62 protein-coding genes (1 of these 62 only partly in view) are annotated in these 57,671 nt (G+C 43.9%); 37 read left to right on the top strand and 25 right to left on the bottom strand.

The window, feature by feature from the left end; genetic code table 11:
- Positions 1-327: 327 nt before the first annotated feature.
- The 12 genes from GTH32_RS11365 to GTH32_RS11305 all read right to left on the bottom strand — a co-directional run bounded on the left by GTH32_RS11365 (position 328) and on the right by GTH32_RS11305 (position 11,816).
- Positions 328-912: a tetratricopeptide repeat protein gene (locus tag GTH32_RS11365; RefSeq protein ID WP_414630866.1), complete on the bottom strand. Its 585-nt coding sequence runs from the start codon at positions 910-912 to the stop codon at positions 328-330.
- Positions 913-1,048: 136 nt separating this feature from the next.
- Positions 1,049-1,894 carry an SDR family oxidoreductase gene (locus GTH32_RS11360; protein WP_163085801.1) on the bottom strand — a complete coding sequence of 282 codons (846 nt, stop codon included), beginning with the start codon at positions 1,892-1,894 and terminating at the stop codon, positions 1,049-1,051.
- A gap of 46 nt (positions 1,895-1,940) precedes the next feature.
- Positions 1,941-2,621, bottom strand: a complete 681-nt coding sequence (locus GTH32_RS11355; protein WP_075607104.1) for an iron-containing redox enzyme family protein — start codon at positions 2,619-2,621, stop codon at positions 1,941-1,943.
- Between the two features lie 3 nt (positions 2,622-2,624).
- Entirely contained in the window at positions 2,625-4,130 is a 1,506-nt protein-coding gene (locus GTH32_RS11350; protein WP_163085799.1) for an AMP-binding protein, read from the bottom strand.
- Positions 4,120-4,872, bottom strand: coding sequence for a thermostable hemolysin (locus GTH32_RS11345; RefSeq protein WP_075607102.1), 753 nt, complete (start codon positions 4,870-4,872; stop codon positions 4,120-4,122). The genes GTH32_RS11350 and GTH32_RS11345 overlap by 11 nt, the downstream gene beginning before the upstream one ends.
- Before the next feature lie 203 nt (positions 4,873-5,075).
- Entirely contained in the window at positions 5,076-5,297 is a 222-nt protein-coding gene (locus tag GTH32_RS19515; protein ID WP_246223232.1) for a hypothetical protein, read from the bottom strand.
- Positions 5,298-6,538: 1,241 nt separating this feature from the next.
- Positions 6,539-7,234: a hypothetical protein gene (locus GTH32_RS11330; RefSeq protein WP_013783476.1), complete on the bottom strand. Its 696-nt coding sequence runs from the start codon at positions 7,232-7,234 to the stop codon at positions 6,539-6,541.
- Positions 7,231-7,995, bottom strand: a complete 765-nt coding sequence (locus GTH32_RS11325; protein ID WP_013783477.1) for an FTR1 family protein — start codon at positions 7,993-7,995, stop codon at positions 7,231-7,233. Before GTH32_RS11325 ends, GTH32_RS11330 begins: the two co-directional genes overlap by 4 nt.
- Positions 7,985-8,350 carry a cupredoxin domain-containing protein gene (locus GTH32_RS11320; RefSeq protein ID WP_013783478.1) on the bottom strand — a complete coding sequence of 122 codons (366 nt, stop codon included), beginning with the start codon at positions 8,348-8,350 and terminating at the stop codon, positions 7,985-7,987. Before GTH32_RS11320 ends, GTH32_RS11325 begins: the two co-directional genes overlap by 11 nt.
- Positions 8,334-9,623, bottom strand: a complete 1,290-nt coding sequence (locus GTH32_RS11315; RefSeq protein ID WP_163085797.1) for an ATP-binding protein — start codon at positions 9,621-9,623, stop codon at positions 8,334-8,336. Before GTH32_RS11315 ends, GTH32_RS11320 begins: the two co-directional genes overlap by 17 nt.
- A 1-nt stretch (position 9,624) precedes the next feature.
- A complete protein-coding gene (locus tag GTH32_RS11310) occupies positions 9,625-10,290 on the bottom strand; it encodes a response regulator (RefSeq protein ID WP_163085795.1) in 666 nt (221 codons plus the stop codon).
- 605 nt (positions 10,291-10,895) lie between these two features.
- On the bottom strand, positions 10,896-11,816 hold the full coding sequence (locus GTH32_RS11305; RefSeq protein ID WP_108568722.1) for a BrxR family helix-turn-helix transcriptional regulator: 921 nt from the start codon (positions 11,814-11,816) through the stop codon (positions 10,896-10,898).
- A 256-nt stretch (positions 11,817-12,072) separates the two neighbouring features.
- On the opposite strand from GTH32_RS11305, the gene GTH32_RS11300 reads away from it, so the two are divergent.
- On the top strand, positions 12,073-12,327 hold the full coding sequence (locus GTH32_RS11300) for a hypothetical protein (RefSeq protein ID WP_163085620.1): 255 nt from the start codon (positions 12,073-12,075) through the stop codon (positions 12,325-12,327).
- A gap of 170 nt (positions 12,328-12,497) precedes the next feature.
- Positions 12,498-12,920, top strand: coding sequence for a PD-(D/E)XK nuclease superfamily protein (locus GTH32_RS11295; protein ID WP_108568723.1), 423 nt, complete (start codon positions 12,498-12,500; stop codon positions 12,918-12,920).
- 342 nt (positions 12,921-13,262) lie between these two features.
- On the opposite strand, the gene GTH32_RS11290 is transcribed toward GTH32_RS11295, so the two are convergent.
- From GTH32_RS11290 to gorA, 5 genes are all read right to left on the bottom strand, one after another.
- Entirely contained in the window at positions 13,263-13,682 is a 420-nt protein-coding gene (locus GTH32_RS11290; protein WP_108568724.1) for a hypothetical protein, read from the bottom strand.
- Entirely contained in the window at positions 13,672-15,753 is a 2,082-nt protein-coding gene (locus GTH32_RS11285; protein WP_163085793.1) for an integrase, read from the bottom strand. The genes GTH32_RS11290 and GTH32_RS11285 overlap by 11 nt, the downstream gene beginning before the upstream one ends.
- A gap of 8 nt (positions 15,754-15,761) precedes the next feature.
- Positions 15,762-17,465: a hypothetical protein gene (locus tag GTH32_RS11280; protein WP_108568726.1), complete on the bottom strand. Its 1,704-nt coding sequence runs from the start codon at positions 17,463-17,465 to the stop codon at positions 15,762-15,764.
- The gene (locus GTH32_RS11275; protein WP_108568727.1) at positions 17,452-18,648 is read right to left on the bottom strand and encodes a tyrosine-type recombinase/integrase; all 1,197 of its coding nucleotides are present in this window, start codon (positions 18,646-18,648) and stop codon (positions 17,452-17,454) included. The genes GTH32_RS11280 and GTH32_RS11275 overlap by 14 nt, the downstream gene beginning before the upstream one ends.
- A gap of 89 nt (positions 18,649-18,737) precedes the next feature.
- Complete coding sequence (gene gorA, locus GTH32_RS11270) at positions 18,738-20,084, bottom strand: glutathione-disulfide reductase (protein ID WP_163085791.1); 1,347 nt, start codon at positions 20,082-20,084, stop codon at positions 18,738-18,740.
- Positions 20,085-20,343: 259 nt separating this feature from the next.
- On the opposite strand from gorA, the gene GTH32_RS11265 reads away from it, so the two are divergent.
- The 10 genes from GTH32_RS11265 to GTH32_RS11220 all read left to right on the top strand — a co-directional run bounded on the left by GTH32_RS11265 (position 20,344) and on the right by GTH32_RS11220 (position 30,142).
- Positions 20,344-20,793, top strand: coding sequence for a hypothetical protein (locus GTH32_RS11265; protein WP_163085789.1), 450 nt, complete (start codon positions 20,344-20,346; stop codon positions 20,791-20,793).
- A 213-nt stretch (positions 20,794-21,006) separates the two neighbouring features.
- Positions 21,007-23,043: an oligopeptidase A gene (gene prlC, locus GTH32_RS11260; protein WP_163085816.1), complete on the top strand. Its 2,037-nt coding sequence runs from the start codon at positions 21,007-21,009 to the stop codon at positions 23,041-23,043.
- Between the two features lie 3 nt (positions 23,044-23,046).
- Positions 23,047-23,733 (top strand): DNA-3-methyladenine glycosylase I, encoded by a 687-nt coding sequence (locus GTH32_RS11255; RefSeq protein ID WP_163085787.1) that lies wholly within the window; start codon positions 23,047-23,049, stop codon positions 23,731-23,733.
- An 88-nt stretch (positions 23,734-23,821) separates the two neighbouring features.
- Positions 23,822-24,598, top strand: coding sequence for a bifunctional demethylmenaquinone methyltransferase/2-methoxy-6-polyprenyl-1,4-benzoquinol methylase UbiE (gene ubiE, locus GTH32_RS11250; RefSeq protein ID WP_163085785.1), 777 nt, complete (start codon positions 23,822-23,824; stop codon positions 24,596-24,598).
- On the top strand, positions 24,598-25,227 hold the full coding sequence (locus GTH32_RS11245) for a ubiquinone biosynthesis accessory factor UbiJ (protein WP_163085783.1): 630 nt from the start codon (positions 24,598-24,600) through the stop codon (positions 25,225-25,227). Before ubiE ends, GTH32_RS11245 begins: the two co-directional genes overlap by 1 nt.
- Positions 25,228-25,253: 26 nt before the next feature.
- Positions 25,254-26,882, top strand: coding sequence for a ubiquinone biosynthesis regulatory protein kinase UbiB (gene ubiB, locus GTH32_RS11240; RefSeq protein ID WP_163085781.1), 1,629 nt, complete (start codon positions 25,254-25,256; stop codon positions 26,880-26,882).
- 285 nt (positions 26,883-27,167) lie between these two features.
- Positions 27,168-27,377, top strand: a complete 210-nt coding sequence (gene cspE / locus GTH32_RS11235) for a transcription antiterminator/RNA stability regulator CspE (protein ID WP_163085779.1) — start codon at positions 27,168-27,170, stop codon at positions 27,375-27,377.
- 240 nt (positions 27,378-27,617) lie between these two features.
- Entirely contained in the window at positions 27,618-28,262 is a 645-nt protein-coding gene (locus GTH32_RS11230; protein WP_163085777.1) for a hypothetical protein, read from the top strand.
- 107 nt (positions 28,263-28,369) lie between these two features.
- Positions 28,370-28,843, top strand: a complete 474-nt coding sequence (locus GTH32_RS11225) for an Lrp/AsnC family transcriptional regulator (protein WP_163085775.1) — start codon at positions 28,370-28,372, stop codon at positions 28,841-28,843.
- A gap of 117 nt (positions 28,844-28,960) precedes the next feature.
- Positions 28,961-30,142, top strand: a complete 1,182-nt coding sequence (locus GTH32_RS11220; RefSeq protein WP_163085773.1) for an acyl-CoA dehydrogenase — start codon at positions 28,961-28,963, stop codon at positions 30,140-30,142.
- 43 nt (positions 30,143-30,185) lie between these two features.
- Here the strand turns inward: GTH32_RS11220 and GTH32_RS11215 are convergent, their stop codons facing one another.
- From GTH32_RS11215 to GTH32_RS11200, 4 genes are all read right to left on the bottom strand, one after another.
- A complete protein-coding gene (locus GTH32_RS11215) occupies positions 30,186-30,353 on the bottom strand; it encodes a hypothetical protein (RefSeq protein WP_163085771.1) in 168 nt (55 codons plus the stop codon).
- Positions 30,354-30,682: 329 nt separating this feature from the next.
- Positions 30,683-31,693, bottom strand: a complete 1,011-nt coding sequence (locus GTH32_RS11210) for a cytochrome d ubiquinol oxidase subunit II (RefSeq protein WP_163085769.1) — start codon at positions 31,691-31,693, stop codon at positions 30,683-30,685.
- 9 nt (positions 31,694-31,702) lie between these two features.
- A complete protein-coding gene (locus tag GTH32_RS11205) occupies positions 31,703-33,064 on the bottom strand; it encodes a cytochrome ubiquinol oxidase subunit I (protein WP_163085767.1) in 1,362 nt (453 codons plus the stop codon).
- A 10-nt stretch (positions 33,065-33,074) separates the two neighbouring features.
- Positions 33,075-33,632 (bottom strand): GbsR/MarR family transcriptional regulator, encoded by a 558-nt coding sequence (locus GTH32_RS11200; protein WP_163085765.1) that lies wholly within the window; start codon positions 33,630-33,632, stop codon positions 33,075-33,077.
- Between the two features lie 232 nt (positions 33,633-33,864).
- On the opposite strand from GTH32_RS11200, the gene GTH32_RS11195 reads away from it, so the two are divergent.
- The 3 genes from GTH32_RS11195 to GTH32_RS11185 are packed head-to-tail and all read left to right on the top strand — an operon-like array spanning position 33,865 to position 35,956.
- Positions 33,865-34,749 carry a YHYH protein gene (locus GTH32_RS11195; protein WP_163085763.1) on the top strand — a complete coding sequence of 295 codons (885 nt, stop codon included), beginning with the start codon at positions 33,865-33,867 and terminating at the stop codon, positions 34,747-34,749.
- Positions 34,750-34,761: 12 nt separating this feature from the next.
- Positions 34,762-35,349 carry a toxin-antitoxin system YwqK family antitoxin gene (locus GTH32_RS11190; protein WP_246223231.1) on the top strand — a complete coding sequence of 196 codons (588 nt, stop codon included), beginning with the start codon at positions 34,762-34,764 and terminating at the stop codon, positions 35,347-35,349.
- Positions 35,300-35,956, top strand: coding sequence for an SCO family protein (locus tag GTH32_RS11185; RefSeq protein WP_163085761.1), 657 nt, complete (start codon positions 35,300-35,302; stop codon positions 35,954-35,956). Before GTH32_RS11190 ends, GTH32_RS11185 begins: the two co-directional genes overlap by 50 nt.
- Positions 35,957-36,057: 101 nt before the next feature.
- Here GTH32_RS11185 and GTH32_RS11180 read toward each other — a convergent pair whose 3' ends face one another.
- The 4 genes from GTH32_RS11180 to ubiD all read right to left on the bottom strand — a co-directional run bounded on the left by GTH32_RS11180 (position 36,058) and on the right by ubiD (position 41,054).
- Positions 36,058-37,029, bottom strand: coding sequence for a transporter substrate-binding domain-containing protein (locus GTH32_RS11180; RefSeq protein ID WP_343033424.1), 972 nt, complete (start codon positions 37,027-37,029; stop codon positions 36,058-36,060).
- Between the two features lie 181 nt (positions 37,030-37,210).
- Positions 37,211-38,572 carry a hypothetical protein gene (locus tag GTH32_RS11175; protein WP_163085759.1) on the bottom strand — a complete coding sequence of 454 codons (1,362 nt, stop codon included), beginning with the start codon at positions 38,570-38,572 and terminating at the stop codon, positions 37,211-37,213.
- 275 nt (positions 38,573-38,847) lie between these two features.
- Entirely contained in the window at positions 38,848-39,543 is a 696-nt protein-coding gene (gene fre / locus GTH32_RS11170; RefSeq protein WP_163085757.1) for an NAD(P)H-flavin reductase, read from the bottom strand.
- 23 nt (positions 39,544-39,566) lie between these two features.
- Positions 39,567-41,054, bottom strand: coding sequence for a 4-hydroxy-3-polyprenylbenzoate decarboxylase (gene ubiD / locus GTH32_RS11165; protein WP_163085756.1), 1,488 nt, complete (start codon positions 41,052-41,054; stop codon positions 39,567-39,569).
- Positions 41,055-41,324: 270 nt separating this feature from the next.
- Here ubiD and GTH32_RS11160 point away from each other — a divergent pair, with 270 nt between their 5' ends.
- The 22 genes from GTH32_RS11160 to GTH32_RS11055 form a co-directional block, all read left to right on the top strand.
- Positions 41,325-41,576: a TIGR02647 family protein gene (locus GTH32_RS11160; RefSeq protein ID WP_163085754.1), complete on the top strand. Its 252-nt coding sequence runs from the start codon at positions 41,325-41,327 to the stop codon at positions 41,574-41,576.
- 135 nt (positions 41,577-41,711) lie between these two features.
- Positions 41,712-42,359 (top strand): tetratricopeptide repeat protein, encoded by a 648-nt coding sequence (locus GTH32_RS11155; RefSeq protein ID WP_163085752.1) that lies wholly within the window; start codon positions 41,712-41,714, stop codon positions 42,357-42,359.
- A gap of 206 nt (positions 42,360-42,565) precedes the next feature.
- Entirely contained in the window at positions 42,566-44,878 is a 2,313-nt protein-coding gene (rnr, locus tag GTH32_RS11150; protein WP_163085750.1) for a ribonuclease R, read from the top strand.
- Entirely contained in the window at positions 44,878-45,618 is a 741-nt protein-coding gene (gene rlmB / locus GTH32_RS11145) for a 23S rRNA (guanosine(2251)-2'-O)-methyltransferase RlmB (RefSeq protein ID WP_163085748.1), read from the top strand. Before rnr ends, rlmB begins: the two co-directional genes overlap by 1 nt.
- Before the next feature lie 248 nt (positions 45,619-45,866).
- Positions 45,867-47,243 (top strand): DUF4397 domain-containing protein, encoded by a 1,377-nt coding sequence (locus GTH32_RS11140; protein ID WP_163085746.1) that lies wholly within the window; start codon positions 45,867-45,869, stop codon positions 47,241-47,243.
- Positions 47,244-47,387: 144 nt separating this feature from the next.
- Positions 47,388-49,487, top strand: coding sequence for a GAF domain-containing hybrid sensor histidine kinase/response regulator (locus tag GTH32_RS11135; RefSeq protein WP_163085744.1), 2,100 nt, complete (start codon positions 47,388-47,390; stop codon positions 49,485-49,487).
- Positions 49,488-49,707: 220 nt separating this feature from the next.
- Positions 49,708-50,076 carry a 50S ribosomal protein L14 gene (gene rplN, locus GTH32_RS11130; RefSeq protein WP_013786228.1) on the top strand — a complete coding sequence of 123 codons (369 nt, stop codon included), beginning with the start codon at positions 49,708-49,710 and terminating at the stop codon, positions 50,074-50,076.
- Positions 50,077-50,088: 12 nt separating this feature from the next.
- Positions 50,089-50,403, top strand: a complete 315-nt coding sequence (gene rplX / locus GTH32_RS11125; RefSeq protein ID WP_163085742.1) for a 50S ribosomal protein L24 — start codon at positions 50,089-50,091, stop codon at positions 50,401-50,403.
- 17 nt (positions 50,404-50,420) lie between these two features.
- Positions 50,421-50,960 (top strand): 50S ribosomal protein L5, encoded by a 540-nt coding sequence (gene rplE, locus GTH32_RS11120; protein ID WP_012519226.1) that lies wholly within the window; start codon positions 50,421-50,423, stop codon positions 50,958-50,960.
- Positions 50,961-50,972: 12 nt separating this feature from the next.
- Complete coding sequence (gene rpsN, locus GTH32_RS11115) at positions 50,973-51,278, top strand: 30S ribosomal protein S14 (RefSeq protein ID WP_071980725.1); 306 nt, start codon at positions 50,973-50,975, stop codon at positions 51,276-51,278.
- Positions 51,279-51,291: 13 nt separating this feature from the next.
- Positions 51,292-51,684, top strand: a complete 393-nt coding sequence (gene rpsH, locus GTH32_RS11110) for a 30S ribosomal protein S8 (RefSeq protein WP_163085740.1) — start codon at positions 51,292-51,294, stop codon at positions 51,682-51,684.
- Between the two features lie 13 nt (positions 51,685-51,697).
- Positions 51,698-52,231, top strand: a complete 534-nt coding sequence (gene rplF / locus GTH32_RS11105; RefSeq protein ID WP_163085738.1) for a 50S ribosomal protein L6 — start codon at positions 51,698-51,700, stop codon at positions 52,229-52,231.
- Positions 52,232-52,243: 12 nt separating this feature from the next.
- Positions 52,244-52,597, top strand: coding sequence for a 50S ribosomal protein L18 (gene rplR / locus GTH32_RS11100; RefSeq protein ID WP_163085736.1), 354 nt, complete (start codon positions 52,244-52,246; stop codon positions 52,595-52,597).
- Between the two features lie 9 nt (positions 52,598-52,606).
- Complete coding sequence (rpsE, locus tag GTH32_RS11095; protein WP_013786221.1) at positions 52,607-53,107, top strand: 30S ribosomal protein S5; 501 nt, start codon at positions 52,607-52,609, stop codon at positions 53,105-53,107.
- Between the two features lie 6 nt (positions 53,108-53,113).
- A complete protein-coding gene (rpmD, locus tag GTH32_RS11090) occupies positions 53,114-53,290 on the top strand; it encodes a 50S ribosomal protein L30 (RefSeq protein WP_163085735.1) in 177 nt (58 codons plus the stop codon).
- A gap of 6 nt (positions 53,291-53,296) precedes the next feature.
- Positions 53,297-53,731 carry a 50S ribosomal protein L15 gene (gene rplO, locus GTH32_RS11085; RefSeq protein WP_163085733.1) on the top strand — a complete coding sequence of 145 codons (435 nt, stop codon included), beginning with the start codon at positions 53,297-53,299 and terminating at the stop codon, positions 53,729-53,731.
- Positions 53,732-53,736: 5 nt separating this feature from the next.
- On the top strand, positions 53,737-55,056 hold the full coding sequence (gene secY, locus GTH32_RS11080) for a preprotein translocase subunit SecY (protein WP_163085731.1): 1,320 nt from the start codon (positions 53,737-53,739) through the stop codon (positions 55,054-55,056).
- A gap of 37 nt (positions 55,057-55,093) precedes the next feature.
- Positions 55,094-55,210 (top strand): 50S ribosomal protein L36, encoded by a 117-nt coding sequence (rpmJ, locus tag GTH32_RS11075; RefSeq protein WP_012519217.1) that lies wholly within the window; start codon positions 55,094-55,096, stop codon positions 55,208-55,210.
- A gap of 174 nt (positions 55,211-55,384) precedes the next feature.
- Positions 55,385-55,741, top strand: a complete 357-nt coding sequence (rpsM, locus tag GTH32_RS11070; RefSeq protein ID WP_012519216.1) for a 30S ribosomal protein S13 — start codon at positions 55,385-55,387, stop codon at positions 55,739-55,741.
- A 14-nt stretch (positions 55,742-55,755) separates the two neighbouring features.
- Positions 55,756-56,148, top strand: coding sequence for a 30S ribosomal protein S11 (gene rpsK / locus GTH32_RS11065; RefSeq protein WP_013786215.1), 393 nt, complete (start codon positions 55,756-55,758; stop codon positions 56,146-56,148).
- A 24-nt stretch (positions 56,149-56,172) separates the two neighbouring features.
- Complete coding sequence (rpsD, locus tag GTH32_RS11060) at positions 56,173-56,793, top strand: 30S ribosomal protein S4 (RefSeq protein WP_163085729.1); 621 nt, start codon at positions 56,173-56,175, stop codon at positions 56,791-56,793.
- Between the two features lie 19 nt (positions 56,794-56,812).
- Positions 56,813-57,671, top strand: partial view of a DNA-directed RNA polymerase subunit alpha gene (locus tag GTH32_RS11055; protein WP_163085810.1) — the 5' portion only. 131 nt of this gene lie beyond the right edge of the window; only the first 859 of its 990 coding nucleotides appear in the window; its start codon is at positions 56,813-56,815; its stop codon lies beyond the right edge, outside the window.

Below are 57,671 nucleotides of genomic sequence, written 5' to 3'. Positions count from 1 at the left end.
CTCAGGCTAGATACCCCTATACAGCCCCATTCGAAGCGTAGAACCAAGCCTTATCTTATCTATAAGAAGACAAAAACCTTCGGTTTGTCCAACTATTGCCCCGCCATAAGAAGTTAGAGAGCGCTGTCCGCTCTTTAGGCATCGAGGTGGACGACATAGAATCTATAAAAGTTTATGCTGCAAGGGGCTGCTTGTGGAGTCCTGTTGTAAGTAGAGCGGACATTTTTACCTTAAGCTCTCTTTTTGAGACCGATTAGTAACTTGTTTCGAACTGAGAAAGTACGCCCGCAACATTTAAATTGCGAGCGTTTTTTAGACGATAAAATGTTAGCTCTTTTGAGCTAACTTATCTTCAAGTCGAGAAATTTCTTGCTTTCTTCCTAAATCGGCAAGCGGGCGTCCTGCTCTAGCAGGAGCTTGTTTCGCTTTTTTGACAAACGCTCGTGCTTGGTCGTACTTACCATTGTCATATAAAAATTCAGCGTAAAAGTAGTTAGGGTCAATACCATCTGGGTTGATTTCAAGGGCATGCTTTAACAGTTTCTCCGCTTTCTTGTCATTGCCAAAGCTTATCGGCCAGCCCGGTAGTTTATGATAAAGCACCCCTAGGCTTGTCATGGCTGAACCTGCCAATGCATTTTCGTCTAATCGCATAGCCTGCTCAAAGCTCTTACGCGCAGCTTTGGCGTAATCGAGTGCACCTAACCCGCCTTTAGCCCCCGCTATGCTCGATTGAATAATGCCTTGCCAAATGACTAATTCAGGGTTGTTGGGTTCTTTACTAACAAAAAACTTCGCTTTTTCCATAAGCGTGGCAAAGGCTTTTTCTTTTTGCTTATCCTCCAACTCATAGTTGATATGAGCCCATTCGTGTTGAAGTATAGAAAGAGGAGATTGAATCTCTTGCTGCATCGACGGGGTTGATACTTCGTTTAATGACTGTCTTACGTTATCTTGGGCAAATGTGTAACTTACAAAGCCCAGAGATAATGTAAGTAGAGTAATTCGGGTTACAAGGGCTAAATTTTTCATCATGATCGCTCCGGTACTAAATCAACTTACTAGATAATTCGTTGGTATTTTGCGCGTTGTCTATGCGTGCACTCTGCTCTCTTTTGCTGAATGTGTGGTGTTTAATAATGGGTAGCTTTTTCGCCAACGCGTTATCTACAATGGTGGGAAGAATGGCATTCAATTTGGCAAAGAATCGCTCAGCAAAGCCGATGCTAAAGCGAGTTTTGTTTTGCTCTACTAATTTAATAAGCGCTTGTGCAACAACTTCTGGAGTATCAACTTGATTACCCAGCGCTTTATTGAGTGCAACAGCTCTCTCGTCATTGATTTTCGTTGAGGTCGCTCGAGGCGCCAAATAGTGAAACCGAATGTTGCTGTTGTGATATTCGCGGTGCAGGGCTTCACTCCAACCTTTAATTCCAAACTTAGTCGCGCAATAAGTACTGTGAGCCGCAAAACCAATGCTACCGAGCGCTGATCCCACATTGACAACATGCGCCTGAGGACGCTGTGACAAAAGGGGAAGTAAGGCTTGAGTAAGCAACATGGGCGACAAAAGGTTAGTGGTCACCACTGACTCGATCGGTGCATTGGTAAATTCACCAACATGGGTTGTACCAGCATTGTTAATCAGCATACTCACCGGTAATCGCTCGCAAACGTGAATAAGCTTAACTCGACCTTCATGGTGCGATATGTCTGCAGCTACAATAGTATGGTGGTGTTTAAGCGACTGCTGTAATTCTTTTAGACGTATTTCATTTCTGCCAGTAAGAATGAGGTGTACACCTTTTTCATCAAATGCTTTAGCAACGGCGTGTCCAATGCCACCACTGGCACCTGTTACTAGTATTACTTGATTTTGCCATTGAATATTCATAATACTTTACCTTGCGTTATCCCTAGCTAAAACAGTGTTCACCAAGTTACGCAGTTTGTGCAACGGGGTGTAAACCATGTTCTGGTGTAAGTTCGCGAAAAATATCACCATACAAGCGATAAAACATGTTAGCGCTGTGTATGATCATGGCCTGCTCTTGAGGGGCGACTATTTTGTTCATTAACCCCTCAAAGAACACTATATGCTCTTGGTCCAGTGCACCATGTGAAGTCAAATACTTAAAAGCTGACTTGGGGAGCGACAGCTTGTCTTTAATTTGCTTTGCCGCAGCATCAGCCAGCGCAATGCTTGTGCCTTCCAGTACAAACACCATTCCAAAAAAATAAAGTGGGTTTTTACGCGCAATGGCGTCAAACGCATAGGCAACCATAAGTTCAGTAGCGGGTGCAGGCTGGCCGTAGCGAACTTCGTTCTTATCCACCCCACATGCTGCTAAGTCGTTTAAAATCCACTCTTGGTGTCCCATTTCCTCTTCAATATATTCGCCAATTGCTTCGCGAAGCCATTCTTTCTCTTCGGTTAATTTCGCGCCAGTAGCCATAAGAAGCGGGACGGTGAATTTAACGTGGTGATAGGCCTGTTGAAGGAACGCTATATAATCATCAAGGGAAAAGTCATTGTTAAAACAACGTTGAATTATTGGCACTTGTAAAAACGTGTTTCTAGCTTGCTCGGTACTTTCTTGAAGTTGTTGATAAAATGACACTATTTACTCTCCAGAGATAATGTTTTTATACACACTGTTTTCAGCGTGCGAGATAAAGTAAGAGGTTGAATACAGTGCGGCTAAAGTACAGCTGTAATGAGTGATTACATCGTCCCGTTTGACCTTACCTGTTTGAGTTAACAACCCATTTTCTGGTGTAAACGGCGCAACGACATCAAAGTTTTCTATTTGTGCATAGTCGGGTAATTGTTGATTAATCAGTTCAACGGCTTTTCTAATTCTGTCCATTGAGATCTGAGGTGATAAAGGAACTATCAAAGCAACACTGTGGGGGCGAGCTTCACAGAAGACGAGCGCCTGACGCAATAATCCACTCCCCATCAGTAAAGATTCGATCCATTCCGGTGACACGTTTCTACCTGCGCTGTTAACCATAATATTTTTCTTACGGCCACTTAACGTTAAAACGCCATCGTTAATAACGCCTAGGTCCCCAGTTCTCACCTCGGATGGATAAAAACTTTCTGGTTGATTCAAATATCCTAAAAAATGATTACCCGTCACGACAACTTCGCCTTTGTCTATATGAAGTGTATTGTGACCAAGCGCTTTGCCTGCAGAACCAAGCACATTGCAGTTTGGTGTATTGAGTGTAGAGACCGAAACAGCCTCTGACAGGCCATAGCCTTCATAAACGGGTAAGCCTCTGGTTCGAGCTTCAGTCAATAAGAAAGGTGAAACATGAGCGCCGCCAACTGCTATAAACGATAACGACGTCGGTGGCAGCCAGCCTTTTGAACATGCTTGGAGAAGCACCATGAGTAAATCCGGTACTAAGATAATTGACGTTGGCTGCACATCGTTTATTAGTTTTAGTAATGTTTGCGGGTTTACAAGTCGACTACCTTCAAAACCTCTCGCACTTGCGGATGCAAGCTGTACAGTACCGCCATGAAGTAGTGGCGCATAAATACCCGCTATATTTTCAAGCAATGTAGAAAGAGGCAGTATGCACAAATGATTGACTTCGTCCTGTTGAAAAGCACTATCAATAGACCTTGCAACTTGCCACTGAGATTCGTTAGAAAGGCATACACCTTTTGGCGTGCCTGTCGACCCTGACGTAAAAGTAATCTTGTTAGTGCCTGTAGGCATACTCACCGATGCTGCGAGCGGAGTTAGCATATATCCAGTAATGTTTAAGCTATCACTCAAGACTTCTTTCTTAGAAGAAGGAAAGAAGCTTAAGACTTCGGTCGTGAGTAGGCATTCACACTGACTCTCTTCGATAACATGTCGCTGCTGTGTCTCACTGAAAAACAGTGGAATAGGTACGCAGCAAACTTGTGCTTCTTGGCATGCAAGGTCAGCTACCACCCACGCAAAACTATTGTCAAAGGCGATAGCAATGCGACTCACATTGTTGTTTGTGATCCAATTGGCAAGGTGAGTAACTGCCTCTTTAAGTGCCAAATACGTCAACGATTTATCTTTGTACTTCAGCGCAATAGCTGAGTCGTCACCGTTTAAGTAGTGCTCAAGCAACATGCGAGGCTCCTTTTGGGTAGCAAACTAAGGCATCGTTTAGTTGTTGTTCGAAATTTGAACCAGTGATGAGTCCAATTGCCTGTTGATAGTATTGACGAAGAAGTACACTGTTCATTACCTGATGGGTAACTTCTTTGAGGGCCAGGGCTATTACTTGTGGTGCTGTATCGTAATACGTACCCCAATCATCGTGACTGGATACCAGTTTTTTTGCATTAGCTGGCGCCAAGAAAATAAGCGAAACACCTGAATTTTGAAGAAGTTTTTTTACTTGGGTCGTCGCACTAAACACAACGTGCTTTTTACCAAGCTGAGAGAATAAAAAGCACAGTGACAGTAAAAGTGGTAGCGTATATCGCGGTGAACAACTAAATAAGTTACCTACTTCTACAATTTCGTGTCTTTGCGTGCTAATTCCATGACGTAATAATTCCCCCTCAATAGTGCTATCTAAGTACTGCTCGATGAAAAGTGCGTGGTTGGTGCTGTCAGTAGCACTACATCTCGCACCGGCGGCAGCCTTTACTCCGTTAAATTCAAGTGCAAACAACATAGGCATGAATGAAGTGATATGCGCGTTATAGCGAGTAGCGAAGCCATTAGCGATAAAGGTTTCAATTTGTTGCCTTGCTGGGTAAGTAAGATTTGCAGCAACAAAAGCAAGTGATCTGCGCTGTCTTCTGTGCTGAAATGCCTCCCCATCGTCGAGGGGGGTTGGTGCTACCGATAAAGTAAGGCTCATACGTACACTCTTGTGTTCTTCGATAGTATGAGTATTACCGCGCTACCTTAAGAGTAGCTTAAGTGGGTCACTTTTTTTGGTAACTAACGTAAAACGTGGTTCGTCGGGCGGCCAGGCATCGAGAACGCCTAAACCACTGAAAATAATGATGGCTGCAACAACAAAAAGTACGAAAATCTTACGCTCGTGACGAAATATATTTGTCACTGCGCATGGTCCTTGTGAGTAAAGCGCAACATTGAAAGTATTAGCAAAACGCTAATTACTAGGCCTGCTATATGGATAGGTTTTTCTACGGCATTAATATAACGAGAGCCACCTCCTAGCATTGAGAAAAGTAAGGTTTGCGGAATAAAGCCTAACCCACTTGCTATAATGAAAGGAATTAAAAGTACTAGAAACGCGCCACCTATAGTATTGGTCACAACATTGGCGCCTATTGGGAACAGTCGAACCATAAGTATTGTTCGAAAGCTGCTTTTCAGGAGTACACGCGCAATTGTAAAAAACGGTTTTCATAAACTTCTGATTTAATGGCTTTGGCTATGAGCTTTCTAAAAGAACCGCGTACCAATAGATAGGCTGCACTTGCGGACATACAGGTAAGTAGTAGCGCTATAATACTACCCTCAGATGGGCCAAAGCCACGCCCTCAAAAAAGCTAACAGCTTGCCGGGGAATACCCAGTGTCATTAATACCACAAAGGCACTCAAAACCAAGAATACTTCTTCCGTGCTGAGTTTCGCTATGTAAGATATTAACCAGTTTGGATCAGTGCTATGTGCTCAAGAATGTCACTGGATACTTGAACTGATAGGTAACTAACCACTGCCTCATCAGGAAACTGACAGTACGCATAAGAGGAAAATACTCACTTTTTATGCGTGAATATCACGTTGATGGAACCGAGTTTATTTACACTACATCAACCACCTGGCGCCGAGCATATCTACAATACCAGCCCAATCTCTATTCCAAGCATTGTAATTTGATTGACTTCATGGCGAGCTAGATGATTCACAGTGACTTTTCCCCTGAATTAGCACCAATCTTCCGATGAGATTTTTCATATTATGCTAGCCGCTTTGTGAAGGCATAGATGCAATTGATCAAAATATGGAAGCAATAGAAAGGTACGTCGTGGAAGCAGCTTTAACCCACAGCCCGTATCAGGTTAGCATCACCTAAAACATTCTGACGAATGCAATTCACTACTTTAGATTGCACACGTTTCATCTTGTATCTTTTCTTTTTTGTCGATAACCAATGACGCAAAAGTGGGGACTATTTACTTGTTTAGCTGTTTCTATTAATTTTGGGATATCCACAGGATCGTTTTAACCATCAGCGTCTAACGTAACAATCCATTTTCCGTGAGCAGCGATTACCAGAAGTGCTCTTTCTGCAACTGGAGATGTCCACTCCCCCTTAAAGTAAAGGGAATGATCCTGCCAAAGTGGCCAGTAATGTAGATGTATTGTAATCACTACCGTCATCGCCTACGATGACTTCAGTTTGTTCAGGAGTTACTGAATGAATAATCTCCCATAGCAATGAAGGAAGATTTTTTGCAGACAGAGCTACACCAACGTCTATCGATGCATATGGCGTGTGTATGAAAGTAAAAACCTTAAGAAAAGCTTAAGCCTATAATACGTCTGAGCATTAAAATTCGTATTCCAGTGACATACGCAATGTGTGATCTTTACTGTCACCATTGAGCCCTGCAATAAAGCCAAGCTCCCATTTTAATTGCTTTTGCCTGTCGTAGCGTTTAATTCCCATAAAAACCGGACCAGCGCCCACATAGTCCTCTCCTACATATATCTCAATACCGGGTTGAACCTCTGGGAGCCAGCGATAGCGAAATTTTGCTTTGAATTCGCTCTCCCACTCATTGGCAATGGTTTCACCCCATTCATATACTAGGCTTGCGTTAGTAGTTAGACTAAACTGACCAAACTCTTTTTCATTCAGAATGCCGGCCTTAGCTGCCCAGTCATCCGTATTGTGTTGCTTTTCTAATTCAAATAAGGCTCCCCAATCAGCCCAATACTTTCCTTGTTCAGTGACCATCCAACGAAGCTCAAGTTCATAAGATTCTATCCCAAAATCTCGGTTTTCATCGCGAGCTCCCACAAGGTAAGCCTCCAGGATTACAAACTCAGAAAGGGCGTGTCCAAACGAGTAGCGTTGCATCAATACATTGCCGTTATCATTTTGGCGTGAAGTTAATCGCCACTCGAATTCGCGTTCAAAAGGCAATACATAAGGGTGATAGACTCTGTCTACGGTAAAATTGTCAGCGCTCACAGAAAATGCGGCAAGAAGGACAACTAATAATAAGATAGTGCGCTTCATTGTGTAACCTCCACTTGTTGCCACAGCGCAGGTATGCGCTTCCTTGTCGCAGCAATAGTATTGGGCACAACCAAAGTAAATATAAATAACATCATGTAACTCATTGATGGAGTGGCTTCGTAGCCAATTAATGCGTTCAATAAATGCCCATACTCGCTGTTGTCACTAACGATATGACTACTATCCCAAACTTGTTGTGGGGCAGGAAATATATCTATTTGTTCCAAAAGAAGCGCGATGTTTGCAACTTGCGCGGCGACAAAAAGAGTCGTGAAACAAAACGTCGCTTTGTGGCTTACAAAGTGCGTTAGTGCGATATTGAGCAAAATAGCGATGCTGATACTGATCCCCAGCCCAATTGTAGTACCAAGAAAAAGCAACGTACTATCACTGTTATGCGTAAGCCCTGACACAAAGTACACCATAAAATGCAAACTGTTAGGTAACCCAATACCCAGCACAAGCAACGTAATACCCATTCTGATGAAGTTACGTTTTGAAAAGGGACAAATGACTAGCACACAAATACCTATCCAGGCACTCACTAGGAGTAACGATTTTAATAACTCAAAGCCAGCGCCCTCTGCCAGTTGAGAGATAACGCCTAGATAAGAATATGTCATTGCTGCGGTCACTAACAGTGAGGCTATTCGCCATACTAGCGACAATCGTGAAACGCCAGGTAATGCAAGAAGTACACTGAGCAATAGAAAAATAGGTAATGTGTCTCTTAAGAAGAGTACGACCGTATTAATGAGCATCAGGCTTCTCCTCTTGTTCCTTTACGACTACTTTGCCCACTGCACTGTTAGGGTGGAATTCTCCAAAGAAAGGATATTCACCTTGTGTCAGCGGTCCAATGTAAATACTGCCTTTGCTTTTGGCAAAAATCACTTTTTCTCTGTTAAGGGAAAAACTGTCTATTTCCTCGGGGCTATCGTCGAAATTGATGAAAGTAAGACGTACCTTTTTCCCCGCTGGAACCACTACATTCTGCGGGTAAAAAAGATGATCTTTAATTTCTATCACGACTTCAGTTAGTGCAAACGCACGAGGAGAGAAAAATGATAAAAGGCCAATAAAAAGGCCAATAGAAAATTTAAAGTAAGAGTTCATTTTCAAACTCCACCTTCACTTCAAGGCCTCCGATCTTAGCATCATCAAGCACAACATTGGCATTATGCAGAGCAGCAATTTGCAATACTATGGCCAAACCAAGGCCGCTGCCTGTTGTCGTCTTAGCTTGTGCTGCGCGGTTAAATCGCTTTAATACGCTGGCTCGTTCACTTATTGGTATGCCAGGACCCGAGTCCGCGACACTCAAAACTACGTTTGATGCGAGTTGTTCAATTCGAACAACAATTTGTGCCCCTTCAGGGGAATAATTACTGGCGTTGGTAATAAGATTTTGCAATAAGGTGTACAACATAAAATGTACGCTGTTTAACCAAATCTCATCGCCTTCTAAGGATATCTCTTGCTGTTTGGTTTCAATTTTTCCATATAGATCGCTAATCACTTCTTGCGCAACAAAGTGCAGATTAACTGCCTCTTTTTGTTCTACAAATGTCTCCGGACTGGTACGTGTCAGTAACAAAAATTGATTCACCGCGTGAATCATCCGATCGGTGTCGCGTTGAAGCGTTTCAAGTAGTTTACCGCTATCTCCTAATTCTTCAGCAATATTGTGAATATTGATTTTCATCACACTTAGCGGTGTACGCAGTTCATGTGCGGCGTTGGACGCAAACTGCTGTTCTCTTTCAAACGCAGCACTTAGTCGAGAAAACATTGAGTTGAGCGTAGAAACAACAGGTTTAAGTTCACTGGGTTCTCTATCAAGTGCAATGGTAGAAAAGTTATTACCTGTTCGTTTAGCCAATTTTCGAGAAAGCTGTTTTAGGGGGGCAAGCCCCCAGGTTATTCCTAAAAACAAAATTACGACAAGAAGGGGAACACTGACAATAAAAGGAGTAATGGAAGCAACGGTTAATGCATCTGCTAACGTAAAGCGATTACTCAATGGTTGCGCCACCATGTACCAAGAGCCATCATCTTTTACATAAGAGGTATGCACACGCCATCGTGTTCCAAGAGCATTTTTTTCTGAGAAACCGTCTTTAAAGTCAGAGAGTGGGGCCTTTAACACTTTGCTTGAACTTTTTATCAGCTTATCGTCCTGCCAGATTTGAAATAACAAAGCGTGATCTTTACCTGGTGAGCCACCATTGAACGAAGCAACGGCACTACTTAACGCGGTGAGTTCATTGTCTAGTAGCGTAGTTGATATACCTATTGTGGCACGATAGCCGTGGAGCGCCGCACTGAAGACAATAAGGACTAAAGCACTGGTAAGAGTTAAAATAAGAAAGCGACGAATCGACGTCACGTTAATCTCCAGAGTTGGATATGCAATACCCTACGCCTCTAATGGTTCGAATGAAGTTTTCTGGCATCTTTTTTCTTAAATTGCTGATATGCACTTCTATTGTATTGCTTGAAACTTCCTCACCCCATTCATAGAGTTTGCTCTCAAGTTGCTGCTTACTCAATATGCGACCCGCGTTTTCAATTAGCGCTTTCAAAAGCATAAGCTCTCTACGCGGAAGATGTACTATGTCACTATCAATAGTCAATGTATGGTGCTTTGTATCAAGGCTGACGTTCTGCACAGTGATCACACTTTCTGAAGACGTACCTAATCTGCGCTCTAAAACCCGTAAGCGCGCCAGCAACTCATCAATTTCAAAGGGTTTGGGGAGGTAATCGTCTGCACCCGCATCTAGCCCTGATATTTTGTCAGAGGTCTTGTCTCTTGCGGTCAGAATTAAGACTGGCAGTACTGGATTAGTTTTTCGAATACTCTTGAGAACGATTAATCCATCCTGGTCTGGTAGACCTAGATCCAAAATGACAATATCATTTTGCGATGGGCGAAGTGTACTTATTGCGCTGGCACCATCGTAGACACAGTCTACAGTATAGTTTGCCTTTCTTAATGAAACTTTAAGCGCGTTGGACAAAGGCTTATCGTCTTCAACTAACAGTATGCGCATAAGATCCCCATAATTTCTCAGTAAATTTAAGGATATACAAAAAAACTTAAGAAAACCTTAAGCATTTTTTATTACAGGTCTGAATCGAGCAGGTTTTTTCAGACCTTTCATAGCTTCTAATAATCGTCAAAAATGCTACCACACACTTCCTATGGGCTTTTATGACCTCAACAATTACGTTGGCTACAGAGGAGATATCCGCAATTAGTACAAAACTCAAAAAAGCCAATAATCTGTTTGTCCGATAATTGTCTGAAGCTGCCTGTCAGATGACATCTTAACCTACATCTAAAAGTGCTAGATCAAATATGGGCTACTAAACGTAACAATGCTAGTACCGAGAGGCCAGTTTTGAATCAGTATCGATCATTTCTTACCGGCGTCTTTTATTGCTAGGTACACAATTTTTCTTGTTAAATCATCGCAGGGAATATTTTTCATTTTTTGATGCCTTGCGGATACCGTTGTGTCAACTTCACCATTTACGTACACATTAGGAATTTTTCCAACAGCTATGCTTTGCTAACAATAACTGCATTTCAGTATTTTTCCTCCAACCGCTCAAACATCTAAACCTATCGATACTTTAGTACTTGTGCTTCATTTTAGATGTTGCTTGATTTTAAAAGCTTCAGCATTTCAGCATTTAAGAGTTTAAATTTATAAAATCTCGGAGTTTTATCCTCTAACTTTTCCTCTCCATTTCTGCTATCGATAAACCATTCTTTTTCGATAATCCACTGGAATGCACAACGTACTGATGTGGTCATCTCGTTTTTGTTTTCAGGGATACCAAAATCAGTTCTGATTCTGGCTTTTTGTGATTCACTTCTATCGGTATGAAGCTGGAGCTGAAGGGGAAGGATTAAATTCCATTCTTTGTCAAAATCTAAGGTTTCATGGGATAGAGCTTTATATGTTTTCTCTCCAAAATGCTCAACAACATCAAACGCCCTTGAAAAATGGAAATTCTTAAAAAATACCTTATTTTCGTCGTCTCGATGATAACCTCTAAACATCCAATTAACCCCATCGTGCATCATTGCAAGAGGAATGATTGTTCGCCTATGATGATTATCACTGTTTTCTGAACGGTACTCACAACTAATAGCGTATTTACCTTTAATTGCTCTTGTAATTTTCCCAATAAAATTAGTTGAGAGATTGTTAGTTACTTTCCCTATTTTTTCAAAGGGGATTATAGTTTTGGCCGGTAGAGAGAGTTTGTTCTTATTGAAACCATTAGCTAACATGCCTAATGCTGTTTCTGCGTCAAAATCTATGAGAGGTTCATAACTATCTCTTACAATAGCATTAGCTCTTACACTTCTGTTGTACACAATATTTCTTTTACAAATATTACTGTAATCAGCTAGAACTTTTGAAGCCGCCGCATCAGATAAATTGAACATTTCACCGATGTCAGAACGTTTAACGATACCAGTGAAGCGCAACATAAAGTCGATGTATGCAAGGCGATCTGCAGTATTTGTATATTGTTCTTTTAGGTCTTTATAGGTAAGCATTATCAGTATATCTAGTCATGTATGTGGCTTAAATACTACTTCACTAATGTCTTAGAGTCTACTTTCGTATTTTGATTTCGGTCTTTGTTGTTGATTTTATGCTATTGAATTTTCATCTTCACTTATAAAAACTTTACGCAAGAATTGACTTGGTTGTTTTTTGATCGTAAGATTGATCATAGTTGGAGAATTGGTCTCTAACATATAGATCCTAATGAAGAAAGGAGGTTGTATATGGCAACTAACGGAAAAGTCGGTGATAACCGCCGTTGCGGAGCTGTTCGAAAACGATCGCAAACTCAAACTGGTTCAGGTCACTGGGTCAAGCGTGATGCAAACACCGGACAATTTATGGACGTCAAAAGTGATCGGAAGCCGTTCAAAGGAGTTAGAAGGGAGAAATAAAAAAGCACTTATCAGTGTTACTGAAAAGTGCTTTTTTTGTGAGGTGATTTATTTATCTGCGCCAACAGAAAGAATAAGACACGACACTGAAGTGCTTGTCCATTGAAGAACAGCCTATCAATCTTTAAGAGTCATGATAGTACATGTCTTTGATGTTCACCTCAATATTTTGAGCCGTTTATTAGATAAAAATGTGGGAAGCGGTAAGTTTTTGCTCGGAATTAGCCTGTTTTTTAGGCTTATCCTATCTTAGAAAATTTATTGAGGTAACTACTAATGAGTAGAAAAGATTTACTAAACGATATTACTAGTACTTTTCAGGGGCTTGGGTTTTCTGAAAATACTAACGAAAAGCCAATGACGTACCAACGAAATGTCAAATATCCGAGTATTTTCTCGGATAAAAGGGACTATGCACATTTTGTCGTTCATACACCAATACGCACAATTCAAGTTGTTGTTAAGTATCAAGAATCTGCCGGCACTGCTATAGAGAAACTTGGATATACAGTAATGGACGCGGCACGCTCTGCATACGATGATTACTTAGTCGTATGTGGTGGATGTGAGCTATTGAAACATGACAGGGCCATTGAATTTTTAAATTCTTACCGGTCATCAGCACCTAAGCTGACTGCTATCACTGTGAAAGACATTGTTGCTTTTATAGGTCCAGATTTAGGCCGTTATGCCGCTTAAGTTAAGGAGCATGTAGTGTGCCGTTTCTGGCACACTACCATAATTACACATGTAGCAGGCCTATTTTCAGAAGGTACTGTCCTAATTGTCTTATGTTAATAGAAAATCTCTTCTTTAATGATCAGCAACCAATTAACCTAGTATGCTTTTACAGACAAGTTCTTACGCACTAATGGATGCCAATGAGCTTCAATGAGAGTGCGAGCGCAGTATGTGCAATGAGAAACTGTCAGATTTGCGCAAGCTTTCTAGCAATTTTGTTAAATCAAATGTTGCCTACTCCACACAAGCGTGTGAACACCAAGTTATTTCGATGTGACGATACAAGATAAATTAGACATGCTATTCATTTGTTAACTGGTACTCTAATTCTGCCACTCTCTGTTTGTACTCTTCGATGGTTAATGCAAAAGAATTGTGCTGGCTAGCCATATTGGATAGCCTTTCACGAAGCTCAGCTACTTCGCTCTTGTACTTTCTTTTCAATTTAATTTCTTTTTTGAGTCGTAACCTCAGTTTTGAAAGAGCGTCTGAGGAGTGTTCGGGTATCATACTCACTGAATAGCTTTGTTTTTTTAAAGCCCAAATTTCTTCGACAATATCTTCGTAATAGTATATTGAACCGCTGCCTAGGCCTGCTTCCTCCTCAACCGCTTTAACCGAGAGCTTTTGGGAGTACGGGACAATTGTTGTGGCTTTATTCAGTATTCTGTCTAGAGCCTCTTCAATCCTCGCTCTCGTAACTTCTGATTTAGTCATCATTTCCCCCGTCTTGTTTGTACTCAGAAAATGGAATGTTAAAGAAGTGCATGACTCGCTCGGCTGCTTTAATTTGTGAAAGGTAATGGCTTTCAATAGAACTAGAAAAAGAATCTATACTCTTAAGGTATTTTATCTGCTGGATACACTGTTGGTGTCTTATTGACCAGCCCTTCGCTTGTTCTTCATCTATTAACTGATTTTCACATTTAAAACAATTTGCTGGTGAGGCGACCTTGCTCATTTGGCATTGATATCCTGCTAAGCAATAGGAGTGTAACGTTCCTACAAAGTCTATTCTGCCAGCTTTAACGTGATTGTGAATTTCTTGCCAACTTTTATGCTCTGTTGGAATTGACCCTCTATCTTTCATTATTTCAAGGCCGCGCTTGCCAAATAATTTATCTTTTCGGTTGTACCACTTAAAAACAGTTTCAGTAATAACTTCATTACGAACATTTTTTATCAATTCTGACAGCTCGCTATCGGTATTAATCCCTCTAAGTACTGCTGCCGCACCGCCTTCTTCGTACCACTCACTGGTTGGTATATCCAAATGTTTAAACTGTTCTTTAACGGCTATCGTGGAACAGAGGTTGTGGCGTCTTACAAATACGGCAAAAGTTCTTCGAAATTGATGAGAAGTAATGGGCCATATATATCCAAGTGCAATTTTTTTATTAGATAAAACAGAGTTTTGGTTTGGGTTGATCAAGTAAAATTCTTCAAGGGCCTCGTCATCTACAATTGCTCCTGCCTCTTTAGCTATCTCATTAAATTTGTTGCGAAAATGCTCTTCATAGATGATCTTTGGAGCTTCACTTTTCTTTGTTTGAGTAAGCCATAAACAACTCGCCTCGTGGTTTTTCATCGGGTCTGGATGATTGAACAGTTGTTCTCGCATATATTGCGTCAAGGCCTCAGCGAGTGAGATGGCGTCTCCTACGATAGTTGTTGTTACCCACTCAGATAGTTGTCCTCGTCCTTGTGTCATCTTGTGGTGGTATGATTGTACAGTGTGAATGATTTTACCGTTGTACGTTCTAGTCTTAAAACTATCGGGATGCAAAGAGTACAGTTCGCTGCGTCGCATTCCTGTAAATGCTGCGCAAACGATATAACAAGCGGCCTGGATTTTTGATAACCACGACTCAAATTGTCGCCAGGGTAAAATATGTTTTTCTAATGGCGTCCCTTGAAGATACAACTCAATAATGGATGAGTAGCTCTGAGGCTTAGCTTTATTTACCTCTACCCTATAGTCTGCGGAATTTGGGGTTAACCACTTCCAACTCCCGTCATTTATTTTGCGATCAACAACCTTTTTGCCTACTTCGTAATTTATGCGCAACTCTCGTATCAGTTCACTTAGCAAAACTCTATACGGATAGAGTTTTTCAATATAATCGATTGCTCTCGAATAAATTTTCTCCATGATACTTGTAGGCATAGCGTAAAACTGATTTGGTTTAGTCTTTTCAACCGCGCAGCATTCAATTGCTAAGGCTTTCGTGCTTTGATCGGTAGGGATTACTAGGCCTATGGGAAGAATGTGATCCGCCCTTTGTACTTTATTCAACATGCTGAATATCTGGACGGTGTTGCCATAACTGTATTGCAAAGATGTTAAGTATGTACAAAATTCATAAAACAAAACGGCATGCGACAGTTTGGAAATGCTAGCCCATTTCATTTTTTCCAAAAACTTATAGACTTGCAGCAACTTACTGTGCTGAAAGATAATTGTTGATGGCTTCAGTGGGTAAGAGTTCCCTCTGCCTGCATTAGTGTAAAGCCAAGAAAAACAAATCATTTTCAGCTCTGTAGCAAGTTCAAAAGAACTGATCTCTGAAAAAGTGATTTTATCCTTGTTGGTTATCTTTCTATCTATGTAAGCAGATAAAATCCACTCTTCATCGCCAAAGTAGCTAACTGTAGTCCCCGCATGGTCTTTAGTCACTGGCACGTTATCTAGATACTTGAAGTCCAACTTACTATAGGATTCAAGTACTTTTTGAAAACCATCGAGGTTTTCATTCACTACATTTCCAGGAAGACTAAGAAGTATTTGCATCGTGCTCTCTAAAAGTTGTAATTTATACCTTCAGGCCAAATGGGGTGACGACCTTCCTGTTTGAGCTTTTTAGTTGCTTTACGGCGTACCTTCGGGTCAACGCTAAAAATACACAAGTCTATTTTTTCAACCAGTGAAGCAAAGTTTCTAACGAACTGAGAATGACTTTTATGGTCGATAATTGATTCTTCAATTACTTCCCGAAAGCTCATTAAGCACCAAATATCCTCAACTTTTTCGATAATCACCTGATTGGGACAGTCAAAGCAATTCAAGATATCGGCGCAAGCCAAATGATCAACATCAAAGTGCATTGGACTTAAATTCATTTTTCGTCTGTAAACACTAGCTTGTTTACCGAAAGGTGAAATGCATCCAGAGCCAAGGGCTGTCTTTTTAGAGTGCTTATTTAAATCACCATACTTAGCAAGAAACTGCTCATAGGGGAGTACTTCAACATCCAGTTTCGATTTCGCATAGCTTTTCGCCTGGGCAAGGTCAGAACATCGTGCAACAGCTTCCAATGTATGGGTGGCAGCTTGTAACTGCTTTTTATTTTCTATCGGATTACCCGTAGTATAGTGCTGACGAAGAGTATTTGGTGTATTGCCTAATAAAATAGAAGCGCCAGCATAGTCGCCTGTTAAATCTAAATATCGAGCACTACCAGTCGCCCTAAATCTCTTTGCCATAGGCCTAAGCGGTAGATTGTCATCTGTGTGTAGATTAAAAGTAGATTGAAGCCAAATACTAGTGGATCTTAAATGGCTTGGTTCAAGAGGCTTTAACTTGCCCCTACAAGCCATAAAAAACAAATGCTCATTATTCGGCGCGATAGCGTGGCTCAACTGTAAAAGTTTCTTTATGAATCGCAGCGAATGTTTCGGTACATTTTGACGATTATTTTCTCCGATTGATATCGTTACGTACTTATTCGCCCTGGCTTTTAGAACGCTTTGCGAGTATATGCGCTCTTCGTTGAAGTTACTCTCCTTAAACTTTTTCATAGATAATAAGGACGTCATGTTTCCCCAAGTAAAATAAGACATGAGGAAATAACCAAGTGAAAAACATTTTGTGATGGCCCCCGCAACTTCTATTCTCCGGGGCCCGAAAGCAATTTCAGCAGTTGCAACTCTTGGCTCTGTGTATAAATGCAGTTCTGGAGTGCTAAGTATTTGTTCAAAAAGCTTATTAAACGTTGAGTAGATTGGCTTTAAAAGGGACTTGAGTTCAGAGTCTGAATAGCCCTCAGTAGGGTTCAGTTCGCGTCTGAAAAGCCCTCTCGGAGAAAACCAATCCTTACAAGGTAACCCTAGTATAGTAAGCATGCACTTTATAGAACTTGTTCTTTTACGAGCTGTATTGACATTCAACGAGCCAAGCCTCACTTTTTCGACCTGATGCCTTTCCCACGCAATTATGGAATCGTGAGTTTCCAAGTCGAGATTCGACGAATCTACAAATTTGACATATCTTACAAGGTCATTGACATATCCAAACTTCGTTCTGTCTGAGTAGTTTTGATCATCACGAAGAGCTGTAAACCAGCGTCGAACAAGCTCGTCTCTATTTGCATATATACCGCCAGTTAGTTCCTTTTTTAGCGGCACATTGAGGTATCGAAATCTATTGAAGTCGAATTGCTGATACCGAGCTATCCCTACTTTCAAACTAATGATGAGGCTTTTATCTTGCTCAGATTGACTCATATAGCGACTCTTCAAGAATGGTATCTAGAAAGCTTGCTGCTTCTCTAACGTTTTTTTTACGCTCCAAGAAGTCGACGTACTTCCAAGTTGTTGCTTCACTACTGTGTCCCATCCATGCCATCATTTGTGTTACTGCGTCTTTTTGCATCCCTATCTCTAAAAGCGATGCAAGGCGGTACGTACAGTACGTGGCTCTGAGGTCATGAGTGGTATGAGAAAATAGCGAAGACGTTTCACGCTCAACAGCGTTTCTTAATCTTCTAAACGATTGCTGAACGTTGTTAGGACTAAATGGAGCACCTGATTTCGAGACTAGCAAAAATGAACTATTGTTCTTTTTGAGCCTTAGCCTGCGCCTTTTTGATTTTGCATAGCCAACAAGTAGAGCTCTGAGGCTGGGAGAGATTTCGACTTTTCTTTCTTTTCCATACTTTGTAGCTACACCATTCATCGGACCAATTTTCACTTCTGATTTATCGGAAAACTCAAGTTCCAACGCTAAACATAATGGGAAAGTACATGCTTCCTGTAATCTCAAACCTGATTGTACTTGCAAGAGTTGATGGATTATAAACTCTATGTTGAACGTGGAGAGTGCTTTCGCAAAGGGCTCTAGCTCATCTTTTGATAGCGGATTGAGTGATTGCACTCGCTCTTTTAAAGGAACTTTTACGCGAAGGTCCGTGCTACTGACAATGTAATGAGGGTTAAGATGATTCATCATTCCGGTGTTTCTGATTTTCACCATCTCGTAGTCAAATGGTTTACCGGATTCGTTAACGTTAAGAAATTTTTGGTGGATACACCACTCGTAAAACTTTACGACATGCCTCATGTAAAGAGATGCCGTAGAGAACTGGATTTGTCCTAGCCTTGCGTTTGTTAGTAAATTATCGTTTCTAAACCTATAGGTAGGTCTTAAATATTTAGCAGTCGGAAATTTATCCCAAGATAATGAGTTTTCTTCCAAGAAATTAAAGTAGCGCTTTAAAGCACGAACCGTGGAGTTTAAATCTTTCGCCTTCCTGTAGTTGACTAGATGATTTATCCAAAGATTTACAGGTGTAATATATTCGTGGTTTGAATAGTAAAAAGTTGGGATACCTTCCAGCTTAATATGCCCACTATTGGGTACCGAAAGGGGAAGCACAGAGAAGGGATTTGATTGAATCACGTAAGTCATGTACTACCCCGAATGAATCTAAGAATTTCTAAAGGGTAGTACATTTTCCAGAAAGTGCTCAGCTACAGTCTAACATTCCAGAACGCGATCTACATAGTAACGAATTCTTCTGCGCTAGTGGGGTGAATAGCCACACACGCATCGAAATCGGCTTTGGTAGCGCCCATTTTTATTGCCACGCCAAAGCCTTGCAGAATTTCGTCCATGCCGTGGCCTATACCGTGTAAACCAACCACTTTTTCGTCTTTACCCATGCAGACCAATTTCATTTTGGTGAGTTGGCGATGACGGGTAACCGCCGTGTACATAGAGGCAAAGCTTGACGTGTATACTTTAATCTCATCTTCACCATACTGCTCAATAGCTTCTGGCTCGGTAAGGCCAATGGTGCCAATGGGCGGATGACTAAACACCACGGTAGGAATGGTGGTGTAGTCCATATGCGCATCTTCTTGGCCGTTAAATAAACGTTCGCTTAGCAGGCGTCCTGCTTTTACTGCCACAGGGGTAAGTTCCGCCTTGCCAGTAATATCGCCTACTGCATAGATATTTTTGGCTGTGGTGTTTTGGTATTTATCTACCTTAACTAAACCCTTTTCGGTTAGTTCCACATCGGTGTTTTCAATAGCAATTACATCGGTGGCGGGTTCACGTCCAATAGCCCAAATAAGACAATCTGCCTCTAGCACTTCATCATTGGTTAAGTGCACAGCAAGGGTGTTATTGTCTTTGCGTTCAACTTTTTCTACGCTGGCATGGTTATGTAAGGTAGGTCCTTCGGCATGAATCATGTCGGCAAGCGTGTCATGAATAAGTGGGTCGAAGTGACGCAGCGGCGTATGGCCACGAACTACCAAGTGTGTGTCTGTGCCTAAGCTGTCTAACACGCCCGCTAACTCTACCCCAATATAACCGGCACCTACTACAATGGCGCGTTTAGGTTGCTCTTTTAAGGCAAAGAACCCGTCTGAATTGATACCGTGTTGAGCACCGGGTATGTCGGGAATAATCGGGCGTCCGCCGGTAGCAATGGTAATGTGGTCAGCGGTATATTGCTCGCCATCTACTTCCACGGTGTTGTTATCAACAAATCGTGCAAAACCTTTTATTAAGGTAACGTTATTTGCAGTAAGTATGCGATCGTAAGAAGCATGTATACGCTCGATATAGGCGTTTCTGCTTGCCACTAATCCGTCCCAGCTAAATTTATTAAGGGTTACGTCGAAACCGTATTCGGGAGAATAACGATTAATGGCCTCGGCCACCTGTGCGCCGTACCACATCGCTTTTTTAGGTACACACCCAACATTAACGCAGGTACCGCCCACGGCTTTTGCCTCGATAATAGCTACGTTTTTACCATGTTTAGCGGCACGGTTAGCAGAAGCGATACCGCCGCTACCACCACCTATACAAATATAATCAAAATGTGTCATTCGTAATGTCTTCTCGTCCGTTGGGGCAAATAGTCATAATGTTATTGTTACATGAAATGGGGTGTTGGCACACCAAATACAATATCACTAGACCGTAACTACCAACGATTAATTTCTGCCAATCTGGATCAGAACGTATTTTAGCGGTAATTGGATCTGGTTAAAAAACGAACATGTGCTACTTTAAGTAAGTTGTATAAAAAATGCACTTTACTGTTTTGGTAAGGTGTAACTAAGTTAAAGCGGAAGGAACTATGTTATGAAACGCACGTTTAAGTTATTTATCGTGGTTGTAGCATACTTTATCGCTGTAACGTCATTTAACACTATGGCGGATGAAAGGGTATTCAAAGAGGGTAATTACTGGGAAATTGCAGCCATCGAAGTGAAAGATGGACATTGGTTAAATTATGGAAATCACTTGGCAAATGAGTGGCGTTCTTCCATGGAGTTTGCCAAATCGAAGGGATGGATTGTCGACTATAAAGTTATTAGTAACCTTCACCCCCGGGATGGAGAAGCATCACTCTATTTGCTTACCATTTTTACCGACTGGGCATCAGAAGCTGAGAACGAAGAACGTTATGCAGCTTGGATAGAGTGGTCGAAGAAAAGCCTCGATAAAATGGAAGAGCAAAGCGGGGAACGTGTCACTATGCGCCGTATTATGGGTGAGCAATTGATGCAGGAACTGACGTTTAGAAATTAGCGGTTGTTTTGTCGTTAAGAAACAGTAGGCGAACAGTGTTCAGTGTATTCTTAGCGACAACGCCTCAGTAACTGTTTGTTAGCGGCATTCCCTTTAACGAATAACCACTTACACCCTTTGGCCCCCTTACGTGTAATTTTTCATCCAAGCCTTGCTTTTGTCTCGCCCGACCCAACATTTTATTCATATGCACAGACAAGAGTGATTATGACTATGACGACACCCGCTATTGAGATGGTCGACGGCCTTCCCCTTTTTTCTTCTATCGAACCAAAAGACATTAAACCCGCAATTGAAAAAGCCATTGCAGATTGTAAGCAAGAGATTGAAGATGTAGTGGCGTCTAAAGACTACAGTTACGCCAACCTTGTGTTACGACTAGAAGAAGTGGACGACAGGCTAAGTAAAATTTTTTCTCCTGTCTCCCACATGAATTCGGTGGTCAGCTCTGATGCCTTACGTGAAGCCCACGATGCCTGTTTACCGCTATTGTCAGAATACGGCACCTGGGTAGGGCAGCACCATGGGTTGTACCAAGCGTATGAAACGCTGAAAGCTTCATCAGAGTATGAAGAGCTTGATGAACAAAGTCGTAAAGTTATCGATAATGCCGTGCGCGACTTCACATTGTCCGGTGTGGCATTGCCCGCTGACAAAAAACAGCGTTTTGCCGAAATTCAAGCGAAGTTAAGCGAGTTGTCATCAACGTTTTCTAATAATGTTATGGATGCCACCATGGGGTGGACGAAACATATTACGAATGAAGAAGACTTAGCTGGCATGCCAGATTCAGCAAAAGAAGCGGCCGCCCAAGCGGCCCATCAAAAAGATTTACAAGGCTGGTTGTTTACCCTTGATATTCCTTCCTACCTGCCTGTTATGCTCTATGCCGACAACCGCGAACTACGCGAAGAAATGTACCGTGCGTATGCCACTAAAGCCTCTGAACAAGGGCCAAACGGTGGAAAGTGGGACAATACCGATGTTATCCAAGAGATACTTGCACTTAGAACCGAACTGGCGCACCTATTGGGGTTTGAGCACTACGCCCAACGTTCGTTAGCAACGAAAATGGCTGAGTCGACAGACCAAGTAGAAAGTTTCTTACAAGATTTAGCGGCTAAATCGAAGCCACAAGCTGAAAAAGAGCTTCAAGAAGTGCGCGATTATGCTGAGCAAACACATCGTGTAACCGATTTACAAGCGTGGGATTTGCCCTATTACAGTGAAAAGCTGAAACAAGAGAAGTACACCATTTCGGATGAAATGCTACGTCCTTACTTCCCAGAAGAAAAGGTGCTATCTGGGTTGTTTGAAGTTGTTCATCGCCTTTACGGCCTTAAAATAATTGAACAGCCTGGGGTTGATACGTGGCACGAAGACGTACGCTACTTCACCATTACTGATAGTGCTGATGCCATGCGTGGCAGTTTCTATCTCGATTTATATGCGCGAGCGAAAAAGCGCGGTGGTGCTTGGATGGACGAATGTCGTGTGCGTCGTAAAACCGCCTCGGGCGACGTGCAGCTGCCAGTGGCTTACCTAACCTGTAATTTCAACGGGCCGGTAGGCGACAAACCCGCACTGTTTACCCATGATGAAGTCGTCACCTTATTCCACGAGTTTGGTCATGGTCTGCATCACATGTTAACCAAAATGTCGGTTGCGGGCGTATCAGGCATAAACGGGGTGCCATGGGACGCCGTAGAGCTTCCAAGCCAATTTTTAGAAAATTGGTGTTGGGAGGAAGATGCGCTTAACTTTATATCTGGCCACTACGAAACCGGCGAACCTTTACCGGCCGATCTTCTTGAGCGAATGTTAGCGGCAAGAGATTTTCAGTCGGCCATGCAAATGGTACGGCAGCTTGAATTTAGTTTGTTCGACTTTACTTTGCACAGTAAAGATGGCGCAAATGTAAACGTACAACAAGTATTAGATGACGTGCGTAGCGAAGTAGCCGTGGTGATCCCGCCTTCGTTTAATCGTTTCCAAAATAGCTTTGGACATATATTTGCTGGGGGTTATGCCGCTGGCTATTACAGCTATAAATGGGCTGAAGTGCTTTCTGCCGATGCCTACAGCAAGTTTGAAGAAGATGGCATTTTTAATCGCGATACCGGCAAGGCGTTTTTAGAAAACATCCTAGAAATGGGGGGGAGCCGCGAGCCAATGGATTTGTTTATTGCCTTTAGAGGCCGGGAGCCACAGGTTGATGCGTTACTACGCCATAGCGGTATTAAGGGCTAGTTAGTGGAGCGGTTCAACGACATCTATCAAAGAGCGTGTGAACGAAAGGGCGGCGAGCAGGCAGTAGAAGCGTTGCTTGCCGTGCCACTTCCCGCTACCCAAGTGGCGAATATTAGTGATGATCGTTTTCTCGCTGCTATGACTAAAAAGGTATTCCAGTCAGGCTTTGTGTGGCGGGTGATTGAGCAAAAGTGGGAGGCATTTGAAGACGTATTCTTTGGCTTTAACATCGACAAAGTGCTTTTAATGCCTGATGAGATGTTAGAGAAAAAAGCCACCGACAAACGTATTGTACGCAATTATAAAAAGGTGCTTACGGTACGTGAAAATGCGCAAATGATTAAAGACGTGGCCCGACACCACGGCAATTTTGGGCAATTCGTGGCTAGCTTTGATAGCGACAACATCACCGAGTTATGGCTTTATTTGAAAAAACATGGCGCCCGGTTAGGGGGTAACACAGGCCCCTATATGCTGCGCTCGTTAGGCATAGACACATTTTTGTTCACCCGAGATGTGGAAGACTATTTACGTAAAAATTTAATTATTGATGGTGGCCTTACAAGCAAGAAAACGCTCAAGGCGGCCAACGCAGCATTTAGTCAATGGCAAGCAGAGAGCGGTCGTTCACTGCAAGAGTTGAGTCTGCTGGTAGCGTACAGCTGGGGTACGAATAGAACTATGCCCTAGTTAGGTTTTTTTGTCAGTAAAGCGCTGTTGCTAGGCCTGACAATCCGATACACTTTAGCAATTAGTCAGTAGCACACACAGGAATGTCATGAGCGACAATCAAACCAATACATCAATTGATAAAACGCCAACCACGCATTTTGGTTTTCAGCAGGTGGAAAAGAATCAAAAAGCCTCTATGGTTGCTAACGTCTTTGATTCCGTTGCGGCAAAGTATGATGTGATGAACGATTTGATGTCCATGGGTGTGCATCGCTTATGGAAGCGTTACACCATCGACTGCTCAGGTGTGCGCAATGGCCAAAAAGTATTAGACATTGCAGGCGGTACCGGCGACTTAACCGCAAAGTTTTCCCGCCTCGTGGGGCCAAAAGGGCGAGTGACGCTTGCTGATATTAACTTATCAATGCTTAAAGTAGGGCGCGACAAACTGCGCGATCGTGGTTTGGTTGGCAATATCGACTATGTTCAAGCCGATGCAGAAGCACTGCCGTTCCCTGATAATCACTTTGATGTGGTAACCATGGCCTTTGGGTTACGTAATGTTACCGAAAAGCAAAACGCGTTAAATTCTATTTACCGCGTACTAAAACCAGGCGGCCGTTTATTGGTTTTGGAATTTTCTAAGCCCGCATCGGCCCAGTTGAGCAAAATCTACGATATGTATTCGTTTCATATTTTGCCGAAAATGGGCCAGTTGGTGGCCAACGATGCTGAAAGCTATCAGTATTTGGCAGAAAGTATTCGTATGCACCCCGACCAAGAAACCTTAAAAGGTATGTTTGAAACCGCCGGTTTTGAGCAATGTGATTACCAAAACCTTACTGGCGGTATTGTGGCATTGCATCGAGGATACAAATTTTAATGCCTGCTACGGCTTTATTAAGTGCAGTGGTAGAAAGCTCGGTAAATAAGCTGCTGCAGTTAGACCCAGATAGCCAAGCGCGCCTAGCACAGTTACAAGGCGCGCGCTTAATTGCCTTTATCGATCCCCTACCGCAAGGGGTTATGTTGGTGTTTTCAGAGCAGATTGATGTGCTCATGGTGCCTGAGTCCTTTGACACTATCGTGGCCCAACTAGGAAGCCAAGACTGCTGCATTAAAACTTCATTGCAAACCCTTCCTGAACTTAAAAACACCAATATGCTTACTCGCCTTATTCAGCAAAATAAATTGCAAGTAGAAGGTGAGCTAGCCGTTGCCCAAAAAGTGAGTGGCTTGTTTCAACAACTCGATATAGATGTAGAAGAGATAGTTGCGGGCTACACCAATGATATTATTGCTCACCAAAGTATGCGGGTGGCTGAACGTATAGGGCAGCACGCCGAGCGGGTGTTTGCCAACTTAGCCACTATTACGGGCAATGCCCTTGTTGAAGAAAAGCAGTTAGCCGCCCATAGATTAGCCGTGATGCACTTTAGCGACCAGGTGAACAGTATAAGAGATGATGTTGCTAAGCTTGAAGCTCGCCTACAGAAATTAGAACAACAATGATAAAAAAAGTGAATTAAGAGACGTCCATGCGCATTTTACGGCTGTATCGAATTAATAAAGTGTTGTTAGAGCATGGGCTGGATGATCTTATCCCGGCAAAATGGCTTCCTTGGTACGCAAGGGTGTTGCGTCATTGTATATTCTGGATACGCAATAAACATAAAGACAAAAGCCCAGGCGAGCGCATTACGTTAGCACTACAAAGCTTAGGCCCTGTGTTTATTAAATTTGGCCAAATGCTTTCTACACGCCGGGATCTTTTACCGCCATCCATCGCTAACGAACTCGCGCGCCTGCAAGATAAGGTTCCACCTTTTTCCTCAAGCGCCGCCCAGGAAATCATTAAAACGTCGCTGGGGCTTAGCCATTTAAGCGAACTTTTTAGCGAGTTTCACGAAGCTCCATTAGCCTCGGCCTCTATCGCGCAGGTGCATGCTGCGAAACTAAAACACAATAACGAAGATGTAGTAGTAAAGGTATTAAGGCCTGACATTCGCGCCACTATTGTTGCCGACATGGAGCTGTTATTTAGCTTAGCCACTGTGCTGCAAAGGTGGTTACCTGACGGTAAACGTCTACGCCCCATAGAGGTAGTGGTGGAGTACCGTAAAACAATTGTGGATGAGCTGGACCTACTACGTGAATCGGCAAATGGTATTCAACTAGGGCGCAACTTCGAAGGCTCAGACTCTTTGTATGTGCCTAAAATTTATAGCGATCATTGCAGGCACAATGTACTGGTAATGGAGAGAATTTACGGCTTACCCATTTCCAATATCGACGCATTATTAGCGCAAAATACCAACATGAAGAAGCTAGCGGAGCGTGGTGTCGAAGTATTCTTTACGCAAGTTTTTCGAGACAGTTTTTTCCACGCCGATATGCACCCGGGCAATATTTTCGTTAGCACAGAACACCCGCAAGAACCCAAATATATTGCTATCGACTTTGGCATAGTAGGCACGTTAAACCAGGAAGATAAACGCTATTTAGCAGAAAACTTTATCGCCTTTTTTAACCGCGACTACAGAAAGGTTGCTCAGCTTCATGCCGACTCGGGTTGGGTGCCAGCCGACACCAATATAGATGAATTTGAAATGGCTATTCGTACGGTATGCGAGCCCATTTTTCAAAAGCCTTTGGCTGAAATTTCATTTGGTAATGTATTGCTACAACTGTTTAATACAGCCCGCCGTTTTAATATGGTGGTGCAACCACAATTGGTGCTACTGCAAAAAACCTTGTTATATATTGAGGGGCTAGGCAGGCAGCTTTATCCGCAATTAGATTTGTGGAAAACCGCAAAACCGTTTTTAGAAAACTGGATGCGTGAGCAAATTGGTTTCACTGCAATGTTAGGTAAAGTGAAAGCCAATTTGCCGTTTTGGTCTGAAAAGCTACCCGAAATGCCCGACCTACTTTACGACAGCTTGCAGCAGCTAAAACGTATGCCGCTACAGCAACAGCGCGCCAATGAAGCTTTGCTGTTACAGCAGCAAAAAGCCATACGAACAACCCATTGGGGCATAGTAGGGGCCACCCTCGTTTTACTTAGCGGTATATTACCTATTTACGATATTGCTTGGTATGTGCCTGCTACGTTCGGGATGTTAGGCGTAATTTGTTGGCTTTGTGCGTGGCGAGGCACAAACTAGCTTTTCGTCGCATACAAAAAAACCTAAGAATTTACGCTATTTATTAATTAATTGTATATTAATCAGTCCGAAGAGTGTTATAGTGAATGCGGCTTTAAGCCAACAGTCTTTAAATAGACGTGATTATTTTTTATTTGCTATATGTAAAACCGCTCAAGTTACCATGTGATTTGTTGTAAGTTGTTTCTCCATTCGTAAGTAAGACCCAATAACACTGTCTAATTAAAGACACGCAACACGCGCATTTTTTGCGCATTTTAAAATGATATTTGAGGTCTATACGACATGTCTAAAGTTACAGGCACCGTTAAGTGGTTTAACGCTGATAAAGGTTATGGTTTTCTAACTCAAGATAACGGCGGTAAGGACGTTTTCGTTCATTTCCGTGCAATCGTTTCTGACGGTTACAAAACTCTTCCAGAAGGTCAGCGCGTAGAATTTGAAGTTGAAGAAGGTCAAAAAGGTCTTCAAGCTGCTAACGTGCAAGCCATCTAAGAAATTCAAAAACGGCGGTCAGTATGACCGCCGTTTTTCTTTCTTGCTATTTTGTGTTATCTCCATCCCTTTCTTTATTCGCCGTATTCCCCGCTTCTTTCTAGTACCTAATCTATCCTATTCGTCCTTTAGTTTTCTTTCGAACGTCCTTTTTATTTTCGCTTTCACCAGCACAGTGGTTTAACTTACTTCTACTTAATGGTTTACTCTAGTGACACGTACGAAGTTAAGGATATAAACATGACGGCAATAGTCACTAAACGATGGCAGTACATACCACTTCTTCTTATCGGTTTCTTTTTATCGTCTGGTGTTTTTGCACAAACGAACGCGCCACAAAAAGCCGTGGCCACCTTATTCGGTAACCCTGTTAGTGCCAGTGATATAGAGCCCAATAAAGCAGCAAAGAAGAAGGCCAAAGACGTTTTTGCACAGCAATATCAAAGCGCGGTTGAAAACATGCGCCAGCAAAACTTAGCCAGCAAAATTATCGATAGGGTAATAGAAGAATACCAAAAGAAAAACAACATTACGGTTAACCGTGAATTAGTGGAAGACTTTAAAAGGGTGTTTAAGGCAAGCCTAGATGAACAAAATACGACGGCCGCTAAACGACAAGAAATTGGCGTAAAACAGGTATTGCAATGGCAGACCGATAAAGCGCTGTACGAGGAATTTGGGGGCACCGTTATTTTCCAGCAAACCAACCCTCAGTTTCCGGTAGAAGCGTATCACCAGCTATTAAAGCAATACGCAAATGCGGGCGCATTCACGTTTAAACATAACGATGATGAAGCGGCGTTTTGGCAACCGTTTGAGCCCCCCTTTACGCTTATTATTGAGCCAGAAGACATTAATTTTGCTAAGCCTTGGTGGCAGCCTTAACCGTAGGCAGGCGCGGGGCGTTATTTACCTGCACCTAACCGCTAACTACTGTTAAGTTGTCCTTTGCGTTAAAATATGAGCAACAACCTGTAAGAGTTAACCCAATAATGAAAAAATTTACTCTAGATGGCGTAGATAAAGCTATATTGTTGCAGCTTCAGAAGAACGCTGATACCCCGGTGGCCGATATAGCAGAGCAAGTAGGGCTAACGACTACGCCATGTTGGCGACGAATACAGCGGTTAGAAACCCAAGGGATCATAGCCAAACGGGTAGCCTTATTGCAGGCGAAAACGTTAGGTCTTGCGATGACGGTTTTCGTGCAAATTAAAGCGGCCCGACATGATGGCAAATGGCTCGATGATTTCGCAAAGCATGCCGCCTCATTCGATGAAATTGTAGAGTTTTATCGTATGTCTGGCGAATACGATTACTTACTTAAAGTGTTGGTAAAAGATATGGACGACTTCGATCTTTTTTACAAACGCTTAGTTAACGGCATAGATCTTAACGACGTTACCTCTAGTTTTGCTATGGAGCAAATAAAGTACACCACTGCACTACCGTTACATCACCTATAGCCATTTTTGCTTTACACCCCCAAGCCTAAAATGTACCGCTTTGGGGCGCAAAACCTTGAAAGCATTGGCCTTAAAGCGCAAAGTAAACCCATGATTACCCTTTATTAGGTTTACCCAATGACGCAATCACATCCACACTGGCACGACCCCTTATTATTAGATCAGCAGCTTAGCGATGAAGAGCGTATGGTGCAGCGAAGTGCTCATGACTTCTGTCAGCAAGCATTGATGCCAACCATACTATCGGCCAATCGAAAAGGCTATTTCGATAGAAATATTATGCGCCAGTTAGGTGAAATTGGTTTTTTAGGTTCCACCATTGAGGGCTATGGCTGTAGCGGGGTTAATTATGTGTCTTACGGCCTGTTAGCACGAGAAGTAGAGCGTGTGGATAGCGGCTATCGAAGTGCGATGAGCGTGCAGTCGTCGTTAGTTATGCACCCCATTAATACATTTGGTAGTGCGGCGCAAAAAGAAAAATACCTAGCAAAACTGGCAAAAGGTGAATGGGTGGGGTGCTTTGGTTTAACCGAACCCGATGCTGGATCTGATCCTGCGAGCATGAAAACCCGCGCTGAGAAAGTGCAAGGAGGGTATCGCCTTAGTGGCAGCAAAATGTGGATCACCAATTCGCCCATTGCCGATGTATTTGTGGTGTGGGCGAAAGACACCTCAGAAGATAATGCAATACGTGGCTTTCTTTTAGACAAGGGCATGGCGGGGCTCAGTGCTCCAGAGATAAAAAGTAAGCTATCTTTGCGGGCTTCTATTACTGGCGAAATAGTCATGGATAAGGTGTTTGTACCTGATGAAAACGTGTTCCCAGATGTGCGCGGTTTAACAGGCCCCTTCAGTTGTTTAAACATGGCGCGGTACGGTATTTCCTGGGGCGCGATGGGCGCTGCGGAATTTTGTTGGCATGCTGCGCGCCAATATGGGTTAGATAGACACCAGTTTAACCGGCCCCTTGCCCAAACACAGTTATTTCAAACCAAATTAGCCGATATGCAAACCGATATTGCATTGGGGTTACAGGGCTCGTTACGGTTAGGGAGATTGATTGATAGTAAAAACGTAGATCCTATGATGATATCGCTAATGAAACGCAATAATTGCGCTAAAGCCTTATCCATCGCTCGTATGTCACGGGATATGCACGGTGGCAACGGAATATCAGATGAGTTTCATGTAATGCGGCATATGATTAATCTTGAAACAGTCAATACCTATGAAGGAACGTACGATGTACACGGATTAATTTTAGGTCGTGGGCAGACGGGTCTGCAGGGGTTCTTTTAATTACTGTTTAATATCAAAAAAGGGCCTTTGCTAAAGGCCCTTTTTATCCGTGCTTCTGGTGTTCTTCCCGTTCTTGTTCTTCAAATAGCTTCTTCTTCTTTTTGATCTTACATCCTAAGGCGCGCTGTGCATTTTTGCGCCCGATGTAGTGGGCAATAGTGTAGGGATGAGCACGTGTGAAAAACCGTGAAAAAGGTTTGAATACATTCATAATACTTTGCTCCTTTCAAAATCTATCTTCCCATATGTAATATAGTCAAGTTGTAGTTTTATGTCAACTATGTTACACGTGTTGCGTCTAACCGGCGCGCGAGGAAAAAACGCTACGCTCTTATTAATTAGTTCTCGCTAGATGAAAAAAAGATCACCTAATTTTTACTTCATTTAAGTAGAGGGTGAGCAGAAAGTAGGCAGCGATATAGAAGGGTAGAACGCCGGTAGAGAGACCGTAAGCAAAAGCCAATGAGCCGATAAAAGGCAAAAGCGCATCACGTGAAATTCATGATGCGCTTAGGCTAAAGAAAAAGCGTTGGCGGTGAATTAGTAGTAGGAAAGCTTTTCAGATTTTCCGGCAAAAATTTTATACACCATGGCGGTGTAAACAAGAATGCAAGGCACTACTATAACCACACCCACTAATAGAAAGCGTAACGAGTTTGCATCACTTAGCGCGTCCATAACCGTGAGTTCACCGGGTATCACGTAAGGGTAGTAACTAATACCAAACGCCGCAAAGCACAATACAAACACCAGTAATGCAATAAAGAAGGGGAGCCATTCGCCTTTGCCACCCGCATCGGGAAGCTTTTTAAGCAATACGCCGCATAGCACCAAAAGCGCGAAACAGGCAATAGGTATACCCATTAATAGGTAGCCCCAAGGCGCAGAAAACCATAGCTCTTGTACACGCTCGTGCAAGGTAAGGTTAGCTATACTTACTGCGATAATACCACCTGCAAGAACGCCTAGCCCACGCCGGGCCCAATAGTAGGCTTTGGCCTGCAAATTGTTTTCAGCTTTTAATATTAACCAACAAGACCCTATAAACGCATAAGCCGCAGTAACACCAAACGCCGCCAGTAAGGCAAAGCCTTGTGCCCATAAGTCGGTGCGTAAGCCAGTGACATAAATGCCCAACATGTACCCTTGCGCTAAGGTGGTAAGCAATGAGCCATACTTAAAGGTAAGATCCCATTTACGTTTTTGCACCTGTACTACTTTCGCTCTAAAGTCGAAGGACACGCCCCGAAGAATAAGCCCTATTAGCATTAACGTGGCCGGTATGTATAAGGCCTGCAAAACATCACTGTGGGCTTCGGGGAAGGCAAAAAGTAATAACCCTACGCCTAGCACTAGCCATGTTTCATTGGCATCCCAATAAGGCCCAATAGACGCAATCATATCATCGCGAAACTTCTCTTCGCGGGGCGGAAGCAATACGCCCACGCCTAAGTCATACCCGTCTAATACGGCATAAATTAATATTGCTAACCCCAGCAAACCTATGTAAATGTCGCCTAAGGTTTCAGTAGAAAGATTTTCGAAAAGCATGGAGACTCCTTAGGTATTCGCCGGCGACATTTTCGCTGCTTTTGCCATTTCCCGTTCCTCAGTAGAAATTTCCTCAATTTCAACCGCTCTACGACACATCAACATAAGTGTGCCCATGTAGGCCACTAACAACACAGCATAGATAACGGCATACAAAGTAAACGAAAAGACAACATTTGCAGGGGGCAGTTGAGTAACTGCATCTTGGGTTTTAAGTACGCCACTGACTAGGTAGGGTTGGCGGCCTATTTCGGTAACATACCAACCGGCTAATGTAGCAACCCATCCGCTAAAGGCCATACCAGCAAAGGTACGCTTAAGCCATAGAGGAAAAGTTTTGTTCCGCAATAAGTAAGCACTGCCTACCCAGGACACTGCCAGCATTAGCATACCCATGCCCACCATAACTCGAAAGCCAAAGAACACAGGGGCTACGGGCGGGTGCTCTCCTTCAAACTCATTTAACCCCTTTATTTCACCATCCATTTCATGGGTGAGAATAAGGCTGGCACCTTTAGGAATAGGTATTTCAAAATGGTTTTCTCTACTTTCTTCATCGGGAATAGCAAATAGCAGTAGGGGAGCACCTTCGGTGGTTTCCCACAAGCCCTCCATTGCCGCTACTTTCTGCGGTTGGTGCTCTAAGGTATTTAGCCCATGCATGTCGCCTGCAAATATCTGCAAAGGAATGAGAACCGCGGCAGTGTAGGTTGCCGTTTTAAGTGCTAATTTAGGCGCTATTTTATCGTCACCTTTAAGCATACGATAGGCCGATAAACCGGCAATCAAGAAGCTGGCGGTAAGCCCTGAGGCTAGCATCATATGAACAAAACGGTAGGGGAAGGACGGATTAAATATAATCGCGCTCCAGTCTTTCGCGTATACCACGCCATCAACTAACTCGAAACCCTGTGGCGTTTGCATCCAGCTGTTTAGTGCCAGGATCCAAAATGCCGAAGCCGTAGTTCCAAGCGCAACTATTAACGTGGCAGCAGTATGAAGCCAGTTAGGTACCTTGCGTATACCAAACAGCATAATGCCTAAAAAGGTTGCCTCTAGGAAAAAGGCCGTAAGCACTTCGTAGCCTAATAAGGGGCCTGCAACATTGCCTACTTTTTCCATAAAGCCAGGCCAGTTGGTGCCGAACTGGAATGACATAGTGACACCGCTCACCACGCCAAGCGCGAAGCTTAGTGCAAACACCCGTACCCAAAAGCGGTAAATACGCATCCATACAGGGTGATCAGAAATATTTGAACGTAGCTTAAAATAAAAGAGAAACCAGCCCATTGCCATGGTGATGGTTGGAAATAAAATATGAAAACTTATATTTAACGCAAATTGTAAACGCGACAGCAAGAATGCATCCACAGGGAGCCTCCTAGTTAACGGTACTTTTACCCGGAAGTAACTTGTCCTTAATTTCAAGCATACGGCCCACGCCGGAGCCAAGCTTCATGAGAGTGTTTAGTTTTTCGGGCCCAAGATTTTGAAGCTCTTGCGACCACGCGGTTACCGACTCCAATAAATCGTGAATCTCAGTTAATTTCTCCTGAGCATTGGCTTCGGTGTCATTTGCTGGTGTATCTAATAAGAGATCACGTAGCAAACTCATGGTTGGATCAATTTCTCTTTTTCTTCGTTCTTCAAAAACCCGATTTGCCAGCGTCCATATGTCTCCTGCAGGAATGAAAAATTCCTTACGCTCGCCAGGCACTAAATGTTGCTTAATAAGACGCCACGACTGAAGTTCTTTTAACCCCATACTGGTGTTGCCTCGAGAAATATTTAATCCGTCAGCAATTTCCTGCGCAGAAATTGGTTTATCGTGCAAAACAATTAATGCCAATATCTGGCCTACAGTGCGGTTAAACCCCCATCGGCTTCCCATTTCACCGAAGTGCATAACGGCTGAGGTAATAAGTGGCGTCATTTTCATATCTATACCTGCTGAACTTTCAGAAATTACTGAAAGTTTATGCCTAGGTTTGATTTAGATCAAGCTTTTTCGCCTCTATTGAACAGATGCAACACTGTTTTGTCCCTTTTAATATTTACCGTATAAATGCAAAAAACGTAAGAACCCCACTGATCCTGCACTGTTTCTGCACTTTTTGTTTGTAGACTGACGTTCTCATACATTTTTAACGTCATTCATAAGGTGGCTGATCATGGCGAATCGTGGACTTGGTACCAATATATTCCTTGCAACAATCGCGCTTTTGGCGCTAAACGGGTGTGGTAGTGACAGCGACAGTAATAGCATCATCGATGACACAACCGATACCGTGTCGACAGATACAGATACAGATACAGATACAGGTACTGGTTCATCGTCAACGCAAGAGTGCGATAATCCAGTTACCTCGCTGCCAGCTATATTCCTAGAGTTTAATGCGTCGCCCAATGTTACCGCCGTGTTATCTGCCGATGGTTGTACTGTAACCGTGGAAGCGAACGGTAAGCCAAACCATACCTCCTCATACTGGGATGCAGGCAACGAAAGTGGGCTTTATGTTGAACCAGAAGATGCCACCTTATTTGATCAGCAGCGTTCGCCTGGCGATATTGAAGACTACATCAATGTGTTTCAGTTAACTGTGCCGGTTGAACCTGAATTGGCCAGTTCATCTTCGGCTACACCGCTTGGTGCCATAGGTATAGCTACCAGTGGCGCGCCTATTTTTAACGACTCTGAAGGTAACGGCGATGTTTCGCTTGGGGTTATCCAAGGGTTTGACCGCAATGGGGCACACACTGGGCCGCAAACCTATCACTATCATCTAGAACCCAAAGCCATCTCCTATGACGATGACAGCTTAGTGGGAATCATGTCCGATGGTTTCTTTATTTATGGGAGACGGTGTTATTCCAGTGTCGACTATCCAACAGACTTAGACGAATCTAATGGCCATACTGCCGTTACTCAGTTCACAGGCTCATCTGATGAAGACGCGGTATACCATTACCATGTTTCTGCCGAACGTTATTTAAACGGCGATTATTATCTTATTTTCCCCGGTGATTTTCAGGGAACACCTAACGGCGTTAATTAGGCTTACATTCTGATGATAAAAGCGATTGGCATTGTGGTGGTAGCCACCCTTGGTTTATGTATGTACCTAAACCAAGGCCCGGTGCGGGTGCTCAATACCAATATATCAATAGATGATCAGGGATTACGCGTGTTTAACAACACGCCCTTTACTGGCGAGGTTATTACCTATTATCCAAATGGTGCTTTAGCGGCTATAGAGCAATTTGATGCAGGTCGGCGTCATGGCAGAGTAAGAAAATGGTTTAAAAGCGGCGTTTTGGCATATCAGTCGCACTATAGCCATGGCGTGCGGGAAGGCGTTACAAAAAGCTGGTGGTTTAATGGTAATCCGCGCTCTCGCTTTTTTTATAAAAAGGGCAGAGCTGAAGGCGAAGCATGGCAGTGGTATCGCAACGGCAACAAATTTAAGCGTTTTAATTATAGCGCGGGGCAGCCCACCGGCTTACAGCAGGCATGGCGCAAAAACGGTAAATTGTTTAGCAATTTTGAATACAAAAATGGCCGAATATTTGGCCTTCGAAAATCGAATAACTGTGTGGGGTTAGAAGATGAAAAAATATCTGTGGATTATTATCGCACTCAAGCTGGTGACGCTTAGTACACATACAGCGGCGCAAGAACTTCCTTATTATAACGATGCATCGTTTACGCCTCATTGGCTATCAGAAGAAGATATCGACTTGGCATCGTTTCACGCTATTCCGTCTTTTAGTTTTACCGATCAGCAGGGAAACACTATTACCAATGAAGACTTAGACGGCAAAGTGTATGTCGCCGGTTTCTTCTTTAGTACGTGCCCGGGTATTTGTCCTACTATTCGCTCTAAGCTTATTAAGGTGCAGCAAACCTTTGCTAACGATAACAACGTAAAAATAGTGCAGCACTCTATTCGCCCATCAACCGATACTACTGAAATATTACAGGCCTATGCGAAGAAAAACGGCATTAACAACCAACAGTGGTATTTGCTTACGGGTGAAAAATCGGCGATTTATCACATTGCCAAGCGCTTTTACTTTGCCAGCGAAGATTTAGGAAATGTGCAGAAAAATAAAGACTTTCTACACACTGAAAGCTTGCTACTTATTGATGAAAATAAGCATATACGCGGGATTTACAATGGGCTAAATGCAGCGTCGGTAAACTATCTCATTGAAGATATTCGTACTCTTAGAAAGGCGCAGAGTGAGCAGTCTGAGATCTAAAGCGCCCAGCTTCATAAAAATACGAATACATAAATCAGTACCTGTTAGGCAAACCTTACGCTGCCGTAACCTTAATAGGGACAAAGGCTATGCTAACGCGCTTACCAGCGCTTTAGCATAGTGTCGTACACTTCAGGGTCGAGCAAACTTTCTCTTGCGGGCGTGTCGTGAAGTTTAGCTTGGGCTGCCGCAAAATTGTTATAGGTTTGGTTGTCTATAATAAATACGCTCTCATCTCCTGGAAGGGTGCTATCTAGCGGGAAGGCACCGGTAAGCGGGGCACTTTGTTTCGTAATGCGGCTATTACCAATATAGTCAGCTACACCATCTTGGTTAACATCCTTCATTAGCCAATGTATGCCCAGTAATTCATTATAGCTGCCATCTTTTTGCATAGTGCTAGTGGTGGTATCGAATTTATCTATAATGACCTGTGCGTTAGGCGTATTGGCATTTAGTGCCAACTGAAAGCCTGTGGTGACAAGGGGGGCGGCGGAGTAGTGCAGTAATTCTTGATTTACAGAGTCCAGAAGTAAATTAAACTCCTCTATTAATAACCGGGAAGTAATTAATAGCGGCGCTCTATCATCGGCTAACTGTTTATAGGCATCATAGGCCGTGGGGTTTCGCGACCACTTTACGTCTTTAAGTAAGCGAAACGTTGGCGTATTGGCAAATTTGTTTTCAATCGCAATGCGCATATCTTTTAGGTGCGGCACCAACGTTATATTTTTAACACTGCCCTTTTTGCTGGTGGCATATAAGTAAAGGGGTAAATATGGCTTGGATAACAGTAGGTTTTGCTGTTTTTCACCTAAATCAATATAGGCAAACTCGCCCGCAACGCGGCCTGCTCTTACCGAACTACCTAAAAATGCTTCGCGCATAATCTGTAATTCTACTGGCTGGCCCATTTTTTCAAATGCAGCGTTTATAACACGGTTCACTCTTGCAGGCTCACCGTCGCCAGTAATATAGGTTTCAAACGGGGCAGCCGCTAATTTTAACGTATCGGCGTGTACGCCAAAAGACAGTAATCCAAGAGTAAGTAACGCAATAACTCTTACCAGCACAGCAATATCTCCTAAAACAACGTGATGTTTGTTTATACGCTGTAAAGTGGGGGTTAAGATTCTTCCTTGAGTATGAAGTAAAGTTTAGCCGTGTCAAACCACTGTACTTGCAACAATAAAAAAGTGGCGTGAAAGTAAACTGTCACGCCACCACAATAATACAGGTTGTTACATCAGTGTATTAAAAGTCGAAGTACACAATGCCGTAGGAAGTAACATCATCGCTACCTAGCGACTCAATGTAATTATCTGTACCAATAACATCCCTAGCCTCAATAAACATGTAGCCAGACTCAGGCTCTTCGGTATCAAAATCCCAATCCAAGGCAAAATCGACATCATCTGCCTCTAACGTATCGAGAATGTCGAGAGAGCCCTGCCCCGAGGTGGTCAGTGAAAAGAATAAGACCAGTTTATCATCAGCATCTCTTGCTGAATAACCTAAGGTTACAGAGTCGGCATTTACCGCAGAGAAATCGTAGCTTTCAGTGGTAAAGAAAGTCATAGCCTGCTCGGCAAACAGGTTATAACTCATCATCGGCAAATCTACGGTGGCGGTGTTATCTGAAGGTAGTCTTACTTCTGCACCTGTGTAAGACACAATGCTGATACTGTCGTCAAAATCGTAAAAATCTCCGTATTCGGTATTATAAACGTCAATGCCCGTGGTCATTTCTGTAGGGTTTTCAAACATAGGAATGCTGGAGGGGAGCGCAGAAATATCGTATTCACTTATGTTGTCACCGAAGTAAATAACATTGTCTACCCGTCCACGTAGTGAAAGGCGTACGCTATAGTTAGTCTCTTCATAATTATTAGACACAGTAATAGGCACTTTTCTGCTTAGTACGGCATTGTCTACCACCAGAGTTTCATCAAAGGTGTAATTAGCAACCAGGGCGGTGTAGTAATCTTCAGGTACGTCTTCGTCGGCGTTGCTAAGGGTTAGCGCAATGGCAGGCCATTCGTCGCTGCCTTGGCGGCAAACCTCAACTTCCACGAAGTCATCTAAATCACCATCCTCATAAACAGTTCTAGCGGTGGTAGTTGATACAATAACGTTAGCGCTAGGCGAGGCTACAGGGACATTGCTGATATCTAGGGTAACTGTGTTGCACTCGCATGCGTCTGCATCCCCTATATCCTTTGAAATAATACTGCGGTCAGCAATTTTATCTGCCGTAATATTCACGTATGTGTGAACGCGAGGGTAAGGTTCGCCATTCCTATATCCCACGTTTAGCATGGTATAAGTGGCAATGTCTTCATAGTCAATTGCAATGTCGCCGTTTGCATCGGCTTCATATACAGCAACAGCAGAACCGTCGCTACCATGGCGAATGATCATCGCGTCGGTTTGTGGGGTGATAGCGCCGCAGCTAGAAAAATAGGTTGCGCTTACAATGTGTTCATAGGATGAACTAGGAGGGGGAGTGCCTGGGTTAGTGGGGGGCGATACCACTGAATCGTCTGAGCCACCGCCGCCACAGCCTGCCAAAGAGACAAGTACGCCAGCGGCCAAAAATCTATTTCTGTTTTTCATGTTATTCCCTAGAAGGCAGGTAGAGTGCCTCGTCAATAACAGATTTGCCTATGAGCGTCCTGCCACGGATAGGGCTACTTTGCCAATACCTATAATTACTCTTTTTATTGTGTTTTGTGCAAATGCCGAGCGATATTAGCAGGGTTTTTAGCGCAAAAGTAGAAAATATTTACGCTATCTTTACGTAGGGAAAAGCCGGGAAGATAAGAGAAGCAGTGCCGCCAATAACACAAAATGCATTTATGCTATTGGCGAGCAGTATACTTGGTTTTAGCCTAAATAAAGGCGAAAGCATCACCAAACAGGTTTTCTGCTTTTAGGCCGCGCACGGTTAAATCGTCTCGTACGGTTTTTGCCATCTCAAAACGGCCTGCAACATACACTTGTACTGCGGCAAAGTCGGCGTGATCTGCCATTACTGCATGGTGTACCCAGCCGGTACGCCCTTGCCAGTCGTCATGGGCAAATTCAACCACAGGAACAAACGTGAAATGCGCATATTTTTCGGCCAGTTCAGTTAACTGTTCACTTAAGTATAGGTCGCTGGCGTGTTTGCCGCCCCAATACAAGGTAATAGGTGTGGTATCACCACTATGCAAATGCTGCTGCAAAATAGAATAGGTGTAAGAAAAGCCAGTGCCACCGGCAATGAGCACCATTGGTAAGCCATTAGACTGAAGAAACGCCTGGCCATTGTTGGCACTTAGGGTAATTTCGCCGTCCTCTTGCATGCGTGTTAGCACTTCGGTGGCATAACTATTACCCGGCTCGGCACCAATGTGTAATTCAATACGTTCATTATCATACGCAGCATTGGCAATTGAGAAGGGGCGTAAGTCTTTTTCGCCCATTTTCACCATAGCATATTGGCCCGCCTTAAACTCTACTGGTGCAGGAGGGGTAAGTTCAATTTTGTATACGACGTCGGTTAAAGGCGTAATGCTTGCAACCTGACATTTAATCTCTGACATGTAATCTCTTCTTGCGTTTGCGGTTAACGGTTTGCCGATGAAGGAGTCATAATACCAAGTTCATCCCATATATCATCTACCCGTTGTTTTACCTCTTCATCCATAACAATGGGCTCGCCCCACTCTCTATCAGTTTCACCGGGCATTTTATTAGTTGCGTCCATACCCATTTTGGAACCTAATCCTGACACTGGAGACGCGAAGTCGAGGTAATCAATAGGCGTGTTCTCTATCATAACGGTATCACGAGCGGGGTCCATACGGGTAGTGATAGCCCAAATTACATCGTTCCAATCTCGAGCATTCACATCGTCATCACACACAATAACAAACTTGGTGTACATAAATTGACGCAAAAATGACCATACGCCCATCATTACGCGCTTGGCATGACCTGGATATTGTTTTTTCATTGTCACCACAGCCATGCGGTACGAGCAGCCCTCAGGCGGTAAATAAAAATCAACAATCTCTGGAAATTGCTTTTGCAATATAGGCACAAATACTTCATTAAGCGCCACACCTAAAATGGCAGGCTCATCGGGCGGGCGACCGGTATAAGTAGAGTGATAAATAGGGTCTTTTCGGTGGGTAATATGAGTAACAGTAAATACCGGAAAATCGTCTACTTCGTTGTAGTAGCCGGTATGATCGCCATAAGGCCCTTCAGGGGCGGTTTCATCTTGGGCAATATAGCCCTCAAGCACAATTTCCGCACTGGCAGGAACCTGTAAGTCGTTGCTTATCGATTTAACCACTTCGGTTTTGTCGCCCCGTAATAAACCTGCAAAGGCATATTCAGATAAGGTATCGGGCACTGGCGTAACTGCACCTAAAATAGTGGCGGGGTCAGCACCTAGTGCCACGCTCACCGGGTAAGGCTCACCGGGGTGGGTTTGGCACCATTCACGAAAATCTAGCGCGCCACCACGGTGGGATAACCAGCGCATAATCAGCTTGTTTTTACCAATCACTTGCTGGCGATAAATACCCAAATTCTGCCGTTTTTTATGCGGTCCTTTGGTAACACTTAGCCCCCACGTTATAAGCGGGGCGGCATCGCCCGGCCAACAGCGCTGTATGGGTAAAGACGCTAAGTCTACATCGTCACCTGAAATAACAACTTCCTGGCAAGGGGCTTTCTTCACCACCTTAGCCGGCATGTTTAGCACCTGTTTAAATACCGGCAGCTTTTGCCAAAGATCTTTGAGCCCTTTAGGCGGCTCAGGCTCTTTTAGGTATGCCAATAACTTGCCTACTTCGCGTAAGGCTTCTACCGAGTCTTGGCCCATACCCATAGCTACACGCTCGGGCGTGCCAAATAAATTGGCGAGCACAGGCATGCTATGGCCTTTGGGATTTTCAAACAGCAATGCAGGGCCGCCAGCACGCAGGGTTCTATCGGCAATTTCTGTCATTTCCAAGTTGGTATCAATGGGCTGGCTAATTCGAACCAGTTCACCCTTAGCTTCTAGCTGGTGAATAAAGTCACGTAAATCTTTGTACTTCATTTGAACAGGGGGTATCCGCAGACTAATGTTATAAGCAAGAATATACTATTTGCGGGGAAAGTCCGATCAGTTCGATGGACAAACCTGGTGGGTTAATCGAATTTTATGGTAAGCGGTCAGTATAGTGCCCTTGTACGGGGCGCAAAAAAATTGATCTGGACAGGGTAGTCAAATAATAGTGTGATAGGTAGGCGGTTGATGTGCGCTTTGCCAATGAGCACACAGCGCTAATTAATAACAACAATAACCCTTTTTTCTTAAGGTGGGTGTATGAGTATTTTTGATCAAGACATGGTAGATGAGCTTAACCTCATCTTAAAATTTCCAACCGACAGTCTGCTACAAGGCTTGAAAATTCATCACGACGCAACCCAGTCCATCGTTAACGCAGCCAGTAGGCTGTATGCAAAAGGTATGATTACACAATCGGATGGCGGGTACTTAACCGACTTAGGCATTGACGTTGCCGACCATGCCCGACATATCCAGTCGGCGTTATGCAGTAGAAAAGGAAACCATTAGCCAAACATTGTCGTTAGCGTAGCTTATAAACCTTTACCCCTTAGCAAACTTGTTAGGGGTAAGTAATTTGTTAAGTATATGGGCCGCGCTGCCGATAACCTTTATAAGCCAGCTATTACCACAAACGACACTGTTATGAAGCCTTACATTTTATCAATCTTAGTGAGTTTACTTTGCCTAGTAAGCAGCCCATCTACCTTTGCACTTGAAGGTGAAACGGTTGAGGAAATTCGTGCAGTTCAACTGTACAGTCAAGATGCGCTTATTGAGATGATAAACAACAACACGCATTTAGATAAAGTTGTGGCAGATAGATGTCAGTTGGTACAAGACATTGAAGCCCGCGCCGATGTGTTAAAAATTCCAGCGTATCAGTTTTTATGGGGCGACATGCTGGCGTGGGGCGTATGTGTAGACGCAGCCCCATCTCGCGGCATTGGCTATATGGAAGATGCCGCGAACCAAGGTTTGCCTGCTGCACTAGAGCAGCTAGGCCGCTATTACGCCAAAGGCACGCTTGTTCAGCAAGATAAAAACCGCGCCGTGGTTTATTTGCGCGAAGCTGCTGCGCTGAACAACCTAAATGCCCAAATTCGTTTGGTAGAGCTCTTTTTTGAAGGCTATGGTAGCCCTTACGATTACCAAGATGCCTATCACTGGCTGCATCATTCGGTAACCGACAATAAAGCTCAGCACGATAAAATTGCCAATTACCTCGCCCGGCTAGAAAAGCTAATGCACCCAAAAGCGGTGCGCGAAGCGAAACGCCCGTCAAATAGCTAAGCACGATTAATATAACTTCAATACAACTTATTTAGTATAAGCCTAGTTGCGCTAAAACTATGGGTTGGTTTTATTCCCCAGTGTTTTTCGTCAATTGCTGTTATACTGTGCAGCAATTAACCATTGAACTTATTGTGATTTTGCAAGTAGCAATAAATATAACGTCAATGAACGAGTAAAATATATAAAAGGTAAATATCAAATACATGAGTGATGATCCGCATTTTCAGCGCGAGAAAGAAAAGTATGAAAACCCGGTAGCAAGCCGGGAGTATTTAATGGAAGTGTTACAAGAAGCCGGTAAGCCATTATCGTTTCTAGAAATTTGTGCCGCCGTTAACGCCCAAGAAGAAGATGCCAGAATTGGTATTCAGCGACGTTTACGCGCCATGGAGCGCGAGGGGCAAGTTCAATTCACACGCCAGAAAAAGTACATACTGCAAGATCGCGATGAATTAGTGCGTGGAAAACTTATCGGCCATAGAGATGGCTTTGGCTTTTTACGCCCAGAAGACAAAAGTGGCGACTTATTTATAAGTGCCGGCCAAATGAATTTGTTCCTGCACGATGACATAGTAGAAGCGCGCATTAGCGGTACAGACAGACGTGGTCGTAAAGAAGGCTTTATCACCCAGGTTATAGAACCAAGAAGTGAGCCTATTGTTGGGCGCTATTTCGTTGAGCAAGGCTTTGGCATGGTAGTGCCTGACGACAGCCGCTTACAGCACGAAATTGTGATACCCCCTGAACACACCAATGGCGCCCGCATGGGGCAGGTGGTAGTGGTAGAACTTACCCAGCGCCCCCGTCGCAAAATGAGCCCGGTAGGTAAAGTGGTTGAAGTGCTAGGCGAGCATATGGCGCCAGGTATGGAAATTGAAATGGCACTACGCAGCTTCGATATTCCTCATCAGTGGCCTAAAGCAGTAACCAAGCAGGTAGATAACCTAACCGATTCTGTGCCAGATGAAGCGAAAGAAGGGCGAGTAGATTTACGCCAGTTGCCCCTTGTTACTATAGATGGCGAAGACGCACGCGACTTTGACGATGCCGTATATTGTGAACCGCTGGATAATGGCGGGTGGCAATTATGGGTGGCCATTGCCGATGTTAGTCATTATGTGCGTAACGGAACAGCGCTTGATGATGAAGCACAAGAGCGGGGTACCTCTGTCTATTTCCCCGATCAAGTTATTCCCATGCTACCGGAAGTGCTTTCTAACGGCCTGTGTTCACTAAACCCGGAAGTCGATCGTTTGTGCATGGTATGTGAAATGACCATTTCACCAAAGGGCAAACTAGAAGAGTTTCAGTTTTACGAAGCCGTGATGAATTCCCATGCCAGACTGACGTACAACAAGGTATGGAACATTCTAAAAGGCGACAAAGAGCTTCATCAACGTTACGAAGCCCACGTGCCGCATATAAAGAATTTATACGATTTATACCGCAGCCTGAAAAAAGCACGGCAGCAACGGGGTGCCATCGAGTTTGAAACCCATGAAGTTAAATTTGTTTTTAATGCGCAGCGCAAAATAGAAAATATAGTGCCCTTGGTACGAAACGACGCCCATAAACTCATTGAAGAGTGCATGATATTGGCGAATGTGAGTGCCGCGGTAATGCTGGAGAAGTATGAAGCACCAGCGTTGTATCGAGTGCACGATAAACCCGATGCCGATAGGCTAACCGCGTTTACCAGTTACTTAGCTGAAATTGGTGTACCGCATAATATTACCGAAGAAGCCCAGCCTGCCGACTTTACCGATGTGGTATTAAAAACCCGAGGTAGGGCAGACGAGGAGCTTATTCAAACCATGTTGCTTCGTTCTATGAAGCAGGCTGTTTACGATGGCGATAACGTAGGCCACTTTGGTTTAGCCCTCGATGCGTATGCCCACTTTACCTCGCCAATACGTCGTTACCCCGACTTAGTGGTTCACCGCGCCATAAAAGGTATTCTTGCTAAGAAAAACGGTAAAAACACCGTATCTGGGTTTAAAAATTATACCCCCGAGGAAATAGAGCAGCTAGGTGAACAATGTTCTACAGCGGAGCGAAGAGCCGATGACGCTACCCGCGATGTGGCCGACTGGCTCAAGTGTGAATTTATGCTCGATCACGTAGGCGATACCTTTGAAGGTGTGGTGAGCTCGGTAACTAATTTCGGCTTGTTTATCCGTCTTACCGAATATCATATCGACGGTTTGGTACACATCACCTCGTTAGATGATGACTATTACCGTTACGATGAAGTAAAACAAATTTTGGCAGGTGAATCAGGCCACCGTCAATTCCGCTTAGGCGATACCGTAGAAGTGAAAGTGGCTGCGGTTAACCTTGATGAAAGAAAGATTGATTTATTGTTGGATCAGTCTATGCTGCGCGGCCCTAAAGGCAAGAAGGTGAAAGTTAAATCGGTGAAAAAAACCACCAGAACTGCCAAACGGGGTCCAAAAAGCTCTGCGCCGAAAGGCAAAGGAGCGCCAAAGCGTTCAAAAAATGGGGGTAAAGGGTAGTGGCGCAGCAAGAATGGTTATACGGGCTACATGCTATGCAGTCGGTATTAGAGCAAGAGCCCGAGCGGGTAATGGAAGTAATGGTACTGAAAGGGCGCAATGATGAACGCCTAACCAATATAGTTAACCAAGCGCGTCGCTTCGGTATTTCAGTGCAATTTTGTCAGCGCAAAGCGTTAGACGACAAAGTTAACGGCGAGCAACATCAAGGTGTTGTAGCAAGAGCGAAACCGGCCCGTGTATTAGATGAAGCCGATTTAGACCGTATTCTTGATAGCCAATCGCAGCCACTTATTTTGGTGCTAGATGGGGTAACCGACCCGCACAACTTAGGTGCCTGTTTACGTACCGGCGATGGCGCGGGCGTTCATGCTGTGGTTGTGCCAAAAGATAAGTCTGCCAGCCTAAATGGCACGGTACGAAAAGTAGCCTGTGGGGCGGCGGAAGTTGTACCCCTTATTCAGGTAACCAATTTATCGCGTACTTTAAAGCATTTACAAACCCGCGGATTGTGGATTGTAGGCACCGCAGGTGAAACCGATAAAACCCTTTACGATGTAGACCTTAAAGGCCCCACCGCTTTGGTAATGGGCGCAGAAGGCAAGGGAATGCGCAGGTTAACCAAAGAAAACTGTGATGAGTTAGTGAAACTGCCTATGGCGGGCAGCGTTACCAGCTTAAATGTGTCGGTTGCTACAGGTGTTTGTTTATATGAGATAGTTCGTCAGCGCCAGGCCTAGCGCTAGCTACTGCACGAAACACAGCGTTTTATTTTGCTTAAAGCCCGCATTCGCGGGCTTTTTTATTCTTGCTGCTAAGAGCTTCACCCCATAATAGAAACCCCTACAAAATGTCAGCTTTGCAAAGAAAGTGTAAAGGTGCGAACTGAGCCATCTCATTATTGCCATACGGCAGTATAGTTCACCCCTATTTGAGCTAAACATACCCATGCTCAACACAATAATGATTCAGTAAGGACATTTACTTTATGCAATTTCACTCTCCAGCTTGGTTACGAACTGTAGCCCTTGGACTTATCGCGCTACTAGGCTTAAGTGCCTGCGGTGGTTCTGATAGCAGTTCAGATTACTCATATGCTTACATTCAGTTTTACAATGCATCACCAAACGGCGCAAATGTAGAGATGCGTGAAGAAGATGGCGATAGCTTCGGCTCAGCCCAGTTCGGTGACGCTACCGCAATGTACTCTATGGACAACGACGAAATAGACCTAGAGTTCATTCGTACTGACTCAGACGACCAAGAAGTACTGGTTGGGAACTACACCGTCAAACTAAAATACGGTGTAAAAACCCTTATTGTATTAAGCGGCGACTTTGATAACCCGGTTATTTCAGAATACACCTATGAACGGGATACAATGGAAGATCACTTCCGCCTATTCGCCTTGTCTGTAACCTTAGATGAAGATTCGTATGACTTCTATTTAAGCGACTCGGGCGACCCCTTTGAAGCAGCCAACTTCCTAGGAACAGTAACCGCCAATGAAATGATAGAGTTCGAGTACTGGGATCAAGATGATGACAGCGACAACTTTGATGAAGGCGAATACACTATTTATCTTACCGAGCCAGGTAGCACAGATGTGGTGTTCGAATCACAAACCCTCGACTTTGTTTATGAGACTGAGTACCTACTCACCATACGCGACGTAAGTGGCGCAATTCAAAACGGCGTAGTGGTAGATACCATTCTAAACTCATCGTCGGTAACAGCGCTTACCGATGTAGAAGCCGATGCACAGTACCGTATTTACAATTCAACCAATGTTGATAGTGACTTAACAGTAACGTTTGGCGGCAATACCGACGAAGAAGATGTAGAATTTACTTTATCTGCTGACGAACTCAGTGACTTCTCAGAAATTCGCTATGGTGACTACCGTGTAACGGTAACCGATCCAAGCGGTGAACTTACCAGCCTAAGCAATAAACTCATCACCTTGAACCAAGGTGAAAGTAAAGCCATTCTTATTTACGAGCAAGATGGTGCGCTTGGCGCAGCCACGTTTATCGAAAGCGGACTTCCACAGGCCTACGATAAAACGGTGAACTTCGTTAATTTGGTTAGCGACTTCGATGATGTTGATTTTTACCTAGTACGTAACGATGAAACTATCGACACCGCAGAGTACGACCTACAAAACCTAGAGTTTGGTGAAACGAAGACAGAAGTCCTTCCATCAGACTACTACGAAGTGATTGCAGTATATGAAGATGACAACGAAGAACAGGTGCTACTAGACAGAACATCGTTGTTCGGATTTACTGAAGAAGAGAACTATATTGTTACTGTTGAGCCAGCTGATACGGCAACAGGCTACGAAATAAACATCCTTTACTAGTTAATAACTAAGCAAAGTAGACTAATTGCTTAGTCTACTTTGCTGTTAAAACACTCAATTTAGATTATCTTAATGAAGGCCACTGTATAGCGCAGTGGCCTTTTTTGCTTGCGTAAGTAAGAGATCCTAACTAGGGGGAACCTCATGAGTGTTATTAAGAGCCTGCATGAAATTTCCACAGACGGTAATTTAGCGTTTGTGGAGAAAGTTGCACACCTATTAAAAATGGGCAGCGAAGTGTTGGGCCTTGAAACGGCAATAGTGAGCTATATTACCGGTAATACTTATAAAGTTATGTATGCGGTATCGCCAGACGAGAAGATAAAACCTAACTCAAGCTATTTACTTGCCGATACTTACTGCAAAGATACCATCGAAGCCGATAACATAGTGTCGTATCACGATGTTGCAGTATTTCCAGGTAGCGAACACCCCTGTTATGAAAAATACGACTTACGAAGCTACGTAGCTGCTCCCATTCGCGTTAACAATCAGCTATACGGTACGTTAAATTTTTCCTCAACATGCCCCCGAGAAGCCGCCTTCTCTAATCTTGATTACGACTATCTACTATTACTGGCAGACTGGATAGGTTCGCACATTACCAAACAACAATCATTTGATGAAATGGTACAACAGAAAGCGAAGCTAGAGGCGCAAAACCTTATGCTAACGCAAATAACAGAATTGGCGGGAGTAGGCACCTGGGAATATGACTTCTTAAATGACTCGCTAGAGTGGAGCGATATGTTAAAAGGCATCGTGCACATAGATGTGAACGAGAAAATGAGTGCAGAGCGGGTACTTGGCCTAATTAAAAAAGAGGCCACTAAAAAGCAATACCAAGAAAAGTTTACCGAAATCATTGCAACTGGCGAAGATTGCACCTACGAATTAGAAGTGCTTACCGATGCGGGCGAAACTCGCTGGCTTGAAACCCGCGCACACCCCGTTATGAAAAATGGAAAATGTATTAAGGTAATTGGTGCCACGCGAGATATTACCGAGCGCATGTTTACCCTACAGTCGCTCCAAGAAAAAACCGAATTAGCCGAAAAGTCCCTTGAAGCCCGTAGCGGCTTCTTAGCCAACATGAGCCACGAGATTAGAACCCCCATTCATGGCGTGCAAGGTATGTTAGAAACCCTTGCAAATACCCCACTAACCAGTAAACAGAAGCAATATTTAGATATTGCAGTACGCAGCGCCGATTCTCTACTTGGTATTGTAAACGATGTACTCGATTTTTCTAAAATTGACTCAGGCCATATGGGGTTTGAAGAAGCCACGGTAAGTTTAGATGAGATAATTGAACTGCAAGTACCCATGTTTACCCGTTTAGCGAATAAGAAAGGCTTGGCGCTGAACATAAATACTAAAGCGCTAAAAAACACTATGTTTGTGGCAGACGGGTTACGCCTAAGCCAGATAATTATAAACTTGCTAACCAATGCCATTAAGTTTACGCCTAATGGCTCTGTTGCGCTTACCACGCGTTGTACGGAGTATGGCGCTGGCAGGTTTCGCGTAAAAATTATTGTTACCGATACTGGCATTGGCATTAGCCAACCCCAACAAGAAGTCATCTTTACTCCATTTCATCAGGCTGAAGAGTCGACGCAACGGCGCTTTGGCGGCACTGGTTTAGGGTTAGCCATTGTCAAAAAAATAGTGTCTCACTATGGCGGTAACGTTGAGGTTGCCAGCGAAATAGGGAAGGGCGCTAAGTTTGTAGTAACCCTTATTTTAAACAGCGCAGATGAAATTAGGCGCGAAAACGCGCTGGGCGTAAGAGCCAATAGCAGTAGAAAAATATCTCGAGAGGCGTTAGAGAAAGCACGAGTGCTGGTGGTTGAAGATAACGAAATAAACCAAATTGTTATTAAAGAACAGCTTAAAGAAATAGGTGTTAACGTAGACTTAGCAGACAATGGTGAAAGAGGCGTAGCTAAAGTAAAGGCCTCTATTGCCGAGCAGCGCCCTTACGATTTGGTATTTATGGATTGTCATATGCCTATACTCGATGGCCTACAAGCCACTAAGTGTATACGTGAGCTAGGCGGGCAGGGCGAAGCAATGACCATAGTGGCGCTTACCGCAAATGCGTTAAATGGCGAAAAGGAGAAATGCCTACAAGCAGGCATGAACGATTTTATCTCAAAACCCGTGGGAACAAGCCGATTACATAAATGCTTGCAGTATCACCTAGCCTTATCAGAACATGCTTTGAAAACGTCTGCGTAATAAGCTATAATCCCTTCGGTGGCTGTAGAATTTCTAGAGCCACTCTTTATTTCCCCATCGTTTAAAAATAATTCAATTTACTGCTATCACTACCCCAAGTTTTCTGTTATCATTTCGCGCCCTTTTTGTGGGGGTATGTATATAATTTCAGCAAATCCTTGTTGGAGTTAGCAGCTTAAACGACTCGGGAGAGTCTTAATTTTTAGAGCGGAGCACTAACATGATCCAAATGCAAACTAACCTGGACGTTGCAGACAACAGCGGCGCTCGCAGGGTTCAGTGTATTAAGGTTCTTGGTGGCTCGCATCGCCGTTATGCAGGTATCGGTGACATCATCAAAGTTACTGTTAAGGAAGCAATTCCTCGCGGTAAAGTTAAAAAAGGTGACGTACTGAATGCAGTGGTGGTGCGTACTAGAAAAGGCGTTCGTCGTGCTGATGGTTCATCCATTCGTTTTGACGGTAACGCGGCTGTTTTGCTTAATGCAAACAAGCAACCAATTGGTACGCGTATCTTTGGACCGGTAACCCGTGAGTTGAGAAGTGAAAACTTCATGAAAATCATCTCATTGGCCCCAGAGGTACTATAAGGAGTCACGATAATGGCTAATAAAATTCGTCGTGATGATGAAGTAGTCGTATTAGCGGGTAAAGACAAAGGCAAACAAGGCAAAGTCCTTAAAGTGCTTATTGCTGATAACCGTGTAATTGTAGAAGGCGTTAATCTCGTCAAGAAACACACTAAGCCTAACCCTCAAATGGGTATTGCTGGTGGTATTGTTGAGAAAGAAGCTTCTATTCACGTTTCTAATGTTGCGATTGTTAACCCGGCAACGGGCAAAGCAGATCGCGTTGGTTTCCGTGTTGAAGACGAGAAGAAAGTTCGTTTCTTTAAGTCAAACGGTGAACTTGTTTAATTATATTGGAGAGTACGATGGCGAAACTGCATGATTTCTATAAAGAAACAGTAGTAGCTGAACTTGCTAAGCAGTTCGGGTACAAAAGCGTCATGCAAGTCCCTCGGATTGAAAAAATCACTCTAAACATGGGTTTAGGTGAAGCAGTTGCTGACAAAAAGGTACTTGAGAATGCTCAAGCTGACATGACGGCTATCGCCGGTCAGAAGCCTGTAGTCACAGTTGCAAGAAAATCAGTAGCGGGCTTTAAAATCCGTGAAGGTTATCCGATTGGCTGTAAAGTAACCTTACGCGGCGAGCGTATGTGGGAATTCCTAGAGCGTTTGATTTCAATCGCTATTCCACGTGTTCGCGACTTCCGTGGTTTGAACCCAAAATCATTCGACGGTCGTGGTAACTACAGCATGGGCGTGCGTGAGCAAATCATTTTCCCTGAAATCGATTTCGATAAAGTGGATAAAGTTCGCGGTATGGATATTACTATCACTACCAGTGCGAATACTAATGACGAAGCACGTGCTCTGCTGGACGCGTTCAACTTCCCATTCAAAAAGTAGGGGTGTAGGGTTATGGCAAAAGAATCAATGAAGGCACGCGAAGCTAAGCGTACTAAGCTAGTTGCTAAGTATGCTGAGAAGCGCGCCGCACTTAAAGCGATTATCAGCGATGTTAACGCTTCTGAAGAAGAGCGTTGGGACGCTGTTCTGAAGCTACAACAACTGCCACGTGACTCTAGTAAATCTCGTCAGCGTAACCGCTGCCGCGTTACTGGTCGTCCACATGGTTACCTACGCAAATTTGGTCTAAGCCGTATTAAGCTTCGTGAAGCTGCAATGCGCGGTGAAGTCCCTGGCCTTAAAAAAGCCAGCTGGTAAGGAGTAGCTGATAATGAGCATGCAAGATCCTATCGCGGATATGTTTACCCGCATCCGTAACGGCCAGATGGCACAGAAAGTATCTGTAACTATGCCGTCTTCTAAACTTCGCGTAGCTATTTGTGAAGTATTGAAGGCAGAAGGTTATATTACTGACTATGCAGCCTCTGGTGACGTTAAGCCTGTTTTAGAAGTTACGCTTAAGTACTTCGAAGGCAAGCAAGTAATTGACACTATTGAGCGTGTAAGCCGCCCTGGTCTGCGCATCTATAAGAAAAAAGATGAGCTTCCAAAGGTTATGGGTGGATTGGGTGTCGCGATCGTGTCGACTTCTAAAGGTGTGATGACTGACCGTGCAGCGCGTAACGCTGGCATGGGCGGTGAGATCATCGGTTATGTAGCATAACGGAGGAGTTGAAATGTCACGAGTAGCAAAAGCCCCAGTAGACTTGGTATCAGGCGTAGAAGTTTCTATCTCTGGCCAAGAAGTTACCGCTAAAGGTAGTAAAGGCACTTTGACCCGCGTTTTCAATAACGCTGTAGAAGTTGTACAGGAAGAGAACCAACTTAAAGCACTTCCACGTGAAGGTTTCGCTGACAGTTGGGCACAGGCTGGTACTGTTCGCTCTATCCTAAATGCAATGGTTCAAGGTGTTTCACAAGGTTTTGAGAAAAAACTTCAGCTAAACGGTGTTGGTTACCGTGCGCAAGCACAAGGTAGCAAACTTAACCTTACGCTAGGTTTCTCTCACCCTGTAGTATACGAAATGCCTGAAGGCATTACCGTTGAAACTCCTAGCCAAACTGAAATCGTCGTTAAAGGCGCCGATAAGCAGGTGGTAGGTCAGGTTGCGGCGAACATTCGCGCTTACCGTCCGCCAGAGCCTTACAAAGGCAAAGGTGTACGTTATGCTGACGAACACGTACGTCGTAAAGAAGCTAAGAAAAAGTAGGTGGGTGATACGATGGATAAGAAAACAGCTCGCATTCGTCGCGCAACTCGCGCACGTGCAAAAATTCGTGAACTGGCCGCGCATCGCTTGGTAATCAACCGTACACCTCGCCACATCTATGCTCAGTTAATCGCTCCTAGCGGTTCTGAAGTGTTGGCAGCGGCTTCAACTGTTGAAACAGGTCTTGCAAAAGATCTTAAGTCTACAGGCAATACTGAAGCAGCAGCGGTAGTCGGTAAAGCAATCGCAGAACGTGCTATTGAGAAAGGCATCAAAGTAGTGGCTTTCGATCGTAGTGGTTTTAAATACCACGGTCGCGTTAAGGCATTAGCTGATGCAGCTCGCGAAGCTGGTCTTCAGTTCTAGGAGTTTATAATGGCTAAACAAGAAGTTCAGAACGGTGAACTATTAGAGAAATTGATTGCTGTAAACCGCGTTTCTAAAGTGGTTAAAGGTGGTCGTATCTTTAGTTTCACTGCATTGACAGTAGTGGGTGACGGTAATGGTCGCGTAGGTTTTGGTTACGGTAAGGCACGTGAAGTTCCTGCTGCAATCCAAAAAGCTATGGAAAAGGCACGTCGCAACATGGTTGACGTAGACCTTAACGGCCACACGTTACAGCACCCTATTAAAGGTCGTCACTCTGGCTCTAAAGTTTACATGCAGCCTGCATCAGAAGGTACCGGTATCATCGCCGGCGGTGCAATGCGTGCAGTACTTGAAGTAGCTGGTGTACAGAACGTACTTTCAAAATGTTACGGTTCTACGAACCCAATCAACGTTGTTCGTGCAACAATTAACGCGCTGACAGAGATGAATTCTCCAGCGAAAGTTGCTGCGAAACGTGGATTGTCTGTATCAGAAATTTTGGGGTAATCAGACATGGCAACGATTAAAGTAAAGCAAACTAAAAGTGCGATTGGCCGTTTGCCAAAGCACAAAGCTACGCTTAAAGGCTTAGGCCTTCGTAAAATCAACCATGTTCGTGAACTGGAAGATACGCCTAGTGTACGCGGCATGATTCACCGTGTTAATTACATGGTCGAGATAGTGGAGTAGTAAGTTATGCGTTTAAATACTATTGCTCCTGCACCAGGAGCTAAACAATCTGGTAAGCGTACTGGTCGTGGTATCGGCTCAGGTCTTGGTAAAACGAGTGGTGTAGGCCACAAAGGTCAAAAAAGCCGTTCAGGTGGCCGCGTTAAGCCAGGATTTGAAGGTGGTCAGATGCCTATCCAGCGTCGTCTTCCTAAGTTCGGTTTCACTTCACGCAAGAGCTTCGTTTCTGATGAAGTAACTCTTGCTGAAATCGCGAAGGTTGAAGGTGATACAGCGTCTCTTGAAACTTTAAAAGCAGCGGGTCTTATCAAAAAAGAGATCCAGTTCGTTAAAGTTATGAAGAGCGGTGAAATATCACGCGCTGTTACAGTAAGCGGGTTGAAGGTTACTAAAGGCGCTAAAGAAGCGATTGAAGCTGCTGGCGGTAAAGTAGAGGAATAAGCTAGATGGCTAAACCAGGATTGGATTCAGGCGCCAAAAGCGGCTTGAGTGAGCTTAAGGCAAGATTGTTGTTCGTACTTGGTGCGATTGTTGTTTTCAGACTAGGTTCTTACGTTCCTATCCCTGGCATCGATCCAGCTGTGCTTGCAGACTTGTTCGAGCAACAGAAAGGTACCATTGTAGAAATGTTCAACATGTTCTCCGGTGGTGCGCTTGAGCGTGCATCCGTTCTGGCTTTGGGCATTATGCCATACATTACTGCGTCCATTATAATGCAGTTGCTCTCGGTGGTTCATCCACCGATGATCGAGCTTAAAAAAGAAGGCGAGGCAGGTCGTCGTAAGATAAGTCAGTACACACGTTATTTAACGTTGGTACTGGCCATCTTCCAGTCAATTGGTATTTCGACTGGTCTGCCCAACCTGATTAATGGATTGGTGATAAACCCTGGCTTCGGATTCTACTTTACGGCAGTGGTGAGCTTAGTCACAGGAACTATGTTCCTAATGTGGTTAGGTGAGCAAATTACCGAACGAGGTATTGGAAACGGTATCTCTATCTTGATTTTTGCTGGTATTGTTGCCGGTCTACCTACAGCGATAGGTCAGACAGCGGAACAAGCAAGACAAGGCGACATTAATCTGTTGTTCTTGTTGTTGATTGCTGTGATTGTTGTAGCCCTTACATACCTAGTGGTATTTGTAGAGCGCGGACAACGCAGAATTGTGGTAAACTACGCAAAGCGTCAGCAGGGCCGTCAGGTTTTTGCCGCGCAGAGCACGCATTTACCGCTGAAGGTCAACATGGCGGGTGTTATTCCACCCATCTTCGCTTCCAGTATTATTCTGTTCCCAGGTACTATCGCAGGATGGTTTGGGCAGAATGAATCAACAGCATGGTTGCAAGACGTAGCATTAATGCTATCGCCTGGTCAGCCGCTGTACGTGATGTTATACGCAGCAGCAATTATCTTCTTCTGCTTCTTCTACACGGCGTTGGTTTTCAACCCGCGTGATACAGCAGATAACTTGAAGAAATCTGGCGCGTTTATCCCTGGTATTCGTCCAGGTGAACAAACCTCACGTTACATTGATAAGGTAATGACTCGTCTGACTCTGGCTGGCGCACTATACATAACCTTTATTTGTTTGGTGCCTGAATTCATGCTAATTGCCTGGAATGTGCCGTTCTACTTCGGTGGTACGTCGCTTCTAATTATCGTGGTGGTTATCATGGACTTTATGGCACAGGTGCAGACGCATTTGATGAGTAGTCAATATGAGTCTGTTCTGAAGAAAGCTAATCTTAAAGGCTACGGCCGTTAAGTTAGCCCCTTAATTTATAAGATAGGGGAGTGATGTAATGAAAGTTCGTGCATCAGTTAAAAAGATTTGCCGTAACTGTAAAGTTATCAAACGCAACGGTGTTGTGCGCGTAATTTGCAGTTCTGACCCTAAGCATAAGCAGCGTCAGGGCTAATCTAAGCGGTACAGAATACTTGCAAAGCTAATCAGCGGAACCTGACTCATACTTATCAGGTTCTGCTAGTTTTGTTTATAAGTTTTTTGCACCAAAATTTGCAATTTAGTCGACGGGTAAGTATCCTATCGGGCTTTTTAGGTCGTCGACAAATAAACAAGAGGAGTGCTGTTAATGGCCCGTATCGCTGGCATTAACATTCCTGAGCACAAGCATGCTGTCATCGCTATCCAAGCGATCTACGGCGTTGGACCCACACGTGCGAAAAGCATTTGTGCGGGTGCTGGTGTTGCAGAAAATACAAAAATCAAAGAGCTAGACGAAGCGACTATTGATAAGCTTCGTGACGAAGTGGCTAAATTTACCGTTGAAGGTGATTTACGCCGTGAAGTCTCTATGAGCATCAAACGTTTGATGGACCTGGGTTGCTTCCGTGGTATTCGCCACCGTCGTAGCTTGCCTCTACGTGGTCAGCGCACTAAAACTAATGCGCGTACCCGTAAAGGTCCTCGTAAGCCAATTAAGAAGTAAACGGGGAGTAAGTTATGGCAAAAGCACCAGCTCGTAGCACGCGTAAGCGCGCTAAACGTCAGGTTGCAGACGGTATGGCTCATATCCATGCGTCTTTCAACAACACAATTGTGACTATTACAGACCGTCAAGGCAATGCATTAGCATGGGCGACATCTGGTGGTTCAGGTTTCCGTGGTTCACGTAAATCTACCCCATTTGCTGCACAGGTTGCTGCAGAGCGTGCAGGTGTAGCTGCACAAGAATACGGTCTTAAGAACCTAGAAGTATTCGTTAAAGGTCCAGGTCCAGGCCGTGAGTCTGCGATCCGTGCTCTTAACGCTACAGGTTATAAGATCACAAACATTACCGATGTGACCCCTATTCCTCACAACGGTTGTCGTCCACCGAAAAAACGTCGCGTTTAATCGACGGACAGTTGGAGAAAGATCATGGCAAGATATTTGGGTCCAAAACTCAAACTTAGCCGTCGCGAAGGAACTGACTTGTTCCTTAAGAGCGGCGTTCGCGCAATCGATTCTAAATGTAAAATCGATGCTGCGCCCGGTCAACATGGTGCCCGTCGTGGCCGTTTGTCTGACTACGGTGTTCAGTTGCGTGAAAAACAAAAAGTTCGTCGTATGTTCGGCGTACTTGAAAAGCAATTCCGTAACTACTACAAAGAAGCTGCACGTCTAAAAGGCAACACAGGTGAAAACTTGTTACAACTTTTAGAACAGCGTCTTGATAACGTAGTTTATCGTATGGGATTCGCTAGCACACGTGCTGAAGCACGTCAGCTAGTAAGCCACAAGGCGATCATGGTAAATGGTCAAGTTGTGAACATTCCATCGTTTAACGTTTCTGCCGAAGACGTGGTTTCTGTTCGTGAAAAAGCTAAAAAGCAAGCGCGTATCGTAGCTGCTTTGGAACTGGCTGACCAACGTGAGAAGCCAACCTGGATTGATGTAGACAGCAGCAAAATGGAAGGCACTTTCAAGCGCGTTCCAGAAAGAACTGACCTGTCTGCGGAAATTAACGAACAGTTGATCGTCGAACTTTACTCTAAGTAAAGCTAACTAAAGAGGAAGCATTGTGGGTTCTGTGACTGAATTCCTAAAACCGAGATTAGTTGAGATCGAAAACGTTTCTCCTACTCGTGCCAAAGTAACTTTGGAACCACTAGAGCGCGGTTTCGGCCATACTCTAGGTAACGCCCTACGTCGTATTTTACTGTCATCCATGCCAGGGTGCGCAGTTACCGAGGTAGAAATTGATGGCGTTCTTCACGAGTACAGCACCAAAGAAGGTGTGCAAGAAGACGTTATCGAAATCTTGCTTAATCTGAAAGGTTTAGCGGTTCGCCTAGAAGGTAAAACTGAGGCAACCCTAACTCTAGTGAAATCTGGCGCTGGCCCTGTTGTTGCTGGTGATATTCAGCATGATGGCGACGTAGAAATTGTTAACCCTGACCATGTTGTTTGTACTTTAACTGGCGAAGCTGAAATCAGCATGCGCATTAAAGTAGAAATGGGTCGCGGTTATGTACCAGCTTCTACCCGTCGCTCCTCTGAAGAAGATGATCGTCCAATTGGTCGTTTGTTAGTTGACGCTTCATACAGCCCAGTTGAACGTATTGCTTACACTGTTGAGTCTGCCCGTGTTGAACAACGCACAGACTTAGACAAGTTGATCATCGACATGGAAACGAACGGCACTTTAGATCCTGAAGAAGCGATCCGCCGTTCTGCCACCATCCTAGCAGAACAGCTAGATGCATTCGTAGACTTACGTGATGTATCAGAGCCAGAAGCGAAAGAAGAGAAGCCAGAATTCGATCCAATTCTGCTTCGCCCAGTTGATGACCTAGAGCTGACAGTACGTTCTGCAAACTGTTTGAAAGCAGAAGCTATCCAGTACATTGGTGACCTGGTACAGCGCACTGAGGTTG

Origin of the sequence: Alteromonas profundi (assembly GCF_010500865.1) — a bacterium.
Taxonomy (GTDB): domain Bacteria; phylum Pseudomonadota; class Gammaproteobacteria; order Enterobacterales; family Alteromonadaceae; genus Alteromonas; species Alteromonas profundi.
Note: the sequence above shows the minus strand (reverse complement) of the source record. Positions and strands in the feature narration are given on the sequence as shown.

Coding starts and splice junctions, on each gene's coding strand:
- GTH32_RS11365 (WP_414630866.1), bottom strand. CDS start 912: ATGCAGCAAGAGATTCAATCTCCTCTTTCTATACTTCAACACGAATGG.
- GTH32_RS11360 (WP_163085801.1), bottom strand. CDS start 1,894: ATGAATATTCAATGGCAAAATCAAGTAATACTAGTAACAGGTGCCAGT.
- GTH32_RS11350 (WP_163085799.1), bottom strand. CDS start 4,130: ATGTTGCTTGAGCACTACTTAAACGGTGACGACTCAGCTATTGCGCTG.
- GTH32_RS11345 (WP_075607102.1), bottom strand. CDS start 4,872: ATGAGCCTTACTTTATCGGTAGCACCAACCCCCCTCGACGATGGGGAG.
- GTH32_RS11330 (WP_013783476.1), bottom strand. CDS start 7,234: ATGAAGCGCACTATCTTATTATTAGTTGTCCTTCTTGCCGCATTTTCT.
- GTH32_RS11325 (WP_013783477.1), bottom strand. CDS start 7,995: ATGCTCATTAATACGGTCGTACTCTTCTTAAGAGACACATTACCTATT.
- GTH32_RS11320 (WP_013783478.1), bottom strand. CDS start 8,350: ATGAACTCTTACTTTAAATTTTCTATTGGCCTTTTTATTGGCCTTTTA.
- GTH32_RS11310 (WP_163085795.1), bottom strand. CDS start 10,290: ATGCGCATACTGTTAGTTGAAGACGATAAGCCTTTGTCCAACGCGCTT.
- GTH32_RS11305 (WP_108568722.1), bottom strand. CDS start 11,816: ATGCTTACCTATAAAGACCTAAAAGAACAATATACAAATACTGCAGAT.
- GTH32_RS11295 (WP_108568723.1), top strand. CDS start 12,498: ATGAGTAGAAAAGATTTACTAAACGATATTACTAGTACTTTTCAGGGG.
- GTH32_RS11290 (WP_108568724.1), bottom strand. CDS start 13,682: ATGATGACTAAATCAGAAGTTACGAGAGCGAGGATTGAAGAGGCTCTA.
- GTH32_RS11285 (WP_163085793.1), bottom strand. CDS start 15,753: ATGCAAATACTTCTTAGTCTTCCTGGAAATGTAGTGAATGAAAACCTC.
- GTH32_RS11280 (WP_108568726.1), bottom strand. CDS start 17,465: ATGAGTCAATCTGAGCAAGATAAAAGCCTCATCATTAGTTTGAAAGTA.
- GTH32_RS11275 (WP_108568727.1), bottom strand. CDS start 18,648: ATGACTTACGTGATTCAATCAAATCCCTTCTCTGTGCTTCCCCTTTCG.
- gorA (WP_163085791.1), bottom strand. CDS start 20,084: ATGACACATTTTGATTATATTTGTATAGGTGGTGGTAGCGGCGGTATC.
- GTH32_RS11265 (WP_163085789.1), top strand. CDS start 20,344: ATGAAACGCACGTTTAAGTTATTTATCGTGGTTGTAGCATACTTTATC.
- prlC (WP_163085816.1), top strand. CDS start 21,007: ATGACGACACCCGCTATTGAGATGGTCGACGGCCTTCCCCTTTTTTCT.
- ubiE (WP_163085785.1), top strand. CDS start 23,822: ATGAGCGACAATCAAACCAATACATCAATTGATAAAACGCCAACCACG.
- GTH32_RS11245 (WP_163085783.1), top strand. CDS start 24,598: ATGCCTGCTACGGCTTTATTAAGTGCAGTGGTAGAAAGCTCGGTAAAT.
- ubiB (WP_163085781.1), top strand. CDS start 25,254: ATGCGCATTTTACGGCTGTATCGAATTAATAAAGTGTTGTTAGAGCAT.
- cspE (WP_163085779.1), top strand. CDS start 27,168: ATGTCTAAAGTTACAGGCACCGTTAAGTGGTTTAACGCTGATAAAGGT.
- GTH32_RS11230 (WP_163085777.1), top strand. CDS start 27,618: ATGACGGCAATAGTCACTAAACGATGGCAGTACATACCACTTCTTCTT.
- GTH32_RS11225 (WP_163085775.1), top strand. CDS start 28,370: ATGAAAAAATTTACTCTAGATGGCGTAGATAAAGCTATATTGTTGCAG.
- GTH32_RS11220 (WP_163085773.1), top strand. CDS start 28,961: ATGACGCAATCACATCCACACTGGCACGACCCCTTATTATTAGATCAG.
- GTH32_RS11215 (WP_163085771.1), bottom strand. CDS start 30,353: ATGAATGTATTCAAACCTTTTTCACGGTTTTTCACACGTGCTCATCCC.
- GTH32_RS11210 (WP_163085769.1), bottom strand. CDS start 31,693: ATGCTTTTCGAAAATCTTTCTACTGAAACCTTAGGCGACATTTACATA.
- GTH32_RS11200 (WP_163085765.1), bottom strand. CDS start 33,632: ATGAAAATGACGCCACTTATTACCTCAGCCGTTATGCACTTCGGTGAA.
- GTH32_RS11195 (WP_163085763.1), top strand. CDS start 33,865: ATGGCGAATCGTGGACTTGGTACCAATATATTCCTTGCAACAATCGCG.
- GTH32_RS11190 (WP_246223231.1), top strand. CDS start 34,762: ATGATAAAAGCGATTGGCATTGTGGTGGTAGCCACCCTTGGTTTATGT.
- GTH32_RS11185 (WP_163085761.1), top strand. CDS start 35,300: ATGAAAAAATATCTGTGGATTATTATCGCACTCAAGCTGGTGACGCTT.
- GTH32_RS11175 (WP_163085759.1), bottom strand. CDS start 38,572: ATGAAAAACAGAAATAGATTTTTGGCCGCTGGCGTACTTGTCTCTTTG.
- fre (WP_163085757.1), bottom strand. CDS start 39,543: ATGTCAGAGATTAAATGTCAGGTTGCAAGCATTACGCCTTTAACCGAC.
- ubiD (WP_163085756.1), bottom strand. CDS start 41,054: ATGAAGTACAAAGATTTACGTGACTTTATTCACCAGCTAGAAGCTAAG.
- GTH32_RS11160 (WP_163085754.1), top strand. CDS start 41,325: ATGAGTATTTTTGATCAAGACATGGTAGATGAGCTTAACCTCATCTTA.
- GTH32_RS11155 (WP_163085752.1), top strand. CDS start 41,712: ATGAAGCCTTACATTTTATCAATCTTAGTGAGTTTACTTTGCCTAGTA.
- rnr (WP_163085750.1), top strand. CDS start 42,566: ATGAGTGATGATCCGCATTTTCAGCGCGAGAAAGAAAAGTATGAAAAC.
- GTH32_RS11140 (WP_163085746.1), top strand. CDS start 45,867: ATGCAATTTCACTCTCCAGCTTGGTTACGAACTGTAGCCCTTGGACTT.
- GTH32_RS11135 (WP_163085744.1), top strand. CDS start 47,388: ATGAGTGTTATTAAGAGCCTGCATGAAATTTCCACAGACGGTAATTTA.
- rplN (WP_013786228.1), top strand. CDS start 49,708: ATGATCCAAATGCAAACTAACCTGGACGTTGCAGACAACAGCGGCGCT.
- rplX (WP_163085742.1), top strand. CDS start 50,089: ATGGCTAATAAAATTCGTCGTGATGATGAAGTAGTCGTATTAGCGGGT.
- rplE (WP_012519226.1), top strand. CDS start 50,421: ATGGCGAAACTGCATGATTTCTATAAAGAAACAGTAGTAGCTGAACTT.
- rpsN (WP_071980725.1), top strand. CDS start 50,973: ATGGCAAAAGAATCAATGAAGGCACGCGAAGCTAAGCGTACTAAGCTA.
- rpsH (WP_163085740.1), top strand. CDS start 51,292: ATGAGCATGCAAGATCCTATCGCGGATATGTTTACCCGCATCCGTAAC.
- rplF (WP_163085738.1), top strand. CDS start 51,698: ATGTCACGAGTAGCAAAAGCCCCAGTAGACTTGGTATCAGGCGTAGAA.
- rplR (WP_163085736.1), top strand. CDS start 52,244: ATGGATAAGAAAACAGCTCGCATTCGTCGCGCAACTCGCGCACGTGCA.
- rpsE (WP_013786221.1), top strand. CDS start 52,607: ATGGCTAAACAAGAAGTTCAGAACGGTGAACTATTAGAGAAATTGATT.
- rpmD (WP_163085735.1), top strand. CDS start 53,114: ATGGCAACGATTAAAGTAAAGCAAACTAAAAGTGCGATTGGCCGTTTG.
- rplO (WP_163085733.1), top strand. CDS start 53,297: ATGCGTTTAAATACTATTGCTCCTGCACCAGGAGCTAAACAATCTGGT.
- secY (WP_163085731.1), top strand. CDS start 53,737: ATGGCTAAACCAGGATTGGATTCAGGCGCCAAAAGCGGCTTGAGTGAG.
- rpmJ (WP_012519217.1), top strand. CDS start 55,094: ATGAAAGTTCGTGCATCAGTTAAAAAGATTTGCCGTAACTGTAAAGTT.
- rpsM (WP_012519216.1), top strand. CDS start 55,385: ATGGCCCGTATCGCTGGCATTAACATTCCTGAGCACAAGCATGCTGTC.
- rpsK (WP_013786215.1), top strand. CDS start 55,756: ATGGCAAAAGCACCAGCTCGTAGCACGCGTAAGCGCGCTAAACGTCAG.
- rpsD (WP_163085729.1), top strand. CDS start 56,173: ATGGCAAGATATTTGGGTCCAAAACTCAAACTTAGCCGTCGCGAAGGA.